A 56483-nucleotide genomic window follows, 5' to 3' on the forward strand; every position below is an offset into this window, starting at 1 on the left:
CCGCGCCTACCGAGCAGGTGGGGGACCGGCCACACCGCCGAGGAGGATGTCCGGCATCCGGCGGGCGAGCGCGTCGGCCTCCTCGTCGGCCATCAGCAGTCGCATCACCATGCTGCCGCCGACGATGAACAGCATGGTGGCCTGGGCGTCCAGTGCCGCGGCGTCGGGTTCTCCCGCGCCCCGGTCGTCCGCGCCGCCCCTGCGCAGGGTGTCGGCCAGCATGCCGACGCCTGGCCCGCCGAAGTCGGTCCACAGCGCCGTCAACAGGTCCTCGCGATCGCGGAACGCCGCCAGCAGGCCGGGCAGCGCGGCCTTCACCTCCGGTCGGCCGAAGAGCTCGAGGGTGTAGGCGCAGGACCGGCGGATCCACGCCGCCGGGTCGGCGGCGTCGGCGACCGGCGTCGCGTCGTCCACCCAGCCGAAGATCGCCTCGAACACCAGGTGCGTCTTGGACGGCCAGCGGCGGTAGAGGGCCGGCTTGCCCACCCCCGCGCGCTCGGCGATCGCCACCATCGTGGTCTGGTCCCACCCCGTCTCGGCCAGCAGCTCCCTGGCGGCGGCCAGCGCGGCATCGTCGATCGCCGGATTCCGCGGCCGCCCGCGCCTGCGCTCGCCGTCCTTCTCCGCTGTCTCTTCGCCAGAAGTCATTGTCAATAGCGTAACGCGGTGTTACGTTGCAAAAATCGTAACTCGAAGTTACGTAATGACTTGTATCACACCGGAGGAAGCTGACATGGCGGAGCTGTTGGAGGGCAAGACGGTCGTGGTCTCGGGGGTCGGCAACGGCCTCGGGCGGGAGATCGCGCTGGCCGCGTACCGCGACGGCGCGAACGTCGTGCTCGGCGCGCGGACCGAGGCGAACCTCAAGGCGGTCGCCGAGGAGGTCGACCCCACCGGGGAGCGGGTCGCGTACGCGGTCACCGACATCCTCGAGAAGGAGGCCTGCGGTGAGCTGATCCGCACGGCCGCCGATCGCTTCGGGGGAGTGGATGCCCTGGTGAACGTGGCCGCGAAGGAGGACGTCTTCGGCGGGCTGGAGGGCGCCGACCTGGACGCATGGAAGTCGATGCTCGACGCCAACGTGATCGGCACACTCACCCTGACCCAGGCCGCGCTGCCGGAGCTGAAGAAGCGGGGCGGCTCGGTGGTGTTGATCGGTTCGCAGGCGATGTTCCATCCGCAGCTCCCGCAGTCCGCGTACGCCACGTCGAAGGGTGCGCTCCACGCGGCGATGTGGTCGCTGGCAAAGGAGCTCGGTCCGTACAAGATCCGGGTGAACACCGTCGTCCCCACCTGGATGTGGGGCCCGCCGGTCGAGCTGTATGTCGGTCTCGCGGCCGCAGAGCGCAAGGTTCCCGAGGAGACCATCATCGGCGAGATCACCAAGAACATGCCGCTCGGCGAGGTGCCCGCCGACGATGACGTGGCCAACTCGGTGGTGTTCTTCGCCTCCGACCGGGCCCGGATGCTCACCGGTCAGACCCTGTTCGTCAACGCAGGCGAGTACTTCCGCTGATCGGCGAAACCTGTTGATGCACATCGATATTTGAGAGGCAGCAAGGCATGAAGCACAAGGTCATCGTCTGGGGCACCGGCGTCGTCGGCAAGCTGGTCATCCGTGAGCTGATCGATCACCCGGCCTTCGAGCTGGTCGGCGTCATCGTGCACGACCCCGCCAAGGACGGCGTCGATGTCGGCACCCTGATCGGTGTCGACCCGGTGGGGCTCGCCGCCACAACAGATTTCGAGGCCGCCCTCGCAGTGGAGGCCGACGCGGTGGCCTACTACGGTCCGACCGCGGAGTACGCGGTGCAGAACATCGACAACATGACCGCCGCGCTGCGCTCCGGCAAGCACGTGGTGTCCACCTCGATGACGCCGCTGGTCTACCCCGAGCCGTGCCCGCCGGAGATGAAGGTCGCGCTCGAGCAGGCCTGCCAGGAGAGCGGAAAGTCCTGTTTCACCACGGGAATCGACCCCGGGTTCGCCAACGACCTCTTCCCGATGACACTGATGGGTGTCTGCGGCCGGGTCGACAGCGTGCGGGTGCAGGAACTGCTGGATTACGCCACCTACGAGGGCGACTACGGCCCCACCATGGGCATCGGCGCGCCGATCGAGCAGGCCGCTGTGCTCGAGATCCCGGAGGTGCTGATCTTCGCGTGGGGCCACACCATCCCGATGATCGCCGATGCGGTGGGGGTGAAGCTGGACCGGATCGACACGGTCTACGAGAAGTGGGCGGCCACCGAGCCGATCGAGTACAAGTTCGGCGTCATCGAACCCGGCCAGTGCGCCGCGGTGCGATTCGAGATCCGCGGCTGGGTGGGCGACGAGGCGAAGATCGTCATCGAGCACGTCAACCGGATCACCAACGACGCGGCGACGCACTGGCCGCGGGCCACCTCGGTGGACAACGACGTGTACCGGGTGATCATCAAGGGCAGCCCGAACATCACCCAGGAGACCGTGTTCCGAGGCGAACAGGATGACAACCCGATCACCGGTGGGTGCCTGGCAACCGGGATGCGCGCCATCAATGCGATCCCGTTCCTTGGTGACGCCAAGCCCGGCCTGCTCTCGGCGCTCGACTTGCCGCTGATCGCAGGCAGGGGCACCATCCGATCATGAACCTCCTGCTGACCGGCGCGTTCGGCAATATCGGCTCGCACGTGCTCGCCGAGTTGCTGGGCCGCGGTCACCGGGTGCGATGTCTTGCCCTCGACACCCCCGAGGACCGGCGCCGGGCGCGCGGGTTCGCGGGGGTGGACACGGTGTGGGGCGACATCCGGGACGCCGAGGTCGTCGCGGCGGCCGTCGAGGGCGTCGAGGTGGTGCTGCACCTGGCGGCGATGATCCCACCCGGGAGCGAGCTCGATCCGGAGCAGGCCAGGCAGATCAACGTGGACGGCGCCCGTAATGTCATCGATGCCTGCTTGGCGCAGCCGCGTCCGCCGAAGCTGTTGTTCGCCTCCACCTTCGACGTGCACGGTCATACGCTGGACCGGGACCCGCCGCGGCGGGTGGACGACCCGAGGGTCGCCACCGATGCGTACACGGCGCACAAGATCGAGGGCGAGGACATGGTGCGGGGGTCCGGCCTGGACTGGTTCATCCCGCGCTTCGCGGATGTCCCGATCCTGGGGCTCCGCAAGCCGGACCCGATCATGTTCGAGATCGGCCTGGAGAACCGGATCGAGGTGCTGCACCCCGCCGACGCCGCGGTCGCGGTCGCGAACGCCCTCGAGACCCCGGCGGTGTGGGGCCGGGTGTTGTTCCTCGGCGGCGGCGCGGGCTGTCAGATCACCTATCGTCAGTTCCTGACCGAGATGCTGGGCGCGATGGGCCTGGACATGCTGCCGGACGACGCGTTCAGCGGCAAGGTCTATGCCACCGACTGGGTGGACACGGCGGCCAGTCAGCGACTGCTGGGCTACCAGCGTCGCGTCTTCGACGACATCGTCTCGGACATCGCCGCCACCCTCGGGTGGCGGCGGCACCTGATGCCGCTCGCCAGGCCTTTCGCGCGGCGGGCCATGCTGCGGATGAGTCCCTACGCTGGCGCCACACGGGTGACCGCCGCGCCGCGGTGAGGCGTCACCGCCAGACATAGCGCACCTGCGGCCTGCCCGCGCGCCCGTACTCCGTGTGCCGGTCCACCAGTCCGTCCTCGGCCATCCGCTCGAGATACCGCCAGGCGGTGACCCGGGAGACCCCTGCGGCCTCCGCCGCCTGCGATGCGTTCAGGCCGGACTCCGAGGCTCGTACGGCCGAGGAGATCTCCTGCAGGGTCTGCGGCGCAACACCTTTCGGTGCGGAGGAGCGCTCGTCGGTGCTTCGCAGGACGGCCATCGCGCGGTCCACGTCTCGCTGGCTGACCGCCTTCTCGCCGGTCGGCAGCGCCCGGCGGAACTCGAGGTACCGCTCGAGCTTGTCCCGGAAGGCGGCGAAGGTGAACGGTTTGAGCAGGTACAGCACGACGCCCTGCGCCACGGCCGCGCGGACCATCGACAGGTCGCGGGCCGAGGTGATCGCGATGATGTCGGGGGTGGGCCGCACCCCGCCGAGCGCGGCGGCGACGTCGAGGCCGCTGCCGTCGGGCAGCCCGAGGTCGAGCAGGATCAGGTCGATCGGCTCGTCGGTGGCGTTCGCCGCGGCGACCGCCCGGATCGCCGCGCTGCCGGTGTGCACCACCGAGTGCACGGTGAACCCGGGTACCCGGCCGACGTAGGTGCGGTGCGCCTCCGCGATGAGGGGCTCGTCCTCGACGACCAGTACGCGGATCATTCGGTGTCTCCGAGGGGGATGCGGACGAGGACCACCGAACCGTAGGTCATCTCGGCGTTGATGGTGCCGCCGTGCCTGGTGATCACCTGCATCACCAGCGCAAGGCCGAGCCCGCGTTGATCGGACTTGGTCGAGTATCCCCGCGCGGTGGCCCGCTCCAGTGCCTCGGGTGACATCCCTGGTCCGCTGTCCGCGACCCGGATGCTGAGCTCGGGGCCGTCGGAGCGCATCGTGACCTCAACCCATGGCCGTTCGTCCTCGGCGCTCGCGCCCGCCGCGTCGATGGCGTTGTCGACGAGATTGCCCACGAGCGTGACCAATTCGCGGGCGGTGAGGGGACCGGTGGCAGGCAGCGCGGTGTCATCGGTGACCGTGAGGTCCACACCCCGCTCGGCGGCCTGGTTCACCTTGCCCAACAGCAGGGCCGCAAGGGCCGGTTCCGCGATGGCCGTGGTCAACCGGTCGATGAGCTGCTGCGACAGCGCGAGCTCGGCCGTGGCGAACGCGACGGCCTCCTCGGTGCGGCCGAGCTCGACCATGGTGACGACGGTGTGCAGCCGGTTCGCCGACTCGTGCGCCTGGGAGCGGAGCGACTCGGTGAACAGTCGCACGGAATCGAGTTCCCCGGTGATGCTCTGCAATTCGGTGTGGTCGCGCAGGGTGGTCACCGTGCCGATCACCCGGCCCTCGAAGGACACCGGATCCTGGTTCACCACGAGCACGCGGTCCCCGGTCAGGTGGACCTCGTCCTTCACCGGGCCCGGCCCCATGATTCGCAGCGACTCCGGCAGCTGCGCGCGGGTGACCGGGCCGTCGGGCAGCGTCAGCAGGCGTCGCGCCTCGTCGTTGACCACCTCGGCGACGTCCGAACCCGCGTCGAAGACGAGCAGCCCCTCGCCGATCGAGTGCAGCACCGCGTCGTGGTGTTCGTAGAGGGTGCGCAGCTCGGCCGGGGCGAGGCCGAGCGTCTGGCGGCGCAGTCGCCTGCTGAGCAGGACCGAGCCGAGGGCCGCCACGACGAGCGCGACGGCCGTCACCCCGAGCAGCAGCGGCAGTCCGTGCAGGAACTGGTCGATGATCTTCTCCCTGGTGACACCCGCCGCCACGAGGCCGACGATGTGGCCGTCGGCGTACACCGGCGTGACCGCGCGTATCGACGGGCCGAGCGATCCGGTGTAGGTCTCGGTGAAGGTCTCGCCTGCCAGCGCGCGGTCGATGTGGCCGCTGTACTCCTGCCCGATCATTGCGGGATTGGTGTGGGTGTACCGGGTTCGGTCCGGCGCCATCACGACGATGAAGTCGATGCCTGTGGCCAGTCGGATCCGCTCGGTCTGTGGCTGCAGCGCCGCGCTGGGGTCGGGGGAGAGCAGGCCCGCCGCCGTCGAATCGGTCCAGGCGATCGATTCGGCGACCGCCGTCACCTCGCGCTCGGTGGCCGCGTCGGCGTCGCGCCGCTCGTCGAGAATCGTCACCACGCTGCCGGTCAGCACGACCACGGCCAGCACCAGCAGTTGCAGCACCAATACCTGGCCGGCGAGGCTCGCGCGCCGTCGGGACCTGATCATTCGTCCGTCCTCTCGTGAACGAAATGCACGCAACCGTGACTGCCGTCGCGGCGCGCTACACCATTCTTCATGAGGCGAAGTGATGCAGCTCACTTCCTTGAGAGGCAGTCAAGAGGACCAGTCATGACCATCGATTCGAAGCGGGACGATACGCCACCACCGCCGACCGCGGGCAAGCGTGACCGGACCCATTGGCTGTACCTGGGAGTGATCGTCGCCGTCGTCGCCGGTGTGCTCGTCGGCTGGCTCGCACCGGAATTGGGCAAGTCCCTCGGGGTGCTCGGCACCCTGTTCATCAGCCTGATCAAGATGATGATCAGCCCGGTCATCTTCTGCACGATCGTGCTGGGCATCGGCTCGGTGAAGGCGGCGGCCAGCGTCGGCAAGGTCGGTGGGCTGGCACTGGCCTACTTCCTCGGGATGTCCACGGTCGCGCTCGGTATCGGGCTGCTCGTCGGCAACCTGCTCGACCCCGGCAGCGGGCTGCACCTGAGCGCCGCGACCTCCTCGGCCGGCGCGGACCTCGCCGAGAAGGCGCACGGCGCGGGCGGCACCATGGACTTCATCGCCGGGATCATCCCGACGTCGCTGCTGTCCTCCCTCACGGTCGGCAGCGTGCTGCAGACGCTGTTCGTGGCGCTGCTCGTCGGGTTCGGGCTGCAGTCCATGGGCAAGCAGGGCGAACCGATCCTGCGCGGGATCGGCTACGTCCAGAAACTGGTGTTCCGGATCCTGGCGATGATCCTGTGGCTGGCGCCCATCGGCGCCTTCGGGGCCATCGCGAATGTGGTCGGCCAGACCGGTCTCGGCGCCGTCGTGCAGCTGGGCACGCTGATGGTCGGCTTCTACATCACCTGCGCGATCTTCGTCTTCGGTGTGCTCGGCCTGATGCTGCGGGCGGTGTCCGGGTTCTCGATCTTCAAGCTGGTCCGCTACCTGGCCCGGGAATACCTGCTGATCTTCGCGACCTCCTCCTCCGAGTCGGCGCTGCCGCGGCTGATCGCCAAGATGGAGCACGTCGGGGTGCAGCGCACCACCGTCGGCATCGTGGTGCCGACCGGGTACTCCTTCAACCTCGACGGCACCGCCATCTACCTGACGATGGCCTCGATCTTCATCGCCGACGCGATGGGGCAGCCGCTCGCGCTCCCCGAACAGCTCTCCCTGCTGGTGTTCATGATCATCGCCTCGAAGGGCGCGGCGGGCGTCAGCGGAGCAGGCCTGGCGACCCTCGCCGGTGGGCTGCAGAGCCATCGACCGGAACTGCTGGACGGCGTCGGGCTGATCGTCGGCATCGACCGGTTCATGTCCGAGGCCCGCGCGGTCACCAACTTCTCCGGCAATGCGGTGGCGACCCTGCTGATCGGGACCTGGACGCGCACCATCGACGCGTCGAGGGTGCGGACCGTGCTGGACGGGAAGCTGCCGTTCGACGAGACGACAATGGTGGACGACCACCTGCCCGAGGACGGTCCGATCGCCGTCCCGCACGATGGCAGCGAGAAGGTCGGCGCCGCACGAGTTCCCGTACCGTTGGCCTCATGACGAACCCCCTGAACATCGAGATCAACACCCTCGGCGGGTCCCCGACCTCGCTCGGTGCCTACGACGGAAACGCGATCCTGTTGGTCAATGTCGCCTCCAAGTGCGGGCTCACGCCGCAGTACACGGCGCTCGAGCAGCTGGCCAAGGACTACGCGGACCGCGGCCTCACCGTGGTCGGCGTGCCCTGCAACCAGTTCATGGGGCAGGAGCCCGGCACCGCCGAGGAGATCGAGACCTTCTGCTCGACGACCTACGGCGTCTCGTTCCCGCTGCTGGAGAAGATCGAGGTCAACGGCGAGGGCAGGCACCCGCTGTACGCCGAGGTCACCAAGGCCGCCGACGCCGAGGGCGCGGCAGGCGACGTGCAGTGGAACTTCGAGAAGTTCCTGCTCGCGCCCGACGGCACCGTGGCGAACCGCTTCCGCCCGACGACCGTGCCGGATGCGCCCGAGGTCGTCGCGGCCATCGAGGCCGTGCTGCCGAAGTAGCGACGCAGCCGACGAAGGCGGTCACGCACCTGGTGCGTGACCGCCTTCTCGCGTTCACCCGAACAGTGCGGCGAGCCGCTCGACGCGCGCGGCCTCGTTGTCCGGCGCGAGCCGCTGCCCGCGCGTGAGCACGCACATTCCGTGCAGCGCGCTCCAGAAGACCTCGGCCCTGGTCCCGGCGTCGCCGGTCGAACCGCCTCCGATCGCCGACACCAGCGTCTCGAACCCCGCCCGTAGTTCCGGCGGGGTCGATTCGTGTGCGAACCGCACCCCCAGCCGCATCGAGAACATGGCCTCGTAGGTCGCGGGATTGTCCGCCGCGAAGTCCAGGTAGGCGCGGATGAACGCCGTCAGCCGTCCCGCCTCGTCGGCGCCCTCCAGTGCCCGCCGCATGGCCGTGGTGAAATCCGCGAATCCGACCAGCGCGACCGCGCTGACGATGCCGTCCCTGCCCTCCGGGAAGTGCCCGTACAGCACCGGAGGGCTGTACTCGATCTCATCGGCCAGGCGCCGCGTGGTCACGGCGGGCCAGCCCTCCTTCTCGGCGATGGTCCGAGCGCATTCGACGATCCTGTGCGCGCGATCCTGCCGCTCCCTCTCCTTGCGTTCTCGAACTCCCATGCCAAAACTCTATCACTGATAGACAAGCGTTCATCGGTAAGCTAACGTTGGTAGAAATACTACAAACGAAAGGCTCGGCCATGTTGAACTGGATCGGACTCGTCATCAGCTGGATCGGTGCGCTCGGGATCATCGCCATCGGTGTGGCCTATATGGGGAAGAACGCGAAGAACGCGGCCGGCTTCGGTCTGCCCACCAGCCCGGCGCCGGATGCCCGCGGCTGGTGGCAGGTCAAGGGCATCCGCGACATCGCCTCGGGCCTGCTGGTGATCGTCTTCACCTTCGCCGCGCGCGACCAGCTCGCGCTCCTGATGCTGCTGCTCGCCTTCGTTCCCCTCGGCGACATGTGGATCGTGTTGACCAACGGTGGTCCGCGCAAGGCCGCGTTCGGAATCCATGGGGCCACCGCGGTCGCGATGATCGCCGCTGCAGGGCTGCTGGTCGCATGACCGGCGAGGAGTGGGCGGCCTCGGCACGGGCGGACCGGGCCGAGGTGGTGGGGAACGACAGGGCCTCGATGCATCTGCTGTACGACGCCTCGGACACGGCGGGTGCGCTCAGCTCGCTCGAGGTCCACCTCGGGGTCGGGGCGGACGGCGCCGCGCCACATTTCCACACCAGGTCGTCGGAGCTGTTCTATGTCCTCGACGGCGAGCTGCGCGTCATGGCAGGCGACGAGATCGTGACCGTGGCGGCGGGTGGCTCCCTCGTGGTGCCCAAGCTCATGCCACATGCGTTCGGTGCGACGCCGGACTCCGCGGCCCGGGTGCTGATCGTGCTGACCCCCGGGGTGCAGCGGTTCGAGTACTTCCGGCTGCTCGCGAGGATCCAGGCGGGGGAGGCGTCGGTGGAGGAGCTCGCGCCCGCCCAGGAGGAGTACGACAACCACTTCGTCGATGCGCCGCAGTGGTGGCGGGACCGCAACGGGTCGCGCACCCGCCCGTAGGTCCGGCCGAGGGCGCTGCTTCTCGCCGAATGCTCACGTCGGCGTCAGCGGCCGTACATCTTCGGGTGCGACCCTGGGCGCATGGCCGGACAGCTGATCGTGTCGCTCTCGGGGATCCGGGCCGAGACCAGGGACCTCGCCGCCGACTTCGCCAGGGAGATGGACGGGCGCGGGGTTCAGCTCTCGCTGCTCGTCGCCCCGCGCCTGAAGGACAAGTACCGGCTGGTCCGCGACGAGGGCACCCAGGACTGGCTGCGGCGGCGGCAGGCGGGCGGCGACGCCATCGTGCTGCACGGATACGACCAGGCCGCCACCAAGAAGCGCCGCGCCGAGTTCGCGGCCCTGCCCGAGCACGAGGCCGCGCTGCGGCTGCTGGCCGCGGACCGGGTGATGGAGGAGACCGGGCTGCGCACGCGCGCGTTCGCCGCGCCCCGCTGGCTGGCCTCGCCCGGCGCGGTGGCCGCGCTGCCCCGCACCGGGTTCCGGCTGCTCGCCGGGGCCGCGGGCATCCACGATCTCGAGCGCGGCACGGTGGTGCGGGCCCGGGTTCTCGGTGTCGGCGAGGGTTTCCGGGCGGAGCCATGGTGGTGCCGGGCGCTGGTGCTGGGCGCGGGCCGCACCGCCCGTCGCGGCGGGGTGGTGCGCCTCGCGATCTCCGCCAAGCAACTCGGGCGGTCCGGGCCGCGGCAGGCCCTCCTCGACGCCGTCGACCTGTCGCTGCACCACGGCGCGCAGCCGACCGGATATCGCTGGCAGGCCAAGGGTTCCGGATCGCGGGTGGCCTGAGTCGACATTATCTCGAGACCTGCCACGTCAACTGGACGTTTGGTCTACAGTCCGATTCGTTTGACGTACGGATCGATCGGACAGTGGAGGTCGCGTGACCCGGAATTCTCTCTCCCGGCGGAGGTTTCTCACTGCCGGTGCCGGCGCGGCCGCAGCTGTCGCCGCCACCTCGATGCTGCCGCCGTCGCTGCAGCGTGCGCTGGCTACGCCGGTCCGCCCGGGAGGACTCGAGTCGGTCGAGCACGTCGTCCTGATCATGCAGGAGAACCGGTCGTTCGATCACTACTACGGAATGCTGCGCGGGGTACGCGGATTCGGTGACCCCAACTCGTTGCGGTTGCGGACCGGGGCCTCCGTATTCGAGCAGCCGGGCCCGAACGGTCCGGTGCTGCCGTTCCCGATCAGGGACTCCGCCGCCGCCCAGCGGATGGACACCCAGAACGTCACCGGGCTCGACCACAGCTGGGAGGGCGGACACCAGGCCCTCGCCGACGGCTGGCACGACGGCTGGATCGCGGCGAAGACGGGCACGACGATGGCCTACTACGACCGCCAGGACATCCCGTTCCACTACGAGCTCGCGGACGCGTTCACGATCTGCGACGCCTACCACTGCTCGGTGCCGACGTCGACCAGCCCCAACCGCAACTACTGGGTGTCCGGGTACACCGGATTCGAACCCGCAGGCCTGCTCCCGGCCGGGGCGGCCGGGTTGACCGGGTCGGCGGGGCCGGCCGGGTCGTCGGAGCCGGGTCCCGAGGGGCGCGCCGTCACCAACGCCGCCTACGACCCCTGGCATGCCGGGTACGGGTGGACCACCGTCCCGGAGCGGCTTCAGGCCGCAGGCATCTCCTGGAAGACGTACCAGGAGTGGGACAACTTCGGCGACAACAACCTCGAGTACTTCGCCACCTTCAAGAAGGTGGGGTCCCACCTGCTGGGGAACCCCGGCCTGGTCCCGTACGAGCTGCAGACGCTGGCCGGCTTCTATCTCGCGCTGCCCGAGTTGCCACCCGCCGCCCAGGACGTGGCGCTGGGGGCGCTCGAGGTCGCGGTGAACGGGCTTTCCCCCGCCGACCGTCAGCTCTACGACCGCGGGCTGTACCGGTCGCGGCCGGGCACGCTCGCCGCCGAGTTCCGCAAGGACGTCGAGTCGGGCAAGCTGCCGCAGGTCAGCTACCTGGTTCCGCCCGAGGTGGATTCGGAGCACCCGTCCGGATCGTCGCCTGCGGCGAGCGCGACGCTGCTGTACCAGGTGCTCGACGCCATCGCCTCCGACCCGGATCTGTGGGCGAAGACGGCCGTGATCGTCAACTTCGACGAGAACGACGGTTACTTCGACCACGTGCCGCCGCCGCGTCCGCCGCTCTCGGTCGACTCGGAGTGGGTGGCCGGTCAGCCGCTCGGTCTCGGACCGCGGGTGCCGATGACGATCATCTCGCCCTGGACCGTGGGCGGGTTCGTGTGTTCGCAGGTGTTCGACCACACGTCGGTGAACCAGTTCCTGGAGAAGCGGTTCGGGATCACCCAACCGGAGATCGACCCGTGGCGGCGCACGGTGAGCGGCGACCTGACCTCGGCCTTCGACTTCACCAATCCGCGCAGTCGGCCGAACGTCGCGCAGCCGCGGCCCACCCCGCCGCTGGAGCCGCGGTGGACGCCGACGCCGCCGGCCCTGCAGCGAATGCCGGTGCAGGAGGGCGGTACCCGGCCCGCCCGGGCGCTGCCGTACCAGCCCGACGCCTACGCGACCGCGGACCCCGGGGCTCGTTCGGTGACGGTGCACCTGGTGAACTCCGGTGCCGCCTCGGCGCACCTGGCCCTGTACCCCTATGCGGGCGAGTTCGGCGCGCCGCGGCACTACGACGTCCGCGGCGAGATCGAGGACACCGTCGCCCTCCCCGGTCCGCGCTACAGCCTGACCCTGTTGGGCCCCAACGGTTTCAGGAGGGAGTTCGCCGGCTCGACCGATGGCGCGGCGGCCGCGCTCGAACTGTCAACCAGGGTCGACGCGGCGGCGGGAGCGCTCGACCTGACGGTGAAGAACCCTGGGGAGCGTGGGCTGACCGTCGTGATCGACGGCCAGCGCCGTCGACTCGCGGCAGGCGGCAGGGAATCGATGAGGGTGCAGTCGGTGGACGGCTGGTATCAGGCGACCGTGACCGTCGACGAGGACCCGGACTTCAGGCGCACGCTCGTCGGACACATCGAGAACGGCCGGGCCGGCGTCAGCCAAGCAGTCTGAATCGGCGAACGGGGCGCGACCCGATGGGTCGCGCCCCGTTCGCACGATCAGAGTCGGGTGACCTTCAGCCCACCCTCGTGATAGTCGGCGCGCAGGCGCTTCTTGTCGAACTTGCCGACGCTGGTCTTCGGGACCGCGTCGATCAGCGTCCAGTTCTCCGGCACCTGCCACTTGGCGACCTTGCCGTCGAGGAACTGCTGCAGCTCCTCGACGGTCGTCGTGGTGCCCTCGCGCAGCACCACCGCAACCAGGGGGCGTTCGTCCCACTTCTCGTCGGGCACGCCGATGACGGCGGCCTCGGCGACGGACGGGTGTCCCATCACGGCGTTCTCCAGGTCGACCGAGGAGATCCACTCGCCGCCGGACTTGATGATGTCCTTCGAGCGGTCCGAGAGGCTGAGGTAGCCGTCGGGCGTGATCGATCCGACGTCGCCGGTCTTGAGCCAGCCGTCGTCGAACTTGTCCGCCGCGTCGACCCCGTAGTAGGACGCGGTGATCCAGGGCCCGCGGACCTCGAGCTCGCCGACGGAGGTGCCGTCGCAGGGGAGGACGGTGCCGTCGTCGCCGATGAGTCGGGCCTGCACGGAGGCGGGGAACCGGCCCTGGGTGTAGCGGTACTTCCACATCTCGTCGCCGGTGGTGCCCGCGGGCGGACGGGCAACCGATCCCAGCGGGGAGGTCTCGGTCATGCCCCAGGCGTGCAGCACCGAGACGCTGTGCTCGTCCTCGAAGGTGTGCATCAGGGCGGGCGGGACCGCGGATCCGCCGATCAGCACCTCCCGCATCGAGGAGATGTCCTGCGGGTGGTGCTCGAGGTGCAGGTGCAGGCCCTGCCAGATGGTGGGCACCGCGGCGGCGAGGGTGGGCTTCTCGGCCGCGATCAGCTCGGCGAGCGGGGCGGGCTGCAGGAACCGGTCCGGCATGATCAGCGAGGCGCCGATCATGAACGCGGCGTACGGCAGGCCCCAGGACATGGCGTGGAACTGCGGTACCACCGCCAGCGCGCGGTCGCCCTGGGCGAGGTTCGGGCCGTCGGACATGCACACCTGCATCGAATGCAGGTAGATCGAACGGTGCGAGTAGACAACACCTTTCGGGTCACCGGTGGTGCCGGAGGTGTAACACATCGCCGCGGCGCTGCGCTCGTCGACCTCAGGCCAGTCGAACTCGCCCGGCTGGCCCTCGATCAGGCCCTCATAGGTGTGGACCTGCACCCCCTCGGGGGCCTCGAGCCCGGCGGTGGAGGAGCCGGTGACGATCACGTGCTTGACGGTGGTCAGCTGTGGCAGCTGCGGCGCCAGCAGCGGGATGAGGGACGGGTCGACGATGATCACGTGGTCTTCGGCGTGGTTGGCCACGTGCACCAGCTGCTCCGGGAACAGTCGGATGTTCAGCGTGTGCAGGACCGCGCCCATCGACGGCACCGCCAGGTACGCCTCGAGGTGCTCGGAGTTGTTCCACATGAACGTCGCCACCCGCTGGTCCCCGGTGACACCGAGGCCGCGCAGGGCGTGCGCCAGCGCCGCGCACCGCCTGCCCACCTCGGCGTAGGAGGTCCGGCGGGGCCCCGACTCGGTCCACGTCACCACCTCCGCCGCACCGTGCACCGTGCTCCCGTGCCGTAGCAGTTGGGCGATCGACAGCGGGGCGTCTTGCATCGTGCTCAGCATGGGTGGCTCCTGTGTGACGGCGACTGATGACTGTGACCGTAGTCACCTCGCCGCGCGGGCGCTCGTCCACCCCATTGCCGCCGCAGCGGTCAGCTCACCTCGGTGACGGACTCGGCCGGGAGCACCAGGAACTCGGTTCCGGCCGGCCCCATCTCGCGGAGCCGGCCGTAGTAGATGCCGGTCGCGGGGTCGTTGATGATGCCCTGGTGGATCGGCACCGCGACCCGCGGCGCGACGGCCCGCAGGTAGTCGACGGTCTCCGAGATCTTCATCCACGGCGCGACGGCCGGGATGGCCAGCACATCGATCGGCTGCTCGGGCACGAACAGGGAATCGCCCGGGTGCAGCAGCCGCGCGGGCGCGGCCGGATCGCCGAGGAGGTAGCCGGTGTTGTCGATCACCGGGATCTCCGGGTGGATCACCGCGTGCCGCCCGCCGACCCCGGTGACCTGGACGTCGCGGATGGCGAACGTGTCGCCCGCGTGCACAGCCGTCCACCGGCCGCCGAGCTGCGCAGCCGTCTGCGGATCCGCGTACAGCGCCGCGCCCGGGTTCGCCTCGACCAGGGCGGGCAGCCGCGCCGGGTCGGCGTGGTCGGGATGCTGGTGGGTGATGAGGATGGCGTCCAGGCCGGTGATGCCCTCGAAGCCGTGCGAGAAGTTGCCGGGATCGAACAGGACGGTTGCCCCGTCGATCTCGGCGAGCACGCAGGAGTGGCCGAAGTGGGTCAGTCGCATGGGTTCGAGTATGCGCCGGTAAACTGCCTGTTGCCCGGCGGATCATTCCCGGGCGCACCGGAGCACCTAGCGAGGAGCAGCACGTGGCCCGTGTCGTTGTCGATGTCATGCCCAAGGCCGAGATTCTCGATCCCCAAGGGCAGGCAGTTGTCGGCGCCCTGCCCCGACTCGGGTTCACCGGAGTTTCGGATGTTCGCCAGGGCAAGCGTTTCGAGCTCGAGGTCGACGACAGTGTCGACGACGCCGAGCTGGAGAAGATCGCCGAGTCGCTGCTGTGCAACACGGTGATCGAGGACTGGAAGGTCACCCGAGTCCAGTGAACATGAGCGAAGCGACGCGGAGTGGCTCGGGCGCCCGCATCGGAGTCATCACTTTCCCCGGCACCCTCGACGACGTCGACGCTGCCCGCGCGGTGAACCTGGCAGGCGGCGAGGCAGTCAGCCTCTGGCACGGCGATGCCGATCTCAAGGGCGTCGACGGGGTCATCGTGCCCGGCGGCTTCTCCTACGGCGACTACCTGCGCTGTGGCGCCATCGCCCGGTTCGCGCCGGTGATGGAAGAGGTCATCAAGGCCGCGGCAGGCGGCATGCCGGTGCTCGGCATCTGCAACGGCTTCCAGGTGCTGTGCGAGGCGGGGCTGCTCCCTGGCGCCCTGACCCGCAACGAGGGCCTGCACTTCATCTGCCGGGACCAGTGGCTGAAGGTGGAGTCCACCTCGACCGCGTGGTCCTCGAGGTACGAGTCGGGCGCCGAGATCCTCATCCCGCTCAAGTCGGGAGAGGGCCGGTACCAGGCCTCGGAGAAGGTCCTCGACGAGCTCGAGGGCGAGGGCCGCGTGGTGTTCCGCTACTCGGGCGACAACCCGAACGGCTCGCAGCGCGCGATCGCGGGTATCGCCTCGGCGAACGGCCGGGTCGTCGGCCTGATGCCGCATCCCGAGCACGCGACCGAGTCGCTGACCGGACCCAGCGACGACGGCCTCGGCATGTTCTACTCGGCGCTGGACGCGGTCCTCACCGCCTGAGCAGAGCTCGAGGCGAATCCCGCACAAAGGGCGGACCGGTCATCCGGTCCGCCTTTTTGCTACCGTCCGGCCATGATCTCGACGATCGTGTGGGGGACAGGGAACTTCGGGCGCGCGGCGATTCGCGCGGTCGACGCGCACCCTGGTCTGGAACTGGCGGCCGTGCTCGTGCACGACCCCGGCAGGTCCGGGCGGGACGCGGGCGACCTGGGCGGCCTCGGCCGGGTGCTCGGGCTGCAATCGACCGACGACGTCGCGGCCGTCCTGGCGACCGGCCCGCGTGCGGTGGTGTACGCGGCCTCCGGTGACATCCGCTCGGCCGAGGTGGTCGCCGACATCTGCGCGGCGCTCCGGGTCGGCGCGATCGTGGTGACCCCGTCGATCTACCCGCTGTACGACCATCGCGACGATCGGCACGAGCTGCGCGAGGAGATCCGCGCCGCGATCGCGGAGGGCACCGGCTCGCTCTTTGTGACCTGTGTGGACGCCGACTGGACGAACGAGATGGTGCCGCTGCTGCTCGGCGGGCTCGGCGCGGGTGTCGACCGGATCCACTGCCAGGAGATCGTGGACTATTCCGGGTTCGACCAACCCGACTCGGTGCGCTTCCTCGCGGGCATGGGCGAGCCGCTGGACTACCTGGCGCCGATGATCGCGCCCAGGATGCCGACGACGGTGTGGGGCGGTCAGGTGAGGTTGATGGCCCGGGCGCTCGGTGTCGAACTCGACGAGATCCGCGAGACCCTCGAACGGCGGCCGCTCGAGGCCTCGATCGAGACCGACGCGATGGGCAAGTTCGACGCCGGTGGGCAGGGCGCGCTGCGCTTGCAGGTGCAGGGCATCGTCGGCGGGGAGCCGCGCATCGTGATCGAGCACGTCAACCGTATCGACCCGACCTGCGCGCCGGACTGGCCGAGCCCGCCGAACGGGCAGTCCGCCGCGCATCGGGTGATCGTCGAGGGCGACGCGCAGATCGCGATGATCGCGGTGAGCGCCGCCCCCGCAGGCGGCGACGAGGCGATGTCGGTGGGTCGGCTGGTCGGCGCCATCGACTGGCTCGCCGGCCAGGCCCCTGGCCTCTACGACGCGCTCGACGTCCCGCTGTGCCCGGCGCGCGCACCGGTGTTGGCGGACGCCCCAGCCTGAGTCGGCCGAACGCCCACGAGAACGTGTTCCAGTTGGGTAGCGTCCCGGCCATGATCTCAACGGTGGTGTGGGGTACCGGAAATGTCGGCCGGGCGGCCATCAGGGCCGTCGATGCGCACCCGGCGCTCAAGCTCGCGAACGTGATCGTGAACAACCCGGACAAGGTCGGCCGCGACGCGGGGGATCTGTCCGGGCTCGGCTCCGAGCTGGGGGTCGCGGCGACCGACGACATCGAGGCGGTGCTGGCCGCCAGCCCGGGCGCGGTGGTGTACGCGGCCTCCGGCGACATCCGGCCCGACGACGCGCTCGCGGACATCTGCCGGGCGATCCGCGCGGGCGCGGTCGTCGTCAGTCCGGCGCTGTACCCGCTCTACGACCCGACCAACGCACCGCCCGAACTGCGGGACCCGGTGCTGGCCGCCATCGCGGAGGGCGGCGGCTCGCTGTTCGCCTCGGGCGTCGACCCCGGCTGGGGCAACGATGTGCTGCCGCTGCTGCTCAGCGGACTGGGCAGCACCGTCGACGTGATCCGTTGCCAGGAGATCTTCGACTACTCCACCTACGACCAGCCCGATTCGGTGCGCTACCTGGTGGGCATGGGTCAGCCGATGGACTACCTGCCGCCGATGATCGCGCCGACGATCCCGACCATGGTGTGGGGCGGGCAGATCCGGATGATGGCGCGGGCGCTTGGCGTCGAGCTCGACGAGATCCGCGAGACCCTCGACCGGCGCGCGCTCGACGCGACCGTCACCACCAAGACGATGGGCGAGTTCGAGGCGGGCACCCAGGGCGCGGTGCGGTTCGAGGTGCAGGGCATCGTCGACGGTGAGCCCCGGATCGTCATCGAACACGTCACCCGGATCCACCCGACGTGCGCCACCGACTGGCCGATGCCGCCGGACGGCGACGGCGCCCACCGGGTGATCATCGAGGGCCGCCCGCGCATCGAGGTGTCGGTCGAGTGCACCGACGAGGACGGCAGCCGGTCCGCGGGCGGAAACGCCACCGCGGTCGGGCGGTTGGTGAGCGCCATCGACTGGCTGGTGGCGGCGGAACCCGGAATCTACGACGCGCTCGACGTCCCGCTGCGCCCCGCAGTCGGCAAACTCGGAAAACGGTAGTCACGAAAGGACGAGCCATGCTCATCGACATTCCCGAAGACAAGGACCCGATCGGGTACGTGTGGGGCGAGATGGTCCCCGGCATCGGGATCGCGGCCTCGAAGTTCTCGCTGTCCGTGTACGAACACTCGACCATCGACCTGCGTGCGTTCGAGGCCGCCCGGCTGCGGATCGCGCAGATCAACGGCTGCATCTTCTGCCAGGACTGGCGCACCGAACGGGACGGCAAGAAGGTGGAGGCCGGTTTCGACGATGCGGTCGAGAACTGGCGCACCACCGACGTTTTCGACGATCGCACCCGGCTGGCGGCGGAGTACGCGGAGCGGTACGCGCTCGACCACCACGGGCTGGACGACGAGTTCTGGACCCGGATGTTCGAGCACTACACCCAGGCCGAGGTCGTCGAGCTCTCGATGAGCATCGGCTCCTGGCTGGCGTTCGGCAGGCTCAATCACGTGCTCGGACTCGACAGCGTCTGCGTGCTGCCGGGCCACTGAGGACCCGCCGGGGCGCGGCCGATCAGTCGGTCGGCGCCCCGGGCAGGGCGTCGAAGAAGTCGGCGCTCGGGGTGAAGAACGCGGATCCGGTGACCGGGACCGAGAAGTCGAGCAGCCGGTCGTAATTGCCGGGCGGATCGCCGAGGAACATGTTCGCGAGCATCCGTTCGGTGATCGCGGGCGTGCGGCAGTAGCCGATGAAGTACGTGCCCATCTCGCCGTCGCCGACGCGGCCGAACGGCATGTTCGCGCGCAGGATCTCCAGCGACTCGCCCTGCTCGTCCTTGATGGCGTTCAGTGCGACGTGTGAGTTCGCCGGCTTGACGTCGGCGCTCATCTCGATGTCCTCGAGCTTGGTGCGCCCGATCACCTTCTCCTGCTCGGGAACCGGCAGCGCCTCCCACGTCGACATGTCGTGCAGGTACTTCTGCACGTGCACGTAGGAGCCGCCCGCGAAGGCCGGGTCCTCGTCGCCAACGGTGACCGCCGCGACGGCGCCTCGCCCAGACGGGTTCTCGGTGCCGTCCACGAAGCCGATCAGGTCGCGGTTCTCGAAGTACTGGAAGCCGTGCACCTCGTCGACCACGGTGGCCGCGCCCGCGAGCCGCTTGGCGATCTGGTGTGCGAGCTCGAAACAGGCGTCGAGGCTCATCGCCCGGATGTGGAAGAGCAGGTCGCCCGGAGTGGACGGGGCCTGGTGCTTCCCGCCGCGCAACGCCGGGAACGGGTGCAACTGCGCGGGTCGCGGCCCGGCGAACAGTCGGTCCCAGGCGTCCGAGCCGATGCTGACGATCAGTTCCAGACCCGAGCCCGGCACCCGCAGCCCGACCGCCCGGCGGAGGCCAGCGGCGTCCGCGAGCAGCGAGCGAGTGAGCGCCTCGCCCCCGGCGTCTACGGTCGCGACGAGGAAGATGGCCGCAGGGGAGAGGGGGCTGGTCACCGTCTGGGACTCGGGAGCCCGTGGCGGGCGAGGCGATTCGGTCATCGTGGGCTCCGGTCTGCGTCGGGTGTGGCTCATCCTGTGCGCCAACGGTAGTCGACCTCGGCGGCGGTCCCCGCGAACGAGTTCGCGCCGAATGTCGGTGCCCGGCGGTAGCGTTCGGGCATGACACTGACACTGGGCATGATCACCTTCGACAGTGCCGAACCGGGTCCGCTCGCCGCGTGGTGGGCCGAGCGGGTCGGTGGCCGGATCGAGCAGGAGAACGACGGCTGGTTCTACATGGTCGAGGTGCCGGGCGCCGCGCACAAGCTGGCCTTCCAGAAGGTGCCGGACCCCACGCCGGGCAAGAACCGGGTGCACCTCGACATGATCGCGGAGGACCTCGACGCGGAGGTGGCCGAGCTGACCGCTGCCGGTGCGCAGGAGTACGAGCGGCACGACATGGACGGCTTCCGGTGGGTCACCCTCACCGACCCGGACGGGAACAGGTTCTGCGTGTCGGGCAGCCACTGACGGGGTCGACCCGGTCACTAGGATCGACTCATGCCGCAGCTCACCGACGCCACCGCAACCGGGCTCTGCTCCTTCGTCGACGCGTCGCCGTCACCGTTCCACGTCTGTGAAACGGTCGCGGGCGAGCTGACCGTCGCGGGCTTCGTGCGGCTGCGGGAGACCCAGGGCTGGCCGTCGGCTCCCGGTCGATACTTCCTGGTGCGCGGCGGCTCGCTGGTCGCATGGAGCACCGAGGCCAGCGGGCGGGAGGCGGCGCCGTTCCGGATCGTCGGCGGCCACACCGACAGCCCGAACCTGCGGGTCAAGCAGCACCCCGACCTCGATTCCGCCGGCTGGCAGCTGGTCGGCCTCGAGCCGTACGGCGGCGCGTGGCTGAACTCCTGGCTGGACCGAGATCTGGGCATCTCCGGCAGGCTGAGCATTCGCGACGGAAACACGCTGCAGGAGAAGTTGATCCGAGTGGACCGGCCGATCCTGCGGGTGCCGCAGCTGGCCATCCACCTGTCTGAGGACCGCAAGGGGGTGCAGCTCGACCCGCAGCGGCACGTGAATGCGATCTGGGGTGTCGGCTCCTCGCCGCGGCGGTTCCTCGGCTTCCTGGCCGAGGAGGCCGGCGTCGATCCGGGCGCGGTGCTCGGCTGGGAACTGATGACCCACGACCTCGCGCCGAGCGCGGTGGTCGGGCTGCACGGCGAGCTGGTCAGCGCGCCGCGCCTGGACAACCAGGGCACCTGCTACGCGGGCAGCCGGGCGCTGCTCGCCGCGGTGGAGAACCCGGCCGAGGCGATTCCGGTGCTGGCACTGTTCGACCACGAGGAGGTCGGCAGCATGTCCGACCGTGGTGCCTTCTCCGACCTGCTGAACTCGGTGCTCGAGCGGATCGTGCTGGCGCGCGGCGGCGGCCGGGAGGACTTCCTGCGCGCGATGGCCGGCTCGGTGTGCGCGTCCGGGGACATGGCGCACGCCACCCACCCGAACTACCCGGACCGGCACGAGCCCGCGCACCGGATCGAGATCAACGGCGGTCCGGTGCTCAAGGTCAACCAGAACCTGCGCTACGCCACCGATGCGGCAGGGGCGGGCGCCTTCGCCCTCGCCTGCGATCAGGCGGGCGTGCCGCTGCAGCGCTATGTGCACCGCGCGGACCTGCCGTGTGGTTCCACCATCGGACCGATCACCGCGTCGCGGACCGGGCTGTCCACCGTCGACGTGGGAGCTGCACAGCTCGCGATGCACTCGGCGCGGGAGCTGATGGGCGCGGCCGACGTGACCGCGTACGCCGAGTCGCTGGCGGCCTTCCTGACGCCCGCGGAGTAGGACCGGTCGACGAAGGTGTTTGTTGACGTTTAGTAACAATTGCCCCAGCAGGCACCTCAGTGACAATTTTCTCGTGGTTGGCTGGGCCGCGCACATTTTCGCGCGCCCTGCCCAGCTCCGAGAGGAACATCTTCGTGCACGCACTGAGTCGGTCGTGGTCGTCCGCCCTGTCTGCGACGGTGGTCGCGGTTGCCCTTGCGGCGTCGGCGGTTTCGCCGGCCGCGGCGGCCGAGGGCGGCCCCTGCGGTCAGGGCGGATCGGGCAGTTCGAGCGGCGGGAGCAGCGGTAGCAGTACCGGATCGCTTGCCGGGGCGCTGCCGTGGCTCACCGGCCCGCCGGACGGCGGCGTCCCGCAGTTGACCGGCAAGACCAAGGCGATCGAGATGGTCACGGGTCCGGGCAGCCCGAACAACACCATCTCGCGCTTCAACGTCTCGGGCACCGACCTGGGCATCATGTGGGACAACGGAAACGCGCTCGGCCGCCACGACGTGATGATGGCGTTCGGTGACACCGTCGGCGACTGCGAGGCCGACGGCGACGACTGGCGGAGCAACGTCCTGTTCCGCAGTTCCGACACTGTGCTGTCCGACGGCATGCGGATCGACAGCTCGCCGCTGGCCGGCCCGAACAATTCCAAGGAGATCATCCCCGGCTTCGCCATCCCCGGCGAGTACACGACCATTCCCACCGCGGGCATCGCGGTGAACGGGGTGCAGTACGTCCGGTTCATGTCGGTGCGGTCCTGGGACACCCCCGGCAACTGGACCACCAACTACTCGGCCATCGCGTACTCGACCGACAACGGGGAGAACTGGACCGCGGACCCGGCGACCGTCCGCGCCAACACCGAGGGCATCGGTATCCCGGGCATCCCCGCGGTGAACCCGGCCAATTCGAAGTTCCAGCAGAGCGCCTTCGTCGACGGTAAGGACGGCTTCGTCTACGAGTACGGCACCGAGTCCGGCCGGCAGGGCACCGCGCTGCTCGCCCGCGTCCCCGCCGCTCAGATCCGCGACCTGAACGCCTACACGTACTGGAACGGCAGCGCCTGGGTCGCCGACCTCGCGCAGGCGACACCGGTGATCGGCTCGCCGGTCAGCGAGCTCGCGGTGCAGTGGAACGACTACCTGAACAAGTGGGTGGCGATGTACACCGACGAGACCAACTCGCTCGTGATCCGGCAGGCCGACCGGCTCGAGGGCCCGTGGAGCGGCAAGCAGACCATTCTCAGCGGGGTGCTGGTGCCCGCGCTCTACGGCGGCTTCATGCATCCGTGGGCCACAGGCCAGCACCTGGAGTTCGTGGCCACCACCTGGGACCGCTACAACGTCATCTACATGCGCACCGACCTGAACGGTCTGCAGATGAGGGCCACGGATCAGGCCGACCGTCCCGACCCGGCGACCACAGGAGACGCGCGGCTGCTGCGGGTGGAGTACCCCGACGAGCAGTGACGGCGCGGGTGGCCGCTACCAGTGCGGGGGCACGCTGTCCTGGCGGTTAGACTTTGCCCAGGCAGCGTGGCGCCAGCCGCGGCCGATTTGACTCCTCCAGGGAAGGGACCCGACTCCCCGTGTCTTCAGAGACGAGCACCGTGCAGGTCGACACCGTCACCAAGGCCGCAGCGACCCCGGATGTCGCCCAGCCCTTCAAGGAACTGGGACTCAAGGAAGACGAGTACACCCGGATCAAGGAGATCCTCGGTCGGCGCCCGACCGATGCCGAGCTCGCGATGTACTCGGTGATGTGGAGCGAGCACTGCTCCTACAAGTCCTCCAAGGTGCACCTGAAGTACTTCGGCGAGACCACCACCGACGAGATGCGCTCCTCGATGCTCGCGGGCATCGGTGAGAACGCGGGCGTCGTCGACATCGGCGACGGCTGGGCGGTCACCTTCAAGGTGGAGTCGCACAACCACCCCTCCTACATCGAGCCCTACCAGGGCGCGGCGACCGGCGTCGGCGGCATCGTCCGCGACATCATGGCGATGGGCGCCCGCCCGATCGCGGTCATGGATCAGCTCCGCTTCGGCGCGGCGGACGCGCCCGACACCCGCCGGGTCGTCGACGGCGTCGTGCGCGGCGTCGGCGGCTACGGCAACTCCCTCGGCCTGCCGAACGTCGGCGGCGAGACCGTCTTCGACGCCTCCTACGCGGGCAACCCCCTGGTGAACGCGCTGTGCGCGGGCGCGATGCGGGTCGAGGACCTGCACCTGGCGTTCGCCTCCGGCGCGGGCAACAAGATCATCCTGTTCGGCGCGCGCACCGGCCTCGACGGCATCGGCGGCGTGTCCGTGCTCGCCTCGGAGACCTTCGACGAGTCGTCCGGCGGTCGCCCCAAGAAGCTGCCCGCCGTGCAGGTCGGCGACCCGTTCACCGAGAAGGTGCTCATCGAGTGCTGTCTCGACCTGTACAAGGCGAAGCTGGTCGTCGGCATCCAGGACCTCGGCGGCGCCGGGCTGTCCTGTGCCACCTCCGAGCTCGCGGCCGCGGGCGACGGCGGCATGCACATCGACCTGGACAAGGTGCCGACCCGCGCGACCGGCATGACCGCGGCGGAGATCCTCTCCAGCGAGTCGCAGGAGCGGATGTGCGCCGTGGTCACCCCCGAGAACGTGGACGCGTTCATGGAGGTCTGCCGCAAGTGGGACGTGCTCGCCACCGTCATCGGTGAGGTCACCGACGGAGACCGGCTCACCATCGACTGGCACGGCGAGAACGTGGTGGACGTGCCGCCGCGCACCGTCGCGCACGAGGGCCCGGTCTACGAGCGTCCCGTGCAGCGTCCCGCCACCCAGGACGCGCTCGTCGCGGACACCACCACCTCCCTCGCGCGTCCGACCACGCCGGAGGAGCTGAAGACGACGCTGCTGAACATGGTGGCCTCGCCTCAGCTGTGCAGCCGCAAGTGGATCACCGAGCAGTACGACCGCTACGTGCGCGGCAACACCGTGCTCGCCGAGCAGGCCGACGCGGGCGTCATCCGGATCGACGAGAAGACCGGCCGCGGTATCGCGCTGGCCACCGACGCCTCCGGCCGCTACACCGCATTGGACCCGTACGCCGGTGCCCAGCTCGCGCTGGCCGAGGCGTTCCGGAACGTCGCGGTCACCGGTGCGACCCCGAAGGCCGTCAGCAACTGCCTCAACTTCGGATCGCCGGAGGACCCGGGCGTGATGTGGCAGTTCCAGCAGGCCGTGCGCGGCCTCGCCGACGGCTGCGCCACCCTCGGCATCCCGGTCACCGGCGGCAACGTCAGCTTCTACAACCAGACCGGCTCGACGGCCATCCTGCCGACCCCGGTGGTCGCCGTCCTCGGTGTGATCGACGACGTGCACCGCCGCATCCCCACCGGACTCGGCCTGGAGCCGGGCGAGACCCTGATCCTGCTGGGGGAGACTCGCGATGAGCTTGATGGCTCGATCTGGGCCCAGGTCGAGCACGATCACCTCGGTGGCGTGCCGCCGAAGGTCGACCTGGCGCGCGAGCAGCTGCTCGCCGACATCCTGCTGGCCGGCTCGCGGGACGGGCTGGTCAGCGCTGCGCACGACCTGTCCGAGGGCGGCCTGGCCCAGGCGGTCGTCGAGGCCGCGCTGGCAGGCGAGACCGGCTGCCGGATCCTGCTCCCCGAGGGCGCGGACCCGTTCGTCACGCTGTTCTCCGAGTCGGCAGGCCGAGTCCTTGTCGCGGTGCCGCGCACCGAGGAGACCCGGTTCACCGGCATGTGCACCGCTCGCGGCCTGCCGTGGGTGCGCATCGGTGTCGTCGACGAGGGCTCGGACTCGATCGAGGTCCAGGGCCAGTTCTCGGTGAGCATGGCCGAGCTGCGCGAACTGTCGGAGGCGACGCTCCCCGAACTCTTCGGCTGAGTCCTTGACCGGGGGAGAGGTCGGGACCAAGCAGGCCGGGGGAGCGGCCGGTGCGAAGCACGAGCCGTCCAACTGGGTCGAGGTCCTCGCCTCTCCCGAGGAGCTTCGGGAACGGCACCCCTTCGTGGGCTGGGCGTGGGGCCTGCTGCGGCTGGACTACACGGGCATCGCGTTCGCGGCGCTGTTCTTCTGCTGGTCGCTGACGCCGTCACTGCTGCCCCGGGACTGGCTCTACCAGGGCCTGATCGGTGGCATCACCGCGGCCATCGGCTACGGCGTCGGGACCGCGGTCGGGTGGGCGGTCAACCGGCTCCTGCTGGCGCGGCTGCCCTGGTGGCCGCCGCCCGCGAAGGTCCAGCTGGCGCTCAAGATCGCGGTGCCGACCCTGTCGCTGCTGGTGTCGATCGGCATGCTCATCGCCTCGGCGGCCTGGCAGCGTGAGCTGGCCGCGCTGACCGACGCCGAGGGCACCACCACCACCGGCTACCTTCGCACGCTGCTGCTCAGCATGCTGGTGGCGGCGCTGCTGATCTCGTTGTGGCGGGTGCTCCGGGACCTGGTGAGGTTGGTCGCCCGCTACCTGAACCGGTGGCTGAAGGTGCCGCGTTCCGCCGCCGCACCGATCGGCGTGGTGCTGGTCGCGTTCCTCAGCTACACCATGGTGACGGACGTGCTGTTCGACGCCGCCTACGCGGCGATCAACTCCGCGTTCAGCCTGCAGAACAACACCACCCGCGAGGGCGTCGAGCAGCCGACCGCCCTCGAGCGGTCCGGCAGTCCCGACTCGTACGCGAGCTGGGAGTCGCTCGGCTTCGAGGGCCGGAACTTCGTCTCGCGGGGCATGCACGCCGACGAACTCACAGCGGTGAACGGGAAGCAGGCGCTCGAACCGATCCGTGTGTACGCGGGGCTGGAGACGGCGGCGGACACCGACGCCCGACTGGACGTCGTGATCGCCGAGCTCGAGCGCACCGGAGCCTTCCACCGCAGTGTCCTGGTGGTCATCCCGACCACCGGCACCGGCTGGGTCAACCCGACCGCGGCCGAGGCGATCGAGCTGGTGCACAACGGCGACAGCGCCCTCGTTGCCAACCAGTACTCGTACCTGCCCAGCTGGATCTCGTTTCTTGCGGACCGGAACAAGGCCGCCGAGGCGGGGCGGGCGCTGATCGGCCGCGTGCACGAGCGCTGGCTGCGCGAGCCCGCGGAGACCAGGCCCAAACTGCTGATCTACGGGGAGAGCCTCGGAACGCAGGCAGGCGAGGCGGCGTTCGACGGGCTCGCCGACATCCGGGAGACCGTCGACGGGGTGCTGTGGGTGGGTCCGCCGAACTCGAACACCCTGTGGAGCCAGCTCGAAGCACGGCGGGACCCGGGCACTCGGCAGGTCGAACCGATGTACTCCGACGGGCTGGTGGTGCGTTTCGCCAATGACGCGGCCTCGATCGGGAGTCCGGCGTCCCCGTGGATGAAGCCCCGGGTGCTCTACATCCAGCATCCGTCGGACCCGGTGGTGTGGTGGAGCCCGGACCTGATCTTCAACCGCCCGGACTGGCTGTCGGAGGCGCCGGGCGACGACCGCCTGCCGGACATGCGCTGGTTCCCGTTCGTCACGTTCTGGCAGGTCGCGGCCGACCTCGCCAACGCGGCGGGGGTGCCCGACGGCCACGGCCACAACTACGGCACCACCGTGCTCGACGGTTGGGTCGCGGTGGCCGCGCCCGACGGCTGGACCGCCGACGACACCGAACGCGTCCGCGCGGCGATCGACGCGAGGGCAGGCACGCAGGGACCGGAGAAGTGACGTGGACAGCGGGGGGAACGTGACGGACCACTGGAGCAAGCCGCCGACATTGCGCGGTGAGTTCGTGCTGCTGCGCCCGACGACGCCTGCCGACGTCGACGGGTTGGCGAGGGCGCACGACGATCCCGAGACGTTGCGCTTCTTTCCGTATGGGATCGAGTCGGAGCCGCCGTCCGTGGCATCGGTCGACCACGCGCTACGGTCCGGGCGGCAGACACTCACGCAGGTGGACGCCGCGACCGGTGAGATAGTCGGTACCACCTCGATCTACAACATGAGCGAGCTGCACGGTCGGGTGACGGTGGGCTACACATGGCTCGCCTCCCGTGTGCGGGGCACGGCGTTCAATGCGGAGTCGAAACTACTTGTGCTGGAACATGTTTTCGGCACTCTCGGGGCGCGCCGGGTGGAACTGAACGTCGACGACCAGAACGTGCGCTCGCGCGCCGCCGTCACCGCGATCGGCGCAACGGAGGAGGGTGCGCTCCGTCGGCATGCCCGCAGGCGCGATGGCACGGTACGGACCACGATCGTCTACTCGGTGACGGACGAAGAATGGACTCGGGTGCGGGACGGTCTGCTCGCCCGCATCTCGCGCCGATCAGCGAACCGGCCCGCCGCCGACGGGTTGGCGCGGTGACCGCACGCAAGAAGATCGACCCCGCCGACCTGAGGGCGGCGCTGCTCGAGGTCCGCGACTGGCTGGCCGACGCGGAGGCTCCTGCGCCCAGCCGGGCCCAGCTGGCGGCCGCCGTCCGGCTCAGCGCCAGGACCCTCGAGAACACCGCACCGGGGTCCTCGGTGGAGGTGCGGGTGCCGCCGTTCGTCGCGGTGCAGTGCGTCGCGGGACCGCGGCACACCAGGGGCACCCCGCCGAACGTGGTGGAGACCGATCCGCGGAGCTGGCTGCTGCTGGTGACCGGGGGACTGACGTTCGACGACGCCTCGGCGACGGGCGCGCTCACGGCGTCGGGCACCAGGGCCCGCGAGATCGAGCACTGGCTGCCGCTGCTCCGCTTCTGAGACCGGGAGGCCTGTGGTCAGTACACCCGCCGTTAACCCGTAGAATGACCTTGCCCCCCATCCCACCCCCTAGGGAGCAACCCCGGTGACTCCAGCCGAATTGTCGGTCAACAGCCCGAATCTTCTCGCACCCGCAGACCTGTCGGATCAGGACGAGCAGCCGCCCCGCGAGGAGTGTGGCGTCTTCGGCGTCTGGGCTCCCGGTGAGGATGTGGCGAAGCTCACCTATTACGGCCTCTACGCGCTGCAGCACCGTGGTCAGGAGGCGGCGGGTATCGCCGTCGCCGACGGCTCGCAGGTGCTGGTCTTCAAGGACCTCGGCCTGGTCAGCCAGGTGTTCGACGAGCAGACTCTCGGCGCGATGCCGGGGCACGTCGCCGTCGGGCACTGTCGGTACTCGACCACCGGGTCCACCACCTGGGAGAACGCCCAGCCCATCTTCCGGACCACCGCGGCAGGCACGGGCATCGCGCTCGGCCACAACGGCAACCTGGTGAACACGGCGGAGCTGGCGACCAGGGCGCGCGAGGCCGGGCTCATCAACCCCAAGCAGCCGGGCCGAGGCACCTCCGACTCCGACCTCGTCGGCGCGCTGCTCGCGCACGCGGCGGCCGACCGCACCATCGAGCAGGCCGCGATGGAGCTGCTACCCACCCTGCGTGGCGCGTTCTGCCTGACCTTCATGGACGAGCACACCCTGTATGCGGCACGCGATCCGCACGGCGTCCGCCCCCTCTGCCTCGGCCGCCTCGACCGCGGCTGGGTCGTCGCCAGCGAGACCGCCGCGCTCGACATCGTCGGCGCGTCGTTCGTCCGCGACATCGAGCCGGGCGAGATGCTGGCGATCGACGCCGACGGCGTCCGCTCCTCGCGTTTCGCGAACCCGACGCCCAAGGGTTGCGTGTTCGAGTACGTCTACCTGGCCCGCCCGGACAGCGTCATCTCCGGCCGTTCGGTGCATGCCACCCGCGTCGAGATCGGTCGCAGGCTCGCCAAGGAACACCCGATCGAGGGCGACCTGGTCATCCCCGTTCCCGAGTCCGGCACCCCGGCCGCGGTCGGCTACGCGCAGGGTTCCGGGATTCCGTACGGCCAGGGCCTGATGAAGAACGCCTACGTCGGCCGCACCTTCATCCAGCCGTCGCAGACCATCCGGCAGCTCGGCATCCGGCTCAAGCTCAACCCGCTCAAAGAGGTCATCCGCGGCAAGCGCCTGATCGTGGTGGACGACTCCATCGTCCGTGGCAACACCCAGCGCGCGCTGATCCGGATGCTCCGCGAGGCGGGCGCGTTGGAGATCCACGTGCGGATCGCCTCCCCGCCGGTCAAGTGGCCCTGCTTCTACGGCATCGACTTCGCCTCACCCGCGGAGCTGATCGCCAACGGCGCGGGGGCCAGCGAGGCCGGCGGCGTGACCAGCCACAGCATGGACGAGATGCTCGAGGGCGTCCGCCGCTCGATCGGCGCCGACACCCTCGGCTACGTCTCGATCGAGGGCATGATCGCCGCCACCGAGCAGCCCGCGTCCCGACTCTGCTCGGCGTGCTTCGACGGTAATTACCCGATTGCGCTGCCGACCGAGACCTCGATGGGTAAGAACGTGCTCGAGGGAATGCTGGAGAGCACCGCGGGCGTCGCGGCGAAGCAGGACAACGACAACGCGAGCGCGTTGAGTCGACCGTAGGCGCTCAGCGCCCACACGTAGATCACCATGCGGTGCCCCAAGGCGCCGCCGAGAAGATGGCTGGAGCAGCGAATCCGATGACCGACGACAACGACCGCCCCACCGGCGCCTCCTATGCGGCGGCGGGGGTGGACATCGAGGCCGGAGACCGGGCCGTCGAGCTGTTCGCCCCGCTGGCCAAGAAGGCGAGCCGCCCCGAGGTGATCGGCGGCCTCGGCGGATTCGCCGGGCTGTTCGCGCTCAAGGGCGGGTACAAGGAGCCGCTGCTCGCGGCCTCCACCGACGGCGTCGGCACCAAGATCGCCGTCGCGCAGGCCATGGACAAGCACGACACCCTCGGCCTCGACCTGGTCGCGATGGTCGTCGACGACCTCGTGGTGTGCGGCGCCGAGCCGCTGTTCCTGCAGGACTACATCGCCGTCGGCCGGGTCGTGCCGGAGCGGGTCGCCGAGCTGGTCAAGGGCATCGCCGACGGCTGCATCATCGCCGGCTGCGCGCTGCTCGGCGGCGAGACCGCGGAGCACCCCGGACTGATGGCGGACGGCGACTACGACCTCTCCGCCACCGGCGTCGGCGTCGTCGAGGCGGATGCCGTGCTCGGCCCGCAGCGGGTGCGCCCTGGCGACGTGGTGATCGGCATGGGCTCGTCGGGCCTGCACTCCAACGGCTACTCGCTGGCCCGCAAGGTGCTGCTCGAGATCGACCGCATGTCGCTCGGGGGCCACGTCGAGGAGTTCGGCCGGACCCTCGGTGAGGAGCTGCTCGAGCCGACCAAGATCTACGCCAAGGACTGCCTGGCCCTGATCGCCGAGACCGACGTGCGAACGTTCTGCCACGTCACCGGCGGCGGCCTGGCGAACAACCTCGCCCGGGTGATGCCGAAGGGGCTCGTCGCCGAGCTCGACCGTGGCACCTGGAGTCCGGCGCCGGTGTTCGCGATGATCGCGCAGCGCGGCCGGGTGGAGCGGGCCGAGATGGAGCAGACCTTCAACATGGGCGTCGGCATGGTCGCCATCGTGGCGCCCGAGGACGTCGACCGTGCGCTGGCGGTGCTGACCGCCCGCCACATCGACTGCTGGACGCTCGGCACCGTCGCCAAGGCATCGGACAAGCAGGAAGGATCCGACCTCGTTCGCATGGTCGGAGACCACCCGCGCTTCTGATCCCACAGCACAGAGACGAACGGACCGTCGACCCCCTTCGTGGGAGGTCAACGGTCCGTTCGTTTATGTGTTCAGCAGATCGAGATTGCGCGCCGACCGTACATGCCGAAATGCGGGGGAGCCGGTGGGCTTCCCCGCATTCCTGTCCTTCGCCGTGTCAGCGGCGCCAGTCGTCGCTTTCGTCGTCGTCCCAGCGCGACGCAGTGTCGTCGGAACGCTGGTCGGCGAGGACCCCGTTCCGGTGGGAGCTGGACGAACCTCCGGACAGTTCCTTTTGCAGGCTGTCGAAGTTCGTGGACGGCGAGCTGTACTTGAGCTCGCGTGCAACCTTGGTCTGCTTTGCCTTAGCCCGGCCGCGGCCCATGGCCAACCCCCTCGCGCTTCCGCGGGGCGGCCTGGGAATTTTTGGCGGCCCCGTTTGAGTGTGTATTTCTTCCTGAGACACACTCTAGCCTGAGAACTCGGCGTGCGCTCCCACCCCAGGCCGCGTTGGGTGTCTGATTTATCTCAGAACGCCGGGAATCGCCCGAATTGTGCCCACCCGAACACCCCCACCCAGTACCGGTGGCGAGGCGAGTTCCGCCAGATCCTCGGTCCAGGCGACCCCGAGTCGGTGCAGCAGCGCGGCCGTGAGCGGCAGGCGGGCGCGTTCGCCGCCGTCGTCGATCTTGAGCGCGAAGGAGGTGCCGTCGGGCAGCGCACCCGCGTGCACGCCGTCGGCGCCCACCTTGCAGAGCAGGCCCGGTACGGCGCTCATCAGCAGGAAGTCGTCGTGACCGGTGCCGGACACCAGCCACGGTTGCTCGCGGACGGCATCGGCCACCGCTCGTTCCTCGCTGTCGGCGGCCGCGGTGGCGAGCGTGGCGAATCCGCGCGCGAGGGCGGAGAGCGAGAGCGGCACGATCGGCAGGCCACAGCTGTCGATGCCCAGCTCGTAATCCGTCTCACCGGCCAGTTCGGCGATGGTGTCCATCACCGCCAGCTGGATGGGGTGTGTGGGCTCCAGGTAGCTCTCCAGCGGCCAGTCGCGCGCCACGCAGGCCGAGAGCATGGCCGCGTGCTTGCCGGAGCAGTTCATGAAGATCCGGCGCGGCAGCGCCCCGGAGGCGAGGACGCGGGCGCGGGCGGTCTCGTTCGACGGCAATTCGGGAGGGCACCGCAGTTGGTGCTCGGCGAGCCCGCTGCGGGTGAGCAGCCGGTGCACCACAGCGACGTGCTCGGGTTCACCCTCGTGCGAGCCGGCGGCGATCGCCAGTTCGCGGTTGTCGGAGGGGGCGAATCCACTGCGCAACAGGGCCACGGCCTGCATGAGCTTGTTCGACGAACGGGGATAGATCGGGGTGTGTACCTCGCCGAGGGCCAGGATGACCTCGCCGTCCGGGTCGAGCACGACCACCGAACCGCGGTGCACGCACTCGCGGAAACCGGAGCGATCCACTTCGACCAGTTCGACGCTCAATACTCCACCTGCACCTTCCGTCCGGCGATCCGTCGGCGTGCCTTGTCTGCGACAGTAGGCGACAGGTCTGGCTGCTGCTCGAGCAACGCGACCAGATTTTCCGGGTCCCGCCCGGTGAACAGGTCGCGCACGGTCACCCCGTGGGCCGGCACGTGCACGCGGTGGATCGCATCGCCAGCGGTCACCAGGCCGCCGCGCACCACCCGCAGGTAGGCGCCGGTGTCGGCGCGGTCGGCGAAACGCTTGACCCAGCGAGGTTCCCCGGCCCACACACCGAAGGTGCCGCACGGGGTCCGCGGGCCGGTCACTTCCAACTCGGCGGCGAGATCGCCGTCACCCAGGCGCCAGCGTTCGCCGATCACCGCGTCGCTCGCGGCGATCCCGCTGATCCGGAGGTTCTCGCCGAACCAGCCGGCGGGCAGCTGCCGTCCCAGCTCCGACTCCCACCGCTGCGCCTCGTCCTGCTGGTACGCGTACACCGCCTTGAACGTGCCGCCGTGGAACTCGGTGTCGCAGATGTGGTCCCCGTCCATGCCCGCGGGGCCGATCCGTACCGGCCCGTCGACGGGCCGCTTGTCGATCGCGGTGCGCGGCACCCGCTTGGTGCCGCTGTCGCGCTCGGCGTGCACCACGCAGACGGCGTCGACGCGCCCCGCGCCGCTCACCGGCCGCGCAGCCGGTCGACGGCGGCCCGGCCCGCCTGCACAGCGTCGTAGCTGGGCACGGAGTCGGCATCGATCGAGGCGGCCACCGAGCCGGCGAGCAGCGCGGTGTCCACCGGAACGGTCCGCTTGACCAGGGCCAGTGCGATGGGGCCGAGCTCGTGGTGGTCGACGACGGTGCCCAGGTGCCCGACGGTCCTGCCGTCCGCGGTGACCGCGTCGCCTGGCTCCGGGCGGGTGTCCGCGGACCCGTCGAGATGCAGCAGCACCAGGTGGCGCGGGGGCTTGCCGAGGTTGTGCACCCGGGCCACGGTCTCCTGGCCGCGGTAGCACCCCTTGTCCAGGTGCACGGCCCCGTGCTCGGCGATGCCGCCGATCCAGCGGGCCTCGTGCGGGATGGTGCGCTCGTCGGTGTCCACGCCGATCCGGGGGCGCACAGCGGCCACCCGCAGCGCCTCGAACGCCCAACTGCCCGCGGGCGCGGCGCCCGCGGCGGTCAGCGTCTCCCACCAGCGGGCGAGCTGGTCGCGGGGCACGATCAGATCGAAGGCGTGTTCGCCGGGCCACGGCATCGAGCGCAGGAAGCCGCCCCCGGGCAGCGCGACCGCGCCGTAGACCGGCGGAAGTGAGGCGATGCCGAGAGCGGCAAGGATTTTCGGCCGGCGTACGTCGGGCCCGAGCAGGCTCAGGACGGCCATCTCGGGCGCGGCGGCGGGCTCGGCCTTCGCCCAGAACACCATCTTCTGGAGGAATGCCAGCAGGCCGGGGCCGTGGGTGCGCTCGGTGTCGATCCAGGTGGTTCCGTCCAGATCGGTCAGCACGAAGTGCTCCTCGACCCGGCCCTGCAGGTCGAGGCTCAGGTTCTCCGCGGAACCGCCGTCGGGCAGCTGCGCGATGTGCTGGCTGGAGATGGTGTGCAGCCAGGTGAGGCGCTCGTCGCCGCCGATGGAGAGCACGAAACGGTTCGAGCGGTCCACGATGGCGGCGGCGTTCTCGGCGCTGCGCTGCTCGCGCAGCGGGTCGCCGTAGTGCCAGGCGACCCCGGCGTCGAGGGAATCGTCGGGACCGGCGACGGCACCGGGATAGGACAGCAGCGGACTGGGGGCGACGCTCGGCGACTCGGACACAGCTCCATAGTAGGAGCGTCCGGCCGCGGCCGGACGGTCGTCCTAGGCTGTTGGCATGGCTCCTCGCGTACTGGTGACCCTCGACGGCAAGGTGCACGACCCCGACGTCCCGCTGCTCTACGCGGACGACCTGGCGGCCGTGCGTGGTGACGGAGTGTTCGAGACCGTGCTGGTCCGGGGCGGTTCCCCGTGCACCATCGAGCTGCATCTCGAACGGCTGAACAACTCCGCGGCGGCGATAGACCTGCCGGAACAAGACCTGGACCGCTGGCGCGCGGCCGTGAAGACCGCCCTCGCGGAGTGGGACGGCGACGGCGAGGGGTTGATGCGGCTGGTGCTCAGCCGTGGCCGCGAGATCGGCGGGGGGCCGACCGGTTATCTCACACTCGGCCCCATCGACGATCGCGTCGCGGCCGTCCGGCGCGACGGGATCGCGGTGGTCACCCTGCCCCGCGGGTTCTCGGTGGACCTGGCGGCGCTCGCGCCGTGGCAGTTGCTGGGCGCGAAGACGCTGTCCTACGCGACCAACATGGCGGCGCTGAGGCATGCGAACTCGCTTGGCGCCGACGACGTGATCTTCACCAGCAGCGAGGGTCTCGTGCTCGAGGGCCCCCGCTCCACGGTCGTCATCGCTCGCGGCCGCACGCTGATCACCCCGCCGATCGAGCAGGGGATCCTGCCGGGAACCACTCAGCGGGCGCTTTTCGAGATCGCGGGCGAGCACGAGTTCCGCACCGAGGTGGCGCCGCTGCGGCCCGCGGATCTCATTCTGGCGGACGGTGTCTGGCTGCTCTCGAGTGTGACTCTCGCCGCACGGGTGCGGGCCTTGAACGGTCGGGTGACGACGGTGCCGGAGATCGCCGAGGAGCTGTCGGCGCTGGTCGACCTGTCGGCGGAGACGGTTGGGGCGATGCCGGACGCCGTCTGAGTGCGGTCCGGGACGAGCACGGGCGACTTGACTCCGCTACTACTGTCGGTAGTAGATAAAGGCCTGCGGCAAAAGGTCGCAGGACGTACCTTTTGAAGCGGGACTGAGGCGTCAGCCCACGACTCGGCCCCGGTCACGCCTGTTCAACGGGCACTGCATGGGAGAAGCCATGGACGCACTGGACGTATCTCGGTGGCAATTCGGAATCACGACCGTCTACCACTTCATTCTCGTCCCGCTCACGATCGGGCTCGCCCCGCTCATCGCGATCATGCAGACGATGTGGGTGATCACCAAAAAGGATCACTGGTATCGGCTCACCAAGTTCTTCGGCAAGTTCTTCCTCATCAACTTCGCACTCGGCGTCGCCACCGGCATCGTGCAGGAGTTCCAGTTCGGCATGAACTGGAGCGAGTACTCACGCTTCGTCGGTGACGTGTTCGGGGCGCCGCTGGCGCTGGAGGGCCTGGTCGCCTTCTTCCTCGAATCCACCTTCCTCGGCCTGTGGATCTTCGGCTGGGGACGGCTGCCGAAACTCGTTCACCTGGCGACGATCTGGTTGGTCGCGATCGGTGTCAACGCCTCCGCGTTCTTCATCATCGCCGCGAACTCGTTCATGCAGCACCCGGTGGGTGCTCGGTACAACGCGGAGCGCGGTCGCGCCGAGCTGACGAGCATCTGGGAACTGCTCACCAACAACACGGCCTTGGCGGCGTTCCCCCACGTGGTGGCGGGCGCGCTCCTCACCGCGGGCACGTTCGTCGCCGGTATCGGCGGCTGGTCGATGGTGCGCAGCATGCGCAGGGCAAAGGAGGCCACCGATCCGGCGGTCTCGGGTGAACACGAGAACACCGCCCGGACGATGTTCCGCCCGGTCACCATCCTCGCCCTGTGGGTGATGGTGGCCTCGGGTGTCGGCCTCGCGATCACCGGCGACATCCAGGCCAAGCTGATGTTCGAACAGCAGCCGATGAAGATGGCATCCGCGGAATCGTTGTGCCACACCGAGACCGGCGCCGATTTCTCCATCCTGACGGTCGGAACGCAGAACAACTGCGAGAACATCACCCAGCTCATCAGCATCCCCGGGCTCACCTCGTTCCTGGCGAACGGCGACCCCAACTCCACCCTCCAGGGCGTCACCGAACTCCAGGCCCAGTACGAGGAGCAGTTCGGACCGGGCAACTACAAGCCCAACCTGTTCGTCACCTACTGGACCTTCCGCGCGATGATCGGCTGGGCGGCCGGCTCGGCCATCCTCGCGGTGGTCGGGCTGTGGATGACCCGCGGCGGCCGGGTCCCGGACAAAAAGTGGTTCGGGTGGCTGTCCCTCCTGGCCATCCCCACGCCGTTCCTCGGCAACAGCGCCGGATGGGTGTTCACCGAGATGGGCCGCCAGCCCTGGGTGGTGCACCCGAATCCGACCGGGGTGGACCAGATCCGGCTGACCGTGGATCAGGGCGTGTCGGACCATCCGACCGGTCTCGTGGTCTTCTCGCTGATCGTCTTCACCCTCCTCTATGCCGCGCTCGGCGTGGTGTGGTTCATGCTGATCCGCCGCTATGCGATCGCAGGCCCGTCCGACCACGACAAGCATCCGCCAGGTGACGAAGAAGAGCCCGAGGAACCGGGCGAGCCCAAACAACTGTCGTTCGCGTACTGAGGCGGGAGAAGACCATGGGACTTCAGGAATTCTGGTTCATCCTCATCGCGGTGCTCTTCGTCGGCTACTTCGTCCTCGAGGGCTTCGACTTCGGTGTCGGCATGCTGTTCCCGGTGCTCGGCCGCACAGACACCCGCCGACGGGTCATGCTCAACACCATCGGCCCGGTCTGGGACGGCAACGAGGTCTGGCTGATCACCGCGGGCGGTGCGTTGTTCGCGGCCTTCCCGGACTGGTACGCGACCCTGTTCTCGGGGTTCTACCTACCGCTGCTGTTGATTCTGGTCGCGCTGATCCTGCGCATCTGCGCGATCGAGTGGCGCGGCAAGATCGACGATCCGACCTGGCGAGCTCGCTGCGACATCGGCATCATGATCGGCTCGTGGGTGCCCGCCGTCCTCTGGGGCGTCGCGTTCGCGAACATCGTGCGCGGCGTGGCCATCGACGAGAACAAGAAGGTCGTCTCCGGCTTCTTCGACCTGCTCAACCCGTACGCGCTGCTCGGCGGCGCGACGACGGCCATCGTGTTCGCGCTGCACGGCGCGGTGTTCCTCGCACTCAAGACCTCCGGTGAGGTTCGCGAGGACGCGGTGAAACTCGCTGCGCGACTGTCGATCCCGACGGTCGTGGTGGCCGGGGCGTTCGTGCTGTGGACGCAGCTGTCCTTCGGCAAGGGCTGGACATGGATCCTCGTCGCGGTGGCGGCCGCCGCCCTGGTCGGGGTGGTCGCGCTGACCGCCGCGGCACGGGAGGGCTGGGCCTTCGTGCTCACCACGGTCGCGGTCGTCGCCACGGTGGCGCTGCTCTTCGGCTCGCTCTACCCGAACCTGATGCCGTCCACCATCGACGAGGCATACAACCTGACGATCTACAACGCGTCGTCGAGCCCGTACACACTCAAGGTGATGACCTGGGCTGCGGTGTTCATGACGCCGGTGGTCATCGGTTACCAGGCCTGGACGTACTGGGTGTTCCGCCAGCGGATTTCGACCAAGCAGATCCCGCCGTCGATCGGTCTGCCCCTGAAGACGCGTTAGATGTCGCTCGACGCACCGGCCGCGCCCGCGGAGCACGCCCGCAGGCGCGGTCCGGTGGACCCCCGGCTCTGGCACTACTCGAGATCGGCCCGCGGCTACCTGCTGCTCACGGTGGCGCTGTCCCTGGTCACCGCGGGCACGGTCATCGTGTCGGCGCTGATGATCGGCACCGTGCTGGCCGGGGTGATCACCGACCCGGCCGCGCGGACGCCCGCCGCGTGGGGGACCGAGCTGGCGGTGCTGGCCGCCGCGGTCGCGGTGCGGACGGCGTCCACCTGGGCGCACTCCCGATACGCGCACCGTTCGGCGTCGAGGGTGATCGGGGAGCTCCGCGGCGAGGTGCTCGAGGCCGCCGCCGAACTGCCCCCGCGGAAGCTGGACCCGCGGCGCGGTGAGCTCGCCACCGTCCTCACCCGCGGGATCGAGGGCCTGCGCGCGTATCTCACCGGCTACCTGCCCGCCCTGATGCTGGCGGTCACCGTCACGCCGCTCACCCTGCTGGTGATCCTGTTCGCCGATCGGACCTCCGCGGTGATCATCGCGCTCACGTTGCCGCTGGTGCCGGTCTTCATGATCCTGATCGGGCTGCTGACCAAGGGCAAGGCGGCCGCCTCGCTGACCACGATGACCGCGTTGTCCGCGCAGCTGCTCGACCTGTTGGCGGGCCTGCCCACGCTGCGGGCGCTCGGTCGCGAACGGGGCCCGGCGGCACGGGTCCGGGCCCTCGGGGACGCGCACCGGCACACCACCATGTCGGCGCTGCGGATCGCGTTCCTGTCCGCGATGGTGCTCGAGCTGTTGGCCACGCTCTGCGTCGCGCTCGTCGCGGTGAGCATCGGCCTGCGACTCGTGTTCGGCGGCATGGAACTACGCGGAGGCGTGATCGCGCTGATCCTCGCCGCCGAGGTGTACCTGCCGTTGCGGATGGTCGGCGCGCAGTTCCACGCCGCCGAGGACGGGATGGCGGCCGCCGAGAAGGCCTTCGGGGTGCTGGACGACAGGGAACCGGTCGTCGCGGGGGACGGCGACCGCGCCGTGCCCCTCGGCCCGATCGTGCTGCGCGCGGTGGGGGTGCGGGCCCGCGGACAGTGGGCCCCGCGCGGCCTGGACGCGGTCCTGGAACCGGGCCGGGTCACCGTGCTCACCGGCGCCAACGGATCCGGCAAGTCCACCGTGTTGCACCTGATCCTCGGTCTCGCCGACCCCGACGAGGGGGAGGTGTCGGTCGGTGGGGTGCCCGTGCGCGCACTCGACGCCGAGCAGTGGTGGCGCGAGGTGGCGTGGCTGCCCCAACACCCGGTGCTGATCCCCGGCACCCTGCGCGAGAACCTGGAACTCACCGGTCCGGTGGCGAGCGATGCCGACGCCGTGGACAGGGCCTGCGCGGCAACGGGATTCGATTCGGTGCTGGCCGATCTCCCGGACGGCTGGCGGACGCGGGTGGGGGTTGGTGGCCTCGGCCTCTCGCTAGGGCAGCGGCAGCGGCTGGCGCTGACCCGCGTGCTGCTCTCCGATGCCACGGTGGTGCTTCTCGACGAGCCGACCGCGCACCTCGATCCCGCCACCGAGGCGACGGTGCTCCGGTCGGTGTGCGGTCTCGCCGCCCGCGGCCGCACCGTGGTGATGGTCGGGCACCGGGACACGGTGCTCCGGGCCGGCGACGAGGTGGTGCTCGTCGAGGCCGCCGACGGTGCGGACCTGGACTCGGAGGTGCCGGCATGAGCCGCGATCCGCTCCTGCGTGCCCTCCGACTGCTGGAACTGCGGCCGGGCCGGGTCCTGTCCGCGGTCGCGGCCGGGGTCGCCACCCTCGGCAGCGCGCTCGCCCTTGCCGCGTTGTCAGCCTGGCTGATCACCAGGGCCTGGCAGATGCCGCCGGTGCTGGATCTCTCGGTCGCGGTGGTCTCGGTTCGCGCCCTTGGCATCTCGCGGGGTGTGTTCCGCTACCTGGAACGGCTCGCCACCCACGACGCCGCGCTGCGCGGCACCACCGCGGCCCGCGAACGGATCTACCGCCGGCTCTCCACCGGAGACCCCGCCGCCCCTGCCGGACTGCGCCGTGGGGACCTGCTCGCGCGCACCGGGGCGGACGTCGACGCGCTCGGCGACGTGGTGGTCCGGGCGCTTATCCCGATGGCCGTCGCCGCGATTCTGGCCGTCGCGGCGACCGTCGGGCTCGCGCTGATCTCGCCCGCCGCGGCGCTGGTGCTGGCCGCCGCGCTCGTGGTCTCGGGGGTGCTCGCGCCGGTGCTGTCCGCACGGGCCGCGCGGATGGCGGAGGCGGACGGCGCCGTCGCGTCGGCGCGCTTCAGTGAGACCGCGGTGCTGGCCCTCGATCACGCCGCCGAACTCCGCGTCGCGGGCAGGCTCGGCGAGACGGTCCGGGCGGCCAACGACTGGGAGGCCCGCGCGATCCGCGCCACCGACCGGTCCGCGGTCCCGTCCGCCTTCGCCGCGGCCGCGACGCCGCTCGCGATCGGGGCGAGCGTGCTGGGGTCGCTGCTGATCGGTATCTCGCTGTACGGCCCCGACGGCGGGGCCCCCGGCGAGATGACCCCGATGGCGTTGGCGATCCTGGTGTTGGTGCCGCTCGCCGCGTTCGAGGGCACGGCCGCGTTGCCCGCGGCGGCGGTCGCGCTGACCAGGGCGAGGCTTGCGTCGGTGCGCATCGTGGACCTGCTCGACCGGTCGGGGGATCCGGTGCCGACCGGGGGTGTGCCGGTGGAGGGGCCGGTGCACCTGCGCACCGAGAACCTGCGCTGCGGGTGGCCGGGCGGCGCTGTGACCGAGCCGCTGGACCTGCACCTGGCACCGGGCGCCCGGGTCGTGATCGTCGGACCAAGCGGCGCGGGCAAGACCACCCTGCTGATGACGCTGGCGGGGCTGCTCGCCCCCGTTGCCGGGGCGCTGACGGTGAACGGGACGCCGGCCGGATCGGTGGACGCAGACTCGCTGCGTCGCACGGTGGGGTTCTTCGCCGAGGACGCCCACCTGTTCGACACCTCGTTGCTGGAGAACCTGCGCGTTGCGGACGGGGAGCTGGACGAGGAGGGCGCGCGGGCGCTGCTCGAGAAGGTCGGGCTGGGGGACTGGGTGTCGGGGCTCCCGGACGGCGTGCACACCTCGCTGGCATCGGGCGGCCGGTCGGTGTCCGGTGGCCAGCGTCGACGTCTGCTGCTGGCCCGGGCCATCGCCTCGCCCGCGCGGCTGCTGCTGCTGGACGAGCCGACCGAGCACCTCGACGCGGAGGCGGGCGCGGCGCTGCTGCGGGGCCTGCTCGATCGCGACGGCACGCTGGTGGCGCCGGGCCGGACGGTCGTGTTGGTGACCCATCAACTGCCCACGGGTACCGCTACCGACCAGGTGCTGGCGGTGCGGCGCAACGAAACGCACGTGTCGGGCCGACGTTCCCTGGCATAGTGGCCACGCGACCGTGTCGATGATCAGGGGGGATCTATGGGATTGTCTGCTCGCGGACTTGTCGGTGGTGTGGTCTTAGCGCTCGCATCCGGACTGGTTGCGGCGTTGGTGGGGGGCGGGACGGCAGGGGCGATCCCGGTCTACCCTGTGGCCGATCCGGATCCCTTCTTCAGCGCACCCCCGGACCTCGCGGAGCGCGCCCCTGGTGACGTGCTCAAGGTCCGGCAGATGCCGCCCAACCTGTACTTTCCCGGGAGCCAGGTCTGGGAGGTGCTCTTCCGCACGAAGGACTCTGAGGGGCTTCCGATGGCGGCGAACACCACCTACCTGCTGCCACCGAACCACGTCCCGGACGGTCCGCTGGTGTCATACCAGCACATCATCAACGCGCTCGGGAACAAGTGCAAGATCGCGACCGAGCTCTACACGACCGACCCCTTCACCCAGATCCGGGAGGCACCCGGCCTGAACATCGCGCTCGCGCGTGGCTGGGCGGTCGCCCTTCCCGATCACCTCGGGCCGAGGATGGCCTACGGTGCCGCGAAGCTCGGCGGCCAGATCACCCTCGACGGTCTGAAGGCAGTGCGGAAGATCCCCGAGTTCCAGGCGGCGAACAGCCCGATCGGTCTCGCCGGCTACTCCGGGGGCGGGATGGCCACCGGCTGGGCTGCCGCCCTGGCACCCACATACGCGCCCGAGCTGAACATCGTCGGCGCGGCCCAGGGCGGCGTCCCGATGAACATAGGAAAGATGGCCCAGGCGCTCGGTGCGAACCCGCACCCGGCGTTCGGCCTCGCGATGGCGGCCGCGCTGGGGCTCGAACGCGAGTACCCAGACCGGGTCGATGTCTCGGGCCAGCTCAACGACCAGGGCCGGTGGCTGCAGCAGATGATCCAGAACGGCTGCACCAACGAGATCATGTTCTGGGGCATCGGGCGCAGCGCGATGCAGGTGACGGACAACAAGGACTTCATGAACAATCCCTCCGCCTGGGTGGTGATGGACGAGAACAGTCTCGAGCTCTACCCAGGGGTCCCGGACTTCCCGATCTTCGAATGGCACAGCCCCACTGATGCTTTGATTCCGGTCGACTCCATCGACAACACCCTGCGGCGCTACTGCGCGGCAGGCACGCCGGTGGAGACGCTCCTGACCCCCACCCCGGACCACCTCTCCGCCGCGGCCCTGGGTCTGCCGCAGGCACTCGATTGGATCGACGGCCGGTTCCGCGGTGTGCCTGCCCCGTCCACGTGCTGACCTGCGCACGGACGGAGAATAATCCGTTGCGCACCCCCGGGGCCGGGCGTACCTTCGTCCGTACACGAGGAAGGAGGTGGTCTGAAGTTGAAGAACTACAGGACGCGTGAGGTGGCTGTCAGCTAGCCGCTACCGCTGACGGTGGGGTTCCATCAACCGCGCACTGCGGCTGGCGAATCCCAGGCAGCTACCCGGCCCCCGAGTCCCCGGTCGAGTCCCGACCGGGATCCGTGCGACAAACGTCCGCGCACGGGTACGGCTCGGGGGTCGTTCTGCGCTCCGCGCCCGTGCGCGCGTCTCACCCCGATTGGGGTATAAAGCGCGCACAGTTCGGGCAGGGATTTGCACCCCGCCACCCGCCGCGCTCGAGGAGAGCGCGTACCTCGGCCGCCACCAGACACGGCTCCTCGTTCACCTCCTCCCATCCGAAGACCAGTTGGTCCCGGCCGGCCAGGGAGGCCGCGTTCGAACGGCGACGATCGCGTCGGCGCACCTTCCGCGACGAATGCCACCTGTGTCCGTCCAGACGCACGACGAGAACCGCCGCCGACCCGGTGTACGTGACGTCCTCGTAGAGCGTCACGCCGTCGACCGTCACCGGGCCCTGCCGCACTGCGTCCGGGAGTCCGTGCGCTCGTTCGACATCGACTGCGTAGTGGAATTCGAGTACCGACTGGATCCCGTTCGCAAGCATCGAGCATGCGTCGGCGATGGCCCGGTTGTACCGTCGCGGTTTGCGGTCGACGATCCGTGATTGGAGCCGGGACAGTCGGATTCCGCCGTTGGTGACGCTCGCGACCACCGATCCGTGGGCGAGTCGGGCAGTCGGCTGATCGACGGCGAGGTCGATCGCGGTGTCCGGCGGCGAGGTCCGTGGCGGTTCCGTTTCGACACCGATGCGGGAGAAGGCGCGGGAGCGATGCACGATCACCCCGGGATGCAGCAACTCGCCGATCGACGGGACGGGTTCGTGGGCGCGCGGTGGCCTGCGGATTGCCGTCGCGTACTGGTTCACGGCGGACGAGCCGTACGGCACCGTGATGTGTACCGGTCCGCCGCGCGCCAGTGGTAGCAGTCCCCACTCCTCCGCCGCGGTGTCGTGGCTGAGCATCGCGACGCCGCCATAGAGCAGCGCCGCGCGTAGGAGCATGGGGCGGCTCAAGGGTCCCGTCGTGACGGCGTAGACGCCGTGCAGCGGACGCTGCCACTGGCCGGATTCGAGAAGGTACTGGACATGCTTACGCGTGTAGCCCGACCGGTGTGCTTGTGCGGCCGATAGGAGGCCGTCCTGCGACCCGAGCAGCTGCTCCAGTGATTCGAGATCTGTGGCGTTGGACATAGGCCGGACGTTGTCGGCCGGCACCGACCGTCAACGTCACGACAGCCGCAGCACCGTCACTGCCTGTGGATGATTCCGGGCCTGTTGGTAGCGCGAGAACCGTGCGTGGTTCTTACCCCGACTGGGGTGCAACACGCGCACGGGCGGCGCAGCCGCTGCTAACCGATGTAGCGGGCGAGGCGGGCCGAGAGGTGTGGCTTCAGCGGACCGTCGGCGAGGATGCGCTCCTCGACGTAGGCGAGGTCGCCGCCCTCGACGATCCCGTACAGGCGCTTGGCGCCGCCGACCACGGCACCCTGCTTGCTGCGGATGACCACGTCGGTGGCGAGCTCCCAGCTGGACTGGGTCAGCGCCCGGCCGTAGTACAGCTCGACGACCCCGGAGCTGTGCGTGAGCAGCAGCTCGACGGTCTCCTCGTCGATGCTCCCCGGGATGCCGTCTCCCGCGACGCGCCAGTACCCGCTCTCACGCAGGTCCGGCCGGACATACTCGCCGTCGGAGTCGAGGACCCAGGTCTGTGATTCCCAGTGCAGGTAGTTGCCGCCGTTGTGCGAGACCACGATCTGCTGGCCGAAGCGGTACTCGCCGTCGGCAGGGTTATTGGCCTCGCCCTCGCCGCGCCAGACGCCGACCATGGGGAGCAGCGCGAGCATGCCCGGGTTCAGGTCGGGGCCGAGGCGGAGGTTGGCGGTGTCCTCGGGGATGGGGAGGTCGGGCAGCACCGGGATGTTGCGCGCGCTGGTTTCCTTCGCGCGCTCCTCGGCGGCGGCTACGGCACGATCGCCGCTGCCGCGCTGCACGGACACCGCATCAGACGGTGCGCCCTCGCCCGATTGGGGCTGCGCACCGTCGTCCGGACCGGACGTCTGGCTCACGACTCGTCGGTCACCAGGCGGTAGACGACATACAGCGAGAACCAAGCAATCAGCACGGAGGCGAAGGCGAGTAGAACCTCGAAGAAGATGACCACGGCATCAGTGTAAACCGCTGCGTCGCAGCCGCATGCCGTGGGTGCCGACTGCACCGGAAACGCCGAAGCGGCCCCGCTCCCTGGTGGGGGAGCGGGGCCGCGGGGTCGAACTGTGCGCGCTTTTCACCCTGGTTGGGGTGAGACTCGCGCACGGGCGCCGGAGGCGCTACTTCGAGACGGTGATGTCCACGTTGTGGACGCCGTTGCCCTCGGGGGTGACGGTCGTGTCGCCGTTGCCGGTGCTGGACAGCGCACGCACGGTCCAGGTGCCGGGGGCGGCGAAGAACCGGAAGTCGCCGGTGCCCGAGGCCACGACCTCGGCGGTGAACTCGCCGGTGCCGTCCAGCAGACGGACGAACGCGCCGCCGACCGGCTGGCCGTCAGCAGCCAGCACGCGGCCGGTGATGACGGTTTCCTTCTCGACGTCCACGCCCGCGGGCAGGGTCTGACCCTGAACAGGTGCTCCACACATAACTAGGCTCCCAACTCGATCGGTGCACCCACGAGGGAGCCGTACTCAACCCAGCTGCCGTCGTAGTTCTTGACATTGTTCTTGCCGAGGATCTCCTGCAGCACGAACCAGGTGTGGCTCGAGCGCTCGCCGATGCGGCAGTAGGCGATCGTTTCCTTGCTCTCGTCGAAGCCCTTCTCGGCGTAGAGCTTCGTCAGGTCCTCGTCGGACTTGAAGGTGCCGTCCTCGTTGGCGGTGGTGCTCCACGGGATGTTGATGGCGCCGGGGACGTGGCCACGCTGCTGCGCCTGCTCCTGCGGGAGGTGCGCCGGCGCGAGGATCTTGCCGGAGAACTCGTCGGGGGACCGCACGTCGACCAGGTTCTTGCTGCCGATGGCGTTGATGACCTCGTCGCGGAAGGCGCGGATGGAGGTGTCCGGCTCGCCGGCCTGGTAGGTGGTGGCCGGGCGGACGACCTCGTCCTTCGACAGCGGGCGACCGTCGAGCTCCCACTTCTTGCGGCCACCGTCGATCAGCTTGATGTCCTGGTGGCCGTACAGCTTGAAGTACCAGTACGCGTACGCGGCGAACCAGTTGTTGTTGCCGCCGTAGAGCACGACGGTGTCGTCGTTGGCGATGCCCTTGGCGGACAGCAGTGCGGAGAACTGCTCGCGGTTGAGGAAGTCACGACGGACGCCGTCCTGCAGGTCCTTGCGCCAGTCGAGCCGGACAGCACCCTCGATGTGGCCGCCGTCGTAGGCCGAGGTGTCTTCGTCGACCTCGACGAAGACCGTCTTCGGTGCGTTGAGGTTCTGCTCGGCCCAGTCGGCAGAGACCAGGACGTCGGAGCGAGCCATGGTTTTCCTTTCGATACTTCTTGCGGGGTATGTGGGGGTGGTGCGGCCGAGGCCGGTTGGATTGCGCGGCTACGCCGCGGTGATCGATGTCGACCTGCGGAAGCGGGCCACGAGCGGGTAGATCTGGCAGCCGAGGCAGAACGCGAAGGCCGCGTTCAGCAGTGCGGCGAAGAGGGCGAACCCGGTGGCCACGGTGCCGACGACCGTGAGGCCGGTGAGGAAGCCCGCCACGCCGACGACGGCGAAGACGAGGCCGACGAGCTGGGCGAACCGCAGCGGGGCGACCGGCTCGCGTTCGGTGGTCGGGGACAGCCGCGGCGCGACGAACCGGGCGAACACCTGGCCGTACGGGCTGTTGCGGGGGCCACGGGCCGCGCCGAGTCCGAAGACCACGGCCTGCGCCGCGAGCAGCAGACCGGCCGCGACCAGGGAGAACATCGACAGCACGAGCACGGCCACGAGGACACCGGTGGTGATCCAGGCCGCGAACCGCGGACCGCGGACGTCGACCTGGTCGGCACTACCGGTGCGGGACCGGGAGGTGGTGGAGGTGGACATGGGAGAGAACTCCTGCGCTTGAAACGGATGCCTTGACGTGCGGAGATGAACCGCGGGTATTCCGGATTGCGATCACGGCGCGGTGCTCAGGCAGGAGATGCCGGATGAGCGGAGAACGTCAGCCGTGGAATCAGCAGCAGGTACAGCAACAACCGCCGAGGCGGCACAGATCAACTGTGCGGCGTCGGGTGAGCATGAGCTCCTGGCTGGTTTGCACGAGAGGCAGCTTACCCGTTTTCGGGCGGGTGTGAATCCCCGGGCCCGCACAGGGGGAGCAGCGCGGCCCGCAGGTCGGCGGCGGTCGGAACCCCGGACACCCGGTACCGCTGCACGCCCGCGGCGTCGAAGATGAACGTGGTCGGCAGCGACAGGACGCCGAGTTCGGCTGCGAGCGCGGGGTTCTCGTCGATGTCGACCTCGATCTCCACGGCCCGCGTCGACGCCGGGTCGAGTTCCCCGTCGAGCGTCTCGAGCACCTGGCCGATCACCCGGCGGACGACCGCACAGGGCCCGCACCAGTCGGCGGAGAAATGCAGGACGGCCGGGCCCGCGCCCGCCACCCCGGCCTCCGCGAGCAGGGCGCGGCGGGTGTCGGAGCCGGAATCGGACGGTGCGGTGGCCCGCACGGCGCCCGACCGGGCCCGCAGCACCAGCCCCGCCGCCGCGGCAGCGACGAGGACGAGCGCGAGGACGAGCAGACCGGTCATGGTGTCTGCAGATCGTCGAGGTTGATCACCACGTTCTCGCCGGAGCCCTCGATCACGACCTGCGAGCCCCCCGCGTAGACCTTGGTCGGCAGCACGCCGAAGGGCAGCTGCTGGGCCTCGACGGTGCGGGTGAACAGCCCGAGCACGGCGGGTTTGAACGGTCCGGGGACGGTGAAGTCCGCATTGCCCTCGGGGCCGAAGTAGAGGTCGGTGGCGACGATCTTGACGTCCTCGCCGTCGAGGAGGAGGTCGGCCTGCACGCTGACGGCCGCCGACAGCGGACCGATCGGAACCGTGCCGGTCAGCACTACGCCGCCGGAGGTGGTCATCCCGGAACCTCCGGATCCGCCGGTGCCGTCGGACTTGTCCGCGGGCGGCGCGGACACCTGGAGGTCGGGGATCCCGAGGAACTGGCCAAGAGCGGTGGCGTCGATCAGGATCCGGCCGTCGAGCTGGTCGACGGGGACCGTCTTGACGGTGCCGTTCACCAGGTCGGATGCGGGGATGTTGACCCCGCGCAGGTTCGCCTCGACGGTGACCTCGCCGAGGACCTGGCTGTCGACGCCCCGCGCACGGATCTCGACGTTCTCGTATTTGCCGTCCACTGCCTGGGTGAGGAAGGGGAAGCCGCCGATGGTCACGTCGGGGTCCGAATTGAGCTCACCGCCCTCGCGCAGGCTCCGTGAGACCCGATACTCGGAGTAGGCGGCCGCGCCGAAGTCGACGACCACCGCGAGCGCCAACAACAACACGAGGCTGAGAATCAGTTTCCGCACCGCACCATTGTTGCTGACCCGAACGGGGCTGTGTGGGGTGCCCACCGGGCGCGGCACGTTAGTCTGTTCGAGTATCGCGTCACTGTCGGCCGTGCCCGGGCACATGAAACGGCGAGAAGGGGAGGCCGCGTGGAGCTGCTCCTGCTGACCTCGGACCCACACCCTGAGTCGGTGCTGCCTTCACTTGCGCTCCTGGCACATACCGTGCGACCGGCCCCGACCGAGGTCGCCTCGCTGCTCGAGGCCGGATCCGCCGACATCGCGCTGGTCGATGCCCGGACCGATCTGGCGGCCGCGCGCGGCCTGTGCCGCCTGCTCGGCAGCACCGGATCCGCGGTTCCCGTCGTCGCGGTCCTCACCGAGGGCGGCCTGGTCGCGGTGAACGCCGACTGGGGTCTCGACGACATCCTGCTGCCCGGCACCGGCCCCGCCGAGCTCGACGCCCGGCTGCGGCTCCTGGTGGGGCGCAGCGGCGGCGTCGCCAGCGCGGAGAGCTCCGGCAAGATCACGCTCGGCGAGTTGGTCATCGACGAGGGCACCTACACGGCCCGGCTCCGCGGTCGCCCGCTCGACCTCACCTACAAGGAGTTCGAGCTCCTCAAGTACCTCGCGCAGCACGCGGGCCGGGTGTTCACCCGCGCACAGCTGCTGCAGGAGGTCTGGGGTTACGACTTCTTCGGCGGCACCCGCACGGTGGACGTGCACGTCCGACGGCTCCGCGCCAAGCTCGGCCCCGAATACGAGGCCCTCATCGGTACGGTGCGCAACGTCGGCTACAAGGCCGTCCGGCCCAGCCGCAAGTCCGGCGCCGCGCCGCAGCCCGTCGACGACGGTGGCGATGACGACGGCGGCGCGGTCGACGATTCGGAGCTGACCCCGGCGAACGGGACGGTCCTGTAGATGCCAGAGGCGGCCAGGAGCTGGTTCTATCTGCTCGACGAGGACCAGGTCGCGCAGGTGCACGGTGTGCTGGACCGGGCGCTCGCGGCCGACGGGACCGCGCCGCTCTCCGAGCAGGCCGTGCACCACGTCGTGGGTAAATCGGAGTCGTCGCGGCATCTGCTGTGGACGCTCGACGATTCGATCGTCGGTTACGCGAGCCTCGAGCCGCCGCACGGAGAGCATCCGGCGATGGTGGAGGTCGCCGTCGACCCGGCGCATCGGGGTATCGGGATCGGTCGTGGCCTGGTCAGGGAGGCCCTGGCACAGGGCGGCGAGGGCACCCGGTTCTGGGCCCACGGAGACCTGCCCGCCGCCCGTGCCGTCGCCGCGCACCTCGGTCTGAGTCCCGTCCGCGAGCTGCTGCAGCTGCGCAGGCCGTTGGACCGGCCGGAGTTGCCGGACGTCGCGGTGCCCGACGGCGTGATCCTGCGGACCTATGCGGGGGCGGAGGACGACGCCGAGTTGCTGCGCGTCAACGCCGCGGCCTTCGACTGGCATCCCGAGCAGGGGTCCTGGACCGAACGGGAGATCGCCGAGCGCCGCGCCGAATCCTGGTTCGACCCCGAGGGTCTGTTCATCGCGGCCGATGCGGGGACCGGCGCCGTCCTGGGATTCCACTGGACCAAGGTGCACCCGGCGACGTCCGAATCGGGCGAGCTCGGCGAGGTGTACGTGGTGGCGGTCGACCCGGCGGCGCAGGGCAGGGGCCTCGGCCGGCTGCTCACCGTCGCGGGTCTCCGGTATCTGCGCGATCGTGGGCTGGGGACCGTGCTGCTGTACACCGAGGCGGACAACGTCGCCGCCCTGCACACCTACGAACGGCTCGGATTCGAGCGGTTCCACGTGGATGTCGCCTACGCCTGAGGGCCTGTTCGCCGTGGCCAAGGGTGAGATCCGCCTCACCCGGTCATGAGTTCACCCTCCGTTCACCATTCTGGGACGCTCTGTCCACCACCTGCCCCTACCTTTCTCGTTGGGCGGCGCCGTGCTGCCTGGTGCAGCGCTGATGCGGACTGCGCCACGGAACACCGCCCGACACGGGCGTGAAGTTGAGCCTCCCGGAGGAAATAGCGTGAACCTCAAGCGCAGTGCTGCGATGTTCGGTGTGCTGGCCGCAGGTGCCATGGCCCTGACCGCGTGCGGCAGCGACGACAACTCCGCCTCGGGCACGACGGTGGACACCTCCGCCTCGAACGCCGCCTGCGAGGGCAAGGACACGCTGTCCGCGGCCGGTTCCTCCGCGCAGAAGAACGCGATGGACGCCTTCACCTCCACGTACATCGCGGTGTGCAAGGACAAGGGCAAGACCGTCAACGTCGCCTACAACCCCAGCGGTTCGGGTGACGGGCGCACCCAGTTCATCGCCAAGCAGATCGACTTCGCCGGCTCCGACTCCGCCATCAAGGCCGAGCAGGCCGCCGCGGCCAAGGAGCGTTGCGCGGGCAACGACGCCTGGAACCTGCCGCTGGTCTTCGGTCCGGTCGCCCTCGCCTACAACATCGACGGCGTCGACAACCTGACGCTCAACGGCGAGGTCATCGCGAAGATCTTCAACGGTGGCATCAAGAAGTGGAACGACCCGGCCATCGCCGCGCTCAACAGCGGTGCCACCCTCCCGGACCAGGACATCACCGTGATCGTCCGCTCCGACTCCTCGGGCACCACCGACAACTTCCAGCAGTACCTGACCACCGCCTCGAAGGGCGCGTGGACCCAGGGCGCAGGCTCCGACTTCGTCGGCGGCATCGGTGAGGGTGCGAAGGGTTCGGCAGGCGTCGCGCAGGCCGTCGCAGGCGCGCCCGGCTCGATCACCTACGTCGAGAAGTCCTTCGCGGACCAGAACAAGCTCAAGGCAGCCCAGATCGACAGCGGCGCGGGCGCGGTTGCGCTGACCGAGGACTCGGCCGCCAAGGCCATCAGCGGCGCCGCCTTCAAGACCGAGGGCGTCGGCGACCTCACGCTGGACCTGAAGTCGATCTACGGCACCACCGAGGCCGGCGCGTACCCGCTGGTCCTGGCGACCTACGAGATCGTGTGCTCCAAGGGCTACGACGCCGACACCTCCGCGGCCGTCAAGTCGTTCCTGACCAGCGCGGCCAACGAGGGCCAGGCCGAGCTGTCCGCGCAGGGCTACGTGCCGCTGCCCGCCACGGTCAAGGACAAGCTGAACGCGTCCATCTCGGCCATCGGCTGAGTCTTCCGACCGGTCCAGGCTCTATATTCGACGAAGAAGATTGCGAGCGCAGATGAGCGACGCGCCCACCCAATCGGCACCTCGCACCCCCGACCCCGGTGACGCCGGGGCGGGGGTGGGGGGTCCGCTCGGAACACCGGAGGCACCGATCACTCCAACAACCGCAGCCCCGTCCAAGACGGTGACGCGCCCGGGTGACCGGGTCTTCACCTCGATGGCGACCGGCTCGGCCGTGTTCATCTCGGTGCTGATCGGCGCGATCGGTGCGTTCCTGGTGTGGCGGGCGGTGCCCGCACTCGCCCGCAACGAGGTCAACTTCCTCACCAGTTCCGAGTGGGTCACGCAGGACATCAACAACATGGCGTTCGGTGTCCTTGACCTGTTCCAGGTCACCGTGCTGGTGTCGTTGTTCGCCCTGGTGCTGGCCATGCCGGTGGCGCTCGGCATCGCGATCTTCCTCACCGAGTACTCGCCGAAGCGGCTCGCGCGGCCGCTGGCGTACGTGATCGACCTGCTGGCCGCCGTGCCGTCCATCGTGTACGGCCTGTGGGGCCTGCTGATCTTCGCCCCCGCCATCAAGCCGCTGGCCGTCTGGCTCAACGAGAACCTGTCCTGGATCCCGTTGTTCGCCACCGGCTCCGGCTCGATCGCGGGCGGCGGCACGATCTTCACCGCGGGCATCGTGCTCGCGGTGATGATCCTGCCGATTATCACCGCGGTCACCCGCGAGGTCTTCGTGCAGACCCCGACCTCCCAGATCGAGGCGGCGCTGGCGCTCGGCGCCACCAAGTGGGAGGTCGTCAAGACCACCGTCATCCCGTTCGGAAAGTCCGGCTACATCAGCGGTTCCATGCTCGGCCTCGGCCGGGCGCTCGGCGAGACGATGGCGCTCTACATGATCCTGCGCACCACCTCGAAGGCGTTCGGATGGTCGCTGTTCGACAGCGGCTCCACGATCGCCTCGAAGATCGCGCTCGGTTACGCCGAGTTCAACAACGAGATCCAGGCCGGCGCCTACATCGCGGTCGGACTGGTGCTGTTCATCCTGACCTTCGTGGTCAACGCAGCGGCCCGCGCCGCGATCGCCGGAAAGAGGGCCTGACATGACGGTGACCCTCGATCGACCCGTCAAGAAGCCGACCTTCCAGGGGGTCAGCAAGCGGCGACGCTTCGCCGATCTGACGGCGGCGGTGCTCGTGACCCTCGCGGTGCTGGTCGCGCTGGTGCCGCTGGTGTGGGTGCTCTATACGGTGATCGTCCGCGGCTTTCCCGCCATGGCCAGCGCGACCTGGTTCACCAACTCGTTCAGCGGCCTGTCCGCGTCCGCCACCGGCGGCGGCATCTACCACGCCCTGATCGGAACCCTGATCCAGGGACTGGTGTGCGCGGTGCTGTCGATCCCACTCGGACTGTTCGTCGCCATCTACCTGGTGGAGTACGCGGGCCCGTCCAAGCTCGGCCGGCTGACCACGTTCATGGTCGACATCCTCAGCGGTGTCCCGTCCATCGTGGCCGCGCTGTTCATCTACGCGCTGTGGATCGCGACCTTCGGCTTCCCCAAGTCGGCGTTCGCGGTGTCCCTGGCCCTGGTCCTGCTGATGGTCCCCGTCGTCGTCCGCAGCACCGAGGAGATGCTCCGCATCGTGCCGCAGGACCTGCGCGAGGCCTCCTACGCGCTCGGCGTGCCGAAGTGGAAGACGATCATGCGGATCGTCGTCCCCACCGCGCTGCCGGGCATCATCACCGGCGTCATGCTGGCCCTGGCCCGTGTGCTCGGTGAGACCGCGCCGCTGCTGATCCTGGTCGGCTACGCGCCCTTCATCAACTTCGACATGTTCAACGGCGAGATGGGGTCGCTGCCCGGCGTCATGGTCGCCGAGATGAACAACCCGACCGACGCGGGTGCCAGCCGTATCTGGGGCGCGGCGCTCACGCTGATCATGCTGATCGCGGTGCTGAACATCGCGGCAAAGGCGATCGGTCACCTCTCCCGGGTCCGGAGCAAGTGACCCCATGACGACCACCACGCTCACACAACCCCGAGGGAGCCACCATGGCCAAGCGTCTTGATCTCAAGGACGTCAACATCTACTACGGCAAGTTCCACGCCGTCGCGGATGTGGGTCTGTCCGTGCCCCCGCGCAATGTGACCGCGTTCATCGGCCCCTCCGGCTGCGGAAAGTCCACGGTGCTGCGCTCGCTCAACCGCATGCACGAGGTCACCCCCGGTGCCCGCGTCGAGGGCGCCATCCTGCTCGACGGCGAGGACATCTACGGCTCGCAGGTCGACCCGGTCGGCGTCCGCCGCACCATCGGCATGGTGTTCCAGCGTCCGAACCCGTTCCCCACCATGTCGATTCGCGACAACGTGGTGGCCGGGCTGAAGCTACAGGGCGTGCGCAACAAGAAGCAGCTCGACGAGGTCGCCGAGCAGTCACTGCGCGGCGCCAACTTGTGGAACGAGGTCAAGGACCGCCTCGACAAGCCCGGTGGCGGGCTCTCCGGCGGCCAGCAGCAGCGTCTGTGCATCGCCCGCGCGATCGCGGTCTCGCCCGACGTGCTGCTCATGGACGAGCCGTGTTCGGCGCTCGACCCGATCTCGACGCTGGCCATCGAGGACCTGATCACGGAGCTGAAGAAGGACTTCACCATCGTGATCGTCACGCACAACATGCAGCAGGCCGCCCGGGTCAGCGATCAGACCGCGTTCTTCAATCTCGAGGCCACCGGCAAGCCCGGCCGGCTCGTCGAGATCGACGACACCGAGAAGATCTTCTCGAACCCGACGCAGAAGGCCACCGAGGATTACATCTCCGGTCGCTTCGGCTAGACAGCCCTCGTCGAACGGGCCGTTTTCGGGTATCGCTCTCGGGCGATGCCCCGGAAACGGCCCGTTCGCTTTTCGGTGCCTGCCGATACGAGAACGCCCCGACCGGTGATCCGGTCGGGGCGTCGTGGTCGTGTGGTCAGGATTCCAGCGAGGTGGTCTCTTCGGGGTCGACGGGCATCTTGCCGGTGACCAGGAAGATGACGCGGCGGGCGACCTCGACCGCGTGATCGGCGAAGCGCTCGTAGAACCGGCCAAGCAGGGTCACGTCGACGGCCGCGGCCACGCCGTGCTTCCACTCCCGGTCCATCAGCACGCTGAAGAGGTGGCGGTGCAGATCGTCCATCGCGTCGTCCTCCTCGCGGAGCTTCGCGGCCCGCTCGGGGTCGCGGGTCTCGAGGACCTCACGCGCGCCTGCGCCGAGGGCGACCGCGATCCGGCCCATCTCGGCGAAGTAGCCGTTGACCTCCTCGGGCAGCACATGGTTCGGATGTCGGCGGCGAGCGATCTTGGCGACGTGCAGCGCCAGCGCCCCCATCCGGTCGATGTCCGCGACGATCTGGATTCCGCTGACCACGGACCGGAGATCCCCTGCGACCGGCGCCTGCAGCGCGAGCAGGGCGAACGCCCGCTCCTCGCATGCGACGCTGAGTTCGGTGATCTGGTCGTGATCGCTGATGACCTGTTCGGCCAGCGAGAGGTCGGCCTGGAGCAGCGACTGGGTCGCCCGCTCCATGGCCGCGCCCGCCAGGCCCGCCATCTCGCCGAGCATGTCGGCGAGCTCGGTCATCTGTTCGTTGTAAGCCACGCGCATGGAATCAAAGCCTACGGTGTGTGGGATACCAAGTCACGGTCATTGGGTTAACGCGGCATGAATGACGGTGCACGTCAGGGCGGTAAAAGCCGGTCAGGCGCAGGAATCGTCTGCCGCATTGGTGAACGCCAGATCAGCGGGCAGGGCGTCGGCCGCGGCGCCGCTCGCGGAGGAGTTCTTCGGGGCCATGGTCGGGGTCAGGGCGGCGCCGACGGACTTCGGCGGGGCCACCTTCCCGGAGAAGCTCGACCCGAGCACCACCTCGACGATGCCGCCGAGATCGGAGGACTCTTGTAGCACCGCGCCGGGCAGCGAGGACGCCACCGTAGCGGCCTCCGCCTCGAGCCCGGGCGAGTAGCGGACCAGCGTGTTCGTGCTGGTGCCGCTGTAGTTCCCGACGCTGTAGATCTGGAATCCGTACGCGCCGAGATCGTCGGAGGCGGTGGCGGCGAGCCCGGTGACACCGGACCCGTTGGACACCTGCAGCGAAACGTCCATCGGGCTGACCGCCTCGAGCGCGGGCGGCGCGGGTGCGGCGGGCTTCGGGGCCGCGTGCGCGGAGGAGGGAGCCGGGTCCTTGCGCTCCTCGCCCGGTAGGGGCTCGTCGTCGATGATCGCCTGGAAGATCGCGTCGATGTCGTCCTGGCGGGGGATCTCGTTGCCCAGCTCGTTGGTGCCCGCGGTGGGGACAGTGAGGAACGTGACAGCGCCCGCATCCACGTTTTGCAGCGACCTGCCCAGCATCACGAGCGACTTGGTGTCGATGTTCTGGACGAAGGTGTCGCGGGTGAAGGCGTTGATGAAGCCGTTGAGCTTGCCCGGGTCGAACAGCACCTTGTTCGACAGCGCCCCGCGCAGCAGTGAGGAGAGGAACATCTGCTGGCGCTTGATCCGGCCGTAGTCCCCGTTGCCCTCGGCCTCGACCTTGCGCGCCCGCACGTAATTCAGCGCGGTGGCGCCGTCGATCGTCTGCTTGCCCGCATTCGGCAGAACCGTTCCGAGTTCCCCGTCGACCAGGGGTGTGGTCGTGCAGACCTCCACCCCGCCGACCTGGTTGACCATCGACTCGAATCCGGAGAAGTCCATGGCCACGAAGTGGCCGATCTTGAGGCCTGACATCTTCTGGATCACCTTGACCAGGCACTTCGGCCCGCCGAACGCGTAGGCCGAGTTGAGCTTGTCGTTGTCCGCCGCGGGATTCATCTCGGTCGAATACTGGCCCGTGTCGCTGTTCCAGTCCGCGCAACTGGGCCGAGCGATGTCCAGGTCGCGGGGGAACGACACCGCGACGACCCGGCTGCGGTCCGCCGGGATGTTGACCAGGATCACGGTGTCCGCGCGGGCACCCTCGGCGTCTTCGACCGAACCGGCGCCCACGCCGCCGTTCGCGCCCGCCCTGGTGTCGGTGCCGACGATCAGGTAGGTCTCGTCGCCGGTCTGCCCACCCGGGTCGACGACGTCGGTGCTGTCGAGGTCGAGCGCGGCCACCTGGCTGAA

The 56483-nt window shown here is 69.5% G+C and carries 55 protein-coding genes (1 of these 55 cut by a window edge); 35 read left to right on the forward strand and 20 right to left on the reverse strand.

From position 1 onward, the window contains the following. Window positions 1-6: 6 nt before the first annotated feature. Entirely contained in the window at window positions 7-648 is a 642-nt protein-coding gene (locus C8K38_RS13290) for a TetR/AcrR family transcriptional regulator (RefSeq protein WP_097211932.1), read from the reverse strand. 85 nt (window positions 649-733) lie between these two features. On the opposite strand from C8K38_RS13290, the gene C8K38_RS13295 reads away from it, so the two are divergent. From C8K38_RS13295 to C8K38_RS13305, 3 genes are read left to right on the forward strand one after another with little or no spacing between them, the layout of a single operon-like run. After that, the gene (locus tag C8K38_RS13295; RefSeq protein WP_077043901.1) at window positions 734-1516 is read left to right on the forward strand and encodes an SDR family oxidoreductase; all 783 of its coding nucleotides are present in this window, start codon (window positions 734-736) and stop codon (window positions 1514-1516) included. A gap of 47 nt (window positions 1517-1563) precedes the next feature. Further along, window positions 1564-2631 (forward strand): NAD(P)H-dependent amine dehydrogenase family protein, encoded by a 1068-nt coding sequence (locus C8K38_RS13300; RefSeq protein WP_097211933.1) that lies wholly within the window; start codon window positions 1564-1566, stop codon window positions 2629-2631. Beyond that, window positions 2628-3593 (forward strand): NAD-dependent epimerase/dehydratase family protein, encoded by a 966-nt coding sequence (locus C8K38_RS13305; RefSeq protein WP_097211934.1) that lies wholly within the window; start codon window positions 2628-2630, stop codon window positions 3591-3593. The genes C8K38_RS13300 and C8K38_RS13305 overlap by 4 nt, the downstream gene beginning before the upstream one ends. Before the next feature lie 4 nt (window positions 3594-3597). Here the strand turns inward: C8K38_RS13305 and C8K38_RS13310 are convergent, their stop codons facing one another. Together C8K38_RS13310 and C8K38_RS13315 are read right to left on the reverse strand one after the other, a co-directional pair. Next, window positions 3598-4287: a response regulator gene (locus tag C8K38_RS13310; protein WP_097211935.1), complete on the reverse strand. Its 690-nt coding sequence runs from the start codon at window positions 4285-4287 to the stop codon at window positions 3598-3600. Further along, entirely contained in the window at window positions 4284-5852 is a 1569-nt protein-coding gene (locus C8K38_RS13315; protein ID WP_097211936.1) for a sensor histidine kinase, read from the reverse strand. The genes C8K38_RS13310 and C8K38_RS13315 overlap by 4 nt, the downstream gene beginning before the upstream one ends. Before the next feature lie 123 nt (window positions 5853-5975). Between C8K38_RS13315 and C8K38_RS13320 the strand changes: the two genes are divergently transcribed. Together C8K38_RS13320 and C8K38_RS13325 are read left to right on the forward strand one after the other, a co-directional pair. Continuing rightward, window positions 5976-7397: a cation:dicarboxylate symporter family transporter gene (locus C8K38_RS13320; protein WP_097211937.1), complete on the forward strand. Its 1422-nt coding sequence runs from the start codon at window positions 5976-5978 to the stop codon at window positions 7395-7397. Next, window positions 7394-7885 carry a glutathione peroxidase gene (locus C8K38_RS13325; protein WP_027503422.1) on the forward strand — a complete coding sequence of 164 codons (492 nt, stop codon included), beginning with the start codon at window positions 7394-7396 and terminating at the stop codon, window positions 7883-7885. The genes C8K38_RS13320 and C8K38_RS13325 overlap by 4 nt, the downstream gene beginning before the upstream one ends. Before the next feature lie 54 nt (window positions 7886-7939). Here the strand turns inward: C8K38_RS13325 and C8K38_RS13330 are convergent, their stop codons facing one another. After that, entirely contained in the window at window positions 7940-8506 is a 567-nt protein-coding gene (locus tag C8K38_RS13330; RefSeq protein ID WP_097211938.1) for a TetR/AcrR family transcriptional regulator, read from the reverse strand. Between the two features lie 80 nt (window positions 8507-8586). Between C8K38_RS13330 and C8K38_RS13335 the strand changes: the two genes are divergently transcribed. The 4 genes from C8K38_RS13335 (at window position 8587) to C8K38_RS13350 (ending at window position 12483) form a co-directional block, all read left to right on the forward strand. Further along, entirely contained in the window at window positions 8587-8955 is a 369-nt protein-coding gene (locus tag C8K38_RS13335; RefSeq protein WP_097211939.1) for a DUF4267 domain-containing protein, read from the forward strand. After that, window positions 8952-9452: a cupin domain-containing protein gene (locus C8K38_RS13340; protein WP_097211940.1), complete on the forward strand. Its 501-nt coding sequence runs from the start codon at window positions 8952-8954 to the stop codon at window positions 9450-9452. Before C8K38_RS13335 ends, C8K38_RS13340 begins: the two co-directional genes overlap by 4 nt. A gap of 81 nt (window positions 9453-9533) precedes the next feature. Next, window positions 9534-10238, forward strand: a complete 705-nt coding sequence (locus C8K38_RS13345) for a DUF2334 domain-containing protein (protein WP_097211941.1) — start codon at window positions 9534-9536, stop codon at window positions 10236-10238. A gap of 94 nt (window positions 10239-10332) precedes the next feature. Next, window positions 10333-12483 (forward strand): phosphocholine-specific phospholipase C, encoded by a 2151-nt coding sequence (locus C8K38_RS13350; RefSeq protein ID WP_097211942.1) that lies wholly within the window; start codon window positions 10333-10335, stop codon window positions 12481-12483. A gap of 47 nt (window positions 12484-12530) precedes the next feature. On the opposite strand, the gene C8K38_RS13355 is transcribed toward C8K38_RS13350, so the two are convergent. Further along, the gene (locus C8K38_RS13355; protein ID WP_097211943.1) at window positions 12531-14153 is read right to left on the reverse strand and encodes a long-chain fatty acid--CoA ligase; all 1623 of its coding nucleotides are present in this window, start codon (window positions 14151-14153) and stop codon (window positions 12531-12533) included. An 89-nt stretch (window positions 14154-14242) separates the two neighbouring features. Then, a complete protein-coding gene (locus C8K38_RS13360) occupies window positions 14243-14890 on the reverse strand; it encodes an MBL fold metallo-hydrolase (RefSeq protein ID WP_097211944.1) in 648 nt (215 codons plus the stop codon). An 83-nt stretch (window positions 14891-14973) separates the two neighbouring features. Between C8K38_RS13360 and purS the strand changes: the two genes are divergently transcribed. The 5 genes from purS (at window position 14974) to C8K38_RS13385 (ending at window position 18681) form a co-directional block, all read left to right on the forward strand. Beyond that, window positions 14974-15210, forward strand: coding sequence for a phosphoribosylformylglycinamidine synthase subunit PurS (gene purS, locus C8K38_RS13365; protein ID WP_027503415.1), 237 nt, complete (start codon window positions 14974-14976; stop codon window positions 15208-15210). 2 nt (window positions 15211-15212) lie between these two features. Next, the gene (gene purQ, locus C8K38_RS13370) at window positions 15213-15914 is read left to right on the forward strand and encodes a phosphoribosylformylglycinamidine synthase subunit PurQ (RefSeq protein ID WP_097211945.1); all 702 of its coding nucleotides are present in this window, start codon (window positions 15213-15215) and stop codon (window positions 15912-15914) included. 72 nt (window positions 15915-15986) lie between these two features. Further along, window positions 15987-17060 (forward strand): dihydrodipicolinate reductase, encoded by a 1074-nt coding sequence (locus C8K38_RS13375; protein ID WP_097211946.1) that lies wholly within the window; start codon window positions 15987-15989, stop codon window positions 17058-17060. Between the two features lie 50 nt (window positions 17061-17110). Next, window positions 17111-18184 carry an NAD(P)H-dependent amine dehydrogenase family protein gene (locus C8K38_RS13380; RefSeq protein ID WP_097212001.1) on the forward strand — a complete coding sequence of 358 codons (1074 nt, stop codon included), beginning with the start codon at window positions 17111-17113 and terminating at the stop codon, window positions 18182-18184. Between the two features lie 17 nt (window positions 18185-18201). Next, on the forward strand, window positions 18202-18681 hold the full coding sequence (locus tag C8K38_RS13385; protein ID WP_077042822.1) for a carboxymuconolactone decarboxylase family protein: 480 nt from the start codon (window positions 18202-18204) through the stop codon (window positions 18679-18681). Between the two features lie 22 nt (window positions 18682-18703). On the opposite strand, the gene C8K38_RS13390 is transcribed toward C8K38_RS13385, so the two are convergent. Next, window positions 18704-19666, reverse strand: coding sequence for a Dyp-type peroxidase (locus C8K38_RS13390; protein WP_097211947.1), 963 nt, complete (start codon window positions 19664-19666; stop codon window positions 18704-18706). 120 nt (window positions 19667-19786) lie between these two features. On the opposite strand from C8K38_RS13390, the gene C8K38_RS13395 reads away from it, so the two are divergent. From C8K38_RS13395 to purM, 9 genes are all read left to right on the forward strand, one after another. Next, window positions 19787-20137 carry a VOC family protein gene (locus tag C8K38_RS13395; protein ID WP_097211948.1) on the forward strand — a complete coding sequence of 117 codons (351 nt, stop codon included), beginning with the start codon at window positions 19787-19789 and terminating at the stop codon, window positions 20135-20137. Between the two features lie 30 nt (window positions 20138-20167). After that, window positions 20168-21454, forward strand: a complete 1287-nt coding sequence (locus C8K38_RS13400; RefSeq protein ID WP_097211949.1) for a M18 family aminopeptidase — start codon at window positions 20168-20170, stop codon at window positions 21452-21454. 134 nt (window positions 21455-21588) lie between these two features. Continuing rightward, complete coding sequence (locus C8K38_RS13405; RefSeq protein WP_097211950.1) at window positions 21589-22911, forward strand: DUF4185 domain-containing protein; 1323 nt, start codon at window positions 21589-21591, stop codon at window positions 22909-22911. A gap of 140 nt (window positions 22912-23051) precedes the next feature. Continuing rightward, window positions 23052-25325, forward strand: coding sequence for a phosphoribosylformylglycinamidine synthase subunit PurL (purL, locus tag C8K38_RS13410; RefSeq protein ID WP_097211951.1), 2274 nt, complete (start codon window positions 23052-23054; stop codon window positions 25323-25325). Between the two features lie 4 nt (window positions 25326-25329). Continuing rightward, the gene (locus tag C8K38_RS13415) at window positions 25330-27129 is read left to right on the forward strand and encodes an alpha/beta hydrolase (protein ID WP_097211952.1); all 1800 of its coding nucleotides are present in this window, start codon (window positions 25330-25332) and stop codon (window positions 27127-27129) included. Window position 27130: 1 nt separating this feature from the next. Further along, window positions 27131-27769, forward strand: coding sequence for a GNAT family N-acetyltransferase (locus C8K38_RS13420; protein ID WP_097211953.1), 639 nt, complete (start codon window positions 27131-27133; stop codon window positions 27767-27769). Continuing rightward, window positions 27766-28152 carry a sterol carrier family protein gene (locus C8K38_RS13425; RefSeq protein ID WP_097211954.1) on the forward strand — a complete coding sequence of 129 codons (387 nt, stop codon included), beginning with the start codon at window positions 27766-27768 and terminating at the stop codon, window positions 28150-28152. The genes C8K38_RS13420 and C8K38_RS13425 overlap by 4 nt, the downstream gene beginning before the upstream one ends. Before the next feature lie 85 nt (window positions 28153-28237). Further along, window positions 28238-29836, forward strand: a complete 1599-nt coding sequence (gene purF / locus C8K38_RS13430; RefSeq protein ID WP_097211955.1) for an amidophosphoribosyltransferase — start codon at window positions 28238-28240, stop codon at window positions 29834-29836. 77 nt (window positions 29837-29913) lie between these two features. Continuing rightward, window positions 29914-30999, forward strand: a complete 1086-nt coding sequence (gene purM, locus C8K38_RS13435) for a phosphoribosylformylglycinamidine cyclo-ligase (RefSeq protein ID WP_097211956.1) — start codon at window positions 29914-29916, stop codon at window positions 30997-30999. Window positions 31000-31156: 157 nt separating this feature from the next. Here purM and C8K38_RS13440 read toward each other — a convergent pair whose 3' ends face one another. The 4 genes from C8K38_RS13440 to ygfZ form a co-directional block, all read right to left on the reverse strand. Next, window positions 31157-31363 (reverse strand): DUF3073 domain-containing protein, encoded by a 207-nt coding sequence (locus tag C8K38_RS13440; protein WP_097211957.1) that lies wholly within the window; start codon window positions 31361-31363, stop codon window positions 31157-31159. A gap of 138 nt (window positions 31364-31501) precedes the next feature. Then, window positions 31502-32458, reverse strand: coding sequence for an asparaginase (locus C8K38_RS13445; RefSeq protein ID WP_097211958.1), 957 nt, complete (start codon window positions 32456-32458; stop codon window positions 31502-31504). Further along, the gene (locus C8K38_RS13450; protein ID WP_097211959.1) at window positions 32455-33123 is read right to left on the reverse strand and encodes an MOSC domain-containing protein; all 669 of its coding nucleotides are present in this window, start codon (window positions 33121-33123) and stop codon (window positions 32455-32457) included. Before C8K38_RS13450 ends, C8K38_RS13445 begins: the two co-directional genes overlap by 4 nt. Then, on the reverse strand, window positions 33120-34247 hold the full coding sequence (gene ygfZ / locus C8K38_RS13455; protein WP_097211960.1) for a CAF17-like 4Fe-4S cluster assembly/insertion protein YgfZ: 1128 nt from the start codon (window positions 34245-34247) through the stop codon (window positions 33120-33122). The genes C8K38_RS13450 and ygfZ overlap by 4 nt, the downstream gene beginning before the upstream one ends. Before the next feature lie 55 nt (window positions 34248-34302). Here ygfZ and C8K38_RS13460 point away from each other — a divergent pair, with 55 nt between their 5' ends. The 6 genes from C8K38_RS13460 to C8K38_RS13485 all read left to right on the forward strand — a co-directional run bounded on the left by C8K38_RS13460 (window position 34303) and on the right by C8K38_RS13485 (window position 42551). After that, a complete protein-coding gene (locus tag C8K38_RS13460; RefSeq protein ID WP_097211961.1) occupies window positions 34303-35175 on the forward strand; it encodes an aminodeoxychorismate lyase in 873 nt (290 codons plus the stop codon). A 169-nt stretch (window positions 35176-35344) separates the two neighbouring features. Beyond that, window positions 35345-36838 (forward strand): cytochrome ubiquinol oxidase subunit I, encoded by a 1494-nt coding sequence (locus C8K38_RS13465; protein WP_097211962.1) that lies wholly within the window; start codon window positions 35345-35347, stop codon window positions 36836-36838. A 14-nt stretch (window positions 36839-36852) separates the two neighbouring features. Beyond that, window positions 36853-37875 (forward strand): cytochrome d ubiquinol oxidase subunit II, encoded by a 1023-nt coding sequence (gene cydB, locus C8K38_RS13470; RefSeq protein ID WP_097211963.1) that lies wholly within the window; start codon window positions 36853-36855, stop codon window positions 37873-37875. Then, the gene (cydD, locus tag C8K38_RS13475; RefSeq protein ID WP_097211964.1) at window positions 37876-39597 is read left to right on the forward strand and encodes a thiol reductant ABC exporter subunit CydD; all 1722 of its coding nucleotides are present in this window, start codon (window positions 37876-37878) and stop codon (window positions 39595-39597) included. After that, complete coding sequence (gene cydC, locus C8K38_RS13480; protein WP_097211965.1) at window positions 39594-41294, forward strand: thiol reductant ABC exporter subunit CydC; 1701 nt, start codon at window positions 39594-39596, stop codon at window positions 41292-41294. The genes cydD and cydC overlap by 4 nt, the downstream gene beginning before the upstream one ends. 36 nt (window positions 41295-41330) lie before the next feature. Further along, complete coding sequence (locus C8K38_RS13485) at window positions 41331-42551, forward strand: lipase family protein (RefSeq protein ID WP_097211966.1); 1221 nt, start codon at window positions 41331-41333, stop codon at window positions 42549-42551. Between the two features lie 298 nt (window positions 42552-42849). On the opposite strand, the gene C8K38_RS13490 is transcribed toward C8K38_RS13485, so the two are convergent. The 7 genes from C8K38_RS13490 to C8K38_RS13520 form a co-directional block, all read right to left on the reverse strand. Then, a complete protein-coding gene (locus C8K38_RS13490; protein ID WP_097211967.1) occupies window positions 42850-43890 on the reverse strand; it encodes a type IV toxin-antitoxin system AbiEi family antitoxin domain-containing protein in 1041 nt (346 codons plus the stop codon). A gap of 158 nt (window positions 43891-44048) precedes the next feature. Then, window positions 44049-44690 carry an FABP family protein gene (locus C8K38_RS13495; protein ID WP_097212002.1) on the reverse strand — a complete coding sequence of 214 codons (642 nt, stop codon included), beginning with the start codon at window positions 44688-44690 and terminating at the stop codon, window positions 44049-44051. Window positions 44691-45026: 336 nt separating this feature from the next. Further along, window positions 45027-45332 carry a DUF1416 domain-containing protein gene (locus C8K38_RS13500; RefSeq protein ID WP_027503393.1) on the reverse strand — a complete coding sequence of 102 codons (306 nt, stop codon included), beginning with the start codon at window positions 45330-45332 and terminating at the stop codon, window positions 45027-45029. 2 nt (window positions 45333-45334) lie between these two features. Next, window positions 45335-46168 carry a sulfurtransferase gene (locus tag C8K38_RS13505; RefSeq protein WP_077042806.1) on the reverse strand — a complete coding sequence of 278 codons (834 nt, stop codon included), beginning with the start codon at window positions 46166-46168 and terminating at the stop codon, window positions 45335-45337. A 69-nt stretch (window positions 46169-46237) separates the two neighbouring features. Next, entirely contained in the window at window positions 46238-46726 is a 489-nt protein-coding gene (locus tag C8K38_RS13510) for a DUF4395 domain-containing protein (RefSeq protein ID WP_097211968.1), read from the reverse strand. A gap of 227 nt (window positions 46727-46953) precedes the next feature. Continuing rightward, entirely contained in the window at window positions 46954-47433 is a 480-nt protein-coding gene (locus C8K38_RS13515) for a thioredoxin family protein (RefSeq protein ID WP_097211969.1), read from the reverse strand. Further along, complete coding sequence (locus C8K38_RS13520; protein ID WP_097212003.1) at window positions 47430-48209, reverse strand: LmeA family phospholipid-binding protein; 780 nt, start codon at window positions 48207-48209, stop codon at window positions 47430-47432. Before C8K38_RS13520 ends, C8K38_RS13515 begins: the two co-directional genes overlap by 4 nt. Before the next feature lie 129 nt (window positions 48210-48338). Here C8K38_RS13520 and C8K38_RS13525 point away from each other — a divergent pair, with 129 nt between their 5' ends. The 6 genes from C8K38_RS13525 (at window position 48339) to pstB (ending at window position 54175) form a co-directional block, all read left to right on the forward strand. Next, window positions 48339-49109, forward strand: a complete 771-nt coding sequence (locus tag C8K38_RS13525; RefSeq protein WP_097211970.1) for a winged helix-turn-helix transcriptional regulator — start codon at window positions 48339-48341, stop codon at window positions 49107-49109. Continuing rightward, window positions 49110-50015, forward strand: coding sequence for a mycothiol synthase (gene mshD / locus C8K38_RS13530; protein WP_097211971.1), 906 nt, complete (start codon window positions 49110-49112; stop codon window positions 50013-50015). 208 nt (window positions 50016-50223) lie between these two features. Continuing rightward, window positions 50224-51345 carry a phosphate ABC transporter substrate-binding protein PstS gene (pstS, locus tag C8K38_RS13535; protein ID WP_097211972.1) on the forward strand — a complete coding sequence of 374 codons (1122 nt, stop codon included), beginning with the start codon at window positions 50224-50226 and terminating at the stop codon, window positions 51343-51345. Window positions 51346-51397: 52 nt separating this feature from the next. Then, window positions 51398-52447, forward strand: a complete 1050-nt coding sequence (pstC, locus tag C8K38_RS13540) for a phosphate ABC transporter permease subunit PstC (protein WP_097211973.1) — start codon at window positions 51398-51400, stop codon at window positions 52445-52447. Window position 52448: 1 nt separating this feature from the next. After that, window positions 52449-53354 (forward strand): phosphate ABC transporter permease PstA, encoded by a 906-nt coding sequence (gene pstA / locus C8K38_RS13545; protein WP_097211974.1) that lies wholly within the window; start codon window positions 52449-52451, stop codon window positions 53352-53354. A gap of 44 nt (window positions 53355-53398) precedes the next feature. Then, the gene (pstB, locus tag C8K38_RS13550) at window positions 53399-54175 is read left to right on the forward strand and encodes a phosphate ABC transporter ATP-binding protein PstB (protein WP_027503383.1); all 777 of its coding nucleotides are present in this window, start codon (window positions 53399-53401) and stop codon (window positions 54173-54175) included. 136 nt (window positions 54176-54311) lie between these two features. Here pstB and phoU read toward each other — a convergent pair whose 3' ends face one another. Together phoU and C8K38_RS13560 are read right to left on the reverse strand one after the other, a co-directional pair. Then, window positions 54312-54986 carry a phosphate signaling complex protein PhoU gene (gene phoU / locus C8K38_RS13555; RefSeq protein ID WP_097211975.1) on the reverse strand — a complete coding sequence of 225 codons (675 nt, stop codon included), beginning with the start codon at window positions 54984-54986 and terminating at the stop codon, window positions 54312-54314. Between the two features lie 93 nt (window positions 54987-55079). Then, window positions 55080-56483, reverse strand: the 3' portion of a protein-coding gene (locus C8K38_RS13560; RefSeq protein ID WP_373560254.1) for an LCP family protein. The gene runs 555 nt beyond the window's last position; the window shows 1404 of its 1959 coding nt (coding positions 556-1959); its start codon lies beyond the right edge, outside the window — the gene reads right to left on this strand; it ends in the stop codon at window positions 55080-55082.

This window comes from Rhodococcus sp. OK611, from assembly GCF_003050885.1.
GTDB classification, from domain to species: domain Bacteria; phylum Actinomycetota; class Actinomycetes; order Mycobacteriales; family Mycobacteriaceae; genus Rhodococcus_G; species Rhodococcus_G oryzae.

Bases quoted from the DNA above. Each gene is read 5' to 3' on its own strand.
- C8K38_RS13290 (WP_097211932.1), bottom strand. From the start codon at position 648: ATGACTTCTGGCGAAGAGACAGCGGAGAAGGACGGCGAGCGCAGGCGC.
- C8K38_RS13295 (WP_077043901.1), top strand. From the start codon at position 734: ATGGCGGAGCTGTTGGAGGGCAAGACGGTCGTGGTCTCGGGGGTCGGC.
- C8K38_RS13300 (WP_097211933.1), top strand. From the start codon at position 1,564: ATGAAGCACAAGGTCATCGTCTGGGGCACCGGCGTCGTCGGCAAGCTG.
- C8K38_RS13305 (WP_097211934.1), top strand. From the start codon at position 2,628: ATGAACCTCCTGCTGACCGGCGCGTTCGGCAATATCGGCTCGCACGTG.
- C8K38_RS13310 (WP_097211935.1), bottom strand. From the start codon at position 4,287: ATGATCCGCGTACTGGTCGTCGAGGACGAGCCCCTCATCGCGGAGGCG.
- C8K38_RS13315 (WP_097211936.1), bottom strand. From the start codon at position 5,852: ATGATCAGGTCCCGACGGCGCGCGAGCCTCGCCGGCCAGGTATTGGTG.
- C8K38_RS13320 (WP_097211937.1), top strand. From the start codon at position 5,976: ATGACCATCGATTCGAAGCGGGACGATACGCCACCACCGCCGACCGCG.
- C8K38_RS13325 (WP_027503422.1), top strand. From the start codon at position 7,394: ATGACGAACCCCCTGAACATCGAGATCAACACCCTCGGCGGGTCCCCG.
- C8K38_RS13330 (WP_097211938.1), bottom strand. From the start codon at position 8,506: ATGGGAGTTCGAGAACGCAAGGAGAGGGAGCGGCAGGATCGCGCGCAC.
- C8K38_RS13335 (WP_097211939.1), top strand. From the start codon at position 8,587: ATGTTGAACTGGATCGGACTCGTCATCAGCTGGATCGGTGCGCTCGGG.
- C8K38_RS13340 (WP_097211940.1), top strand. From the start codon at position 8,952: ATGACCGGCGAGGAGTGGGCGGCCTCGGCACGGGCGGACCGGGCCGAG.
- C8K38_RS13345 (WP_097211941.1), top strand. From the start codon at position 9,534: ATGGCCGGACAGCTGATCGTGTCGCTCTCGGGGATCCGGGCCGAGACC.
- C8K38_RS13355 (WP_097211943.1), bottom strand. From the start codon at position 14,153: ATGCTGAGCACGATGCAAGACGCCCCGCTGTCGATCGCCCAACTGCTA.
- C8K38_RS13360 (WP_097211944.1), bottom strand. From the start codon at position 14,890: ATGCGACTGACCCACTTCGGCCACTCCTGCGTGCTCGCCGAGATCGAC.
- purQ (WP_097211945.1), top strand. From the start codon at position 15,213: ATGAGCGAAGCGACGCGGAGTGGCTCGGGCGCCCGCATCGGAGTCATC.
- C8K38_RS13375 (WP_097211946.1), top strand. From the start codon at position 15,987: ATGATCTCGACGATCGTGTGGGGGACAGGGAACTTCGGGCGCGCGGCG.
- C8K38_RS13380 (WP_097212001.1), top strand. From the start codon at position 17,111: ATGATCTCAACGGTGGTGTGGGGTACCGGAAATGTCGGCCGGGCGGCC.
- C8K38_RS13385 (WP_077042822.1), top strand. From the start codon at position 18,202: ATGCTCATCGACATTCCCGAAGACAAGGACCCGATCGGGTACGTGTGG.
- C8K38_RS13390 (WP_097211947.1), bottom strand. From the start codon at position 19,666: ATGACCGAATCGCCTCGCCCGCCACGGGCTCCCGAGTCCCAGACGGTG.
- C8K38_RS13395 (WP_097211948.1), top strand. From the start codon at position 19,787: ATGACACTGACACTGGGCATGATCACCTTCGACAGTGCCGAACCGGGT.
- C8K38_RS13400 (WP_097211949.1), top strand. From the start codon at position 20,168: ATGCCGCAGCTCACCGACGCCACCGCAACCGGGCTCTGCTCCTTCGTC.
- purM (WP_097211956.1), top strand. From the start codon at position 29,914: ATGACCGACGACAACGACCGCCCCACCGGCGCCTCCTATGCGGCGGCG.
- C8K38_RS13440 (WP_097211957.1), bottom strand. From the start codon at position 31,363: ATGGGCCGCGGCCGGGCTAAGGCAAAGCAGACCAAGGTTGCACGCGAG.
- C8K38_RS13460 (WP_097211961.1), top strand. From the start codon at position 34,303: ATGGCTCCTCGCGTACTGGTGACCCTCGACGGCAAGGTGCACGACCCC.
- C8K38_RS13465 (WP_097211962.1), top strand. From the start codon at position 35,345: ATGGACGCACTGGACGTATCTCGGTGGCAATTCGGAATCACGACCGTC.
- cydB (WP_097211963.1), top strand. From the start codon at position 36,853: ATGGGACTTCAGGAATTCTGGTTCATCCTCATCGCGGTGCTCTTCGTC.
- cydD (WP_097211964.1), top strand. From the start codon at position 37,876: ATGTCGCTCGACGCACCGGCCGCGCCCGCGGAGCACGCCCGCAGGCGC.
- cydC (WP_097211965.1), top strand. From the start codon at position 39,594: ATGAGCCGCGATCCGCTCCTGCGTGCCCTCCGACTGCTGGAACTGCGG.
- C8K38_RS13485 (WP_097211966.1), top strand. From the start codon at position 41,331: ATGGGATTGTCTGCTCGCGGACTTGTCGGTGGTGTGGTCTTAGCGCTC.
- C8K38_RS13490 (WP_097211967.1), bottom strand. From the start codon at position 43,890: ATGTCCAACGCCACAGATCTCGAATCACTGGAGCAGCTGCTCGGGTCG.
- C8K38_RS13500 (WP_027503393.1), bottom strand. From the start codon at position 45,332: ATGTGTGGAGCACCTGTTCAGGGTCAGACCCTGCCCGCGGGCGTGGAC.
- C8K38_RS13505 (WP_077042806.1), bottom strand. From the start codon at position 46,168: ATGGCTCGCTCCGACGTCCTGGTCTCTGCCGACTGGGCCGAGCAGAAC.
- C8K38_RS13510 (WP_097211968.1), bottom strand. From the start codon at position 46,726: ATGTCCACCTCCACCACCTCCCGGTCCCGCACCGGTAGTGCCGACCAG.
- C8K38_RS13515 (WP_097211969.1), bottom strand. From the start codon at position 47,433: ATGACCGGTCTGCTCGTCCTCGCGCTCGTCCTCGTCGCTGCCGCGGCG.
- mshD (WP_097211971.1), top strand. From the start codon at position 49,110: ATGCCAGAGGCGGCCAGGAGCTGGTTCTATCTGCTCGACGAGGACCAG.
- pstC (WP_097211973.1), top strand. From the start codon at position 51,398: ATGAGCGACGCGCCCACCCAATCGGCACCTCGCACCCCCGACCCCGGT.
- pstA (WP_097211974.1), top strand. From the start codon at position 52,449: ATGACGGTGACCCTCGATCGACCCGTCAAGAAGCCGACCTTCCAGGGG.
- pstB (WP_027503383.1), top strand. From the start codon at position 53,399: ATGGCCAAGCGTCTTGATCTCAAGGACGTCAACATCTACTACGGCAAG.
- phoU (WP_097211975.1), bottom strand. From the start codon at position 54,986: ATGCGCGTGGCTTACAACGAACAGATGACCGAGCTCGCCGACATGCTC.